This window comes from Capnocytophaga leadbetteri (assembly GCF_003054025.1).
Lineage (GTDB): Bacteria > Bacteroidota > Bacteroidia > Flavobacteriales > Flavobacteriaceae > Capnocytophaga > Capnocytophaga leadbetteri.
In genome coordinates, this window is the sequence record NZ_QBKG01000003.1 from 139,142 (window position 1) to 196,812 (window position 57,671).

Below are 57,671 nucleotides of genomic sequence, written 5' to 3' on the forward strand. Positions count from 1 at the left end.
ACCACCTACCGTTACATTTCCTGTCGATGGGTCTAATACCGGTGCGTTTGGCGTTGTAGGCGTATGGGTTACATTGATAGTTACATTACCGCCTACACCTACTGTAGCCGACTGAGTACCTACCCTATCGTTAGTAAGTACATTACCAACAACTCCTGGTACTACTGTAGCTGTAGTAGTGCTTGCTGTAAAGCCATCTGGTACTACTGTCGGAGTTACATTACCTACTACTACTGTTGTCACTCCTGTAGTGCAGTTAGTAGGAGTAGCGGTTGTACATACTGTATAGCTGATAGTATAAGTGCCACTTGGCGTTGTCGGTGGTACTGTTACTATACCTGTCGATGGATTAAGCGTTGGCACTGGGGCTCCTGGTGTTTGTGGCGTTGGGTTCGTTACATTAGTAATCGATACTGTTCCGCCCACTCCTACCGTTGCCGATTGAGTGCCGCCATTTACTGTAGCGCCATCTAATATATTACGAGTCGTAGTAGTCGTACCACTATGCGTGATAGTCGTATTAGGTACATATGGTTTAAGCTGTGGCACTGTTACTGTTGCTACACCTGGCACACAAGTACTTACTGCACTACATAGGTTATAAGTAATAGTATAAACTCCCGGAGGGGTATTACCACTTACTCTTACATTACCTGTCGATGGGTCTAATACCGGTGCGTTTGGCGTTGTTGGCGTATGGGTAAGCGTAATAGTTACATTACCGCCTACTCCTACTGTAGCCGATTGAGTGCCTACTGTTGCATTAGTAAGTATATTACCTATCACACCTGGTACTACTGTTGCTGTAGTAGTGCTCGCTGTAAAGGTTTCTGTACTTACAGTAGGGGTTGCTGCGCCTATTACCAAAGTAGTAGTTACTGTCTTGCAATTGTTATGACCTGCGGTTTCGCATACTCTATAAGTAATAGTATGAGTACCCGCTGGAGTGCCTGCTGGTATTACAAGCTGACCGTTAGTATTAGTGGTTACCCCTGTTGGTAGACCGCTAAAGGTTATCGTTACTGAGTTGGTACTTGGACTTGCCACACCGCCTAAAGTGATATTAGGCACTACACTGCTGGTGGTACCTCCTGTAGCTCCGTTAGGTACACTAAGCGCTGTTGGCGTAACTGTAAGGGTCATAGTACCAAAAGTAATCACTCTAGTACCGGTAGTTACATTACCAAAAGCATCTGTCGTAGTGAAAGTAACACTCACCGCATTACCGCTTACATTACATAGGTTAGACGGATAACTATAGTTATGCGTTACAGTAGCTGTACCACAAGTACTTGTAGTGGTAGCCGAAGCTATCCAGCTGCTGATAGTAGCCGAAGCCGTTGGCGCACTACATACTACTGTTAAGTTAGCAGGTAGCGTAAGCGTTGGTGTCGCTACATCTGCCTTAGTAAGAGTAGCGGTTACTGTAGTAGCACAAGCCGATAGCTTTTGAGTAATAACAATATTATCTACTGCCAAATCATGACCGCTATGTTGCAAATTATACATTTTTATAACTGCAAACAATTTAGTGCGATTACCTACTTCAGTACTGCTAAGTGTAAGGGTTTGTGTTTTCCAATCAGCTACTGTAGCAGTACTACCTGCAGGTACATGATAAATATTAGTTTGTTTCAAAGGTGCATTGCCATCTTTAAAAGCTTTTTCGCTTTCATACAATTGCAAACGTACTTGTGGTTGTACAATAGGATTATTTGCAAGAGCTGTTTTAGCTAGTGAAATAACATTGAAAAAGTCTGTTGTAAAAGTTAATGGTTGATTAGGCAATACTCCTATTTCACGCAAGTAAAGATTTGCTTCAGTAGTAAGTGTTGCATGACCATCTACAAAGAGTTTCCTACCATTGGCATTCCCTGATTTATCTACTGGTTTCATCCAGTCATTTGAGTTAGAATTCAAGATAAATTCTGGCGCAATAGTATACTCTTGATTATCTAAGTACTTATTAGCAGGGTGTACTTTAGATTGTCCTTTACCATTAGAGGTACTATAAGATTCTGTTGTATTCTTATTGAAATACCAATCTTCTCCTATATATGGGCTCTTCACTGCATCGGTAGCTGTTGTTCCTACACCAAAATCTTCATTCAGCAAGGTAACCGTGTTGCTTACCGCTTGGTAATTCACTGTTACAGTATAGGTTTGCTCTAAATTTAAACCTGTAAAGGTAGCGGTAGTACTTGTATAGGTAGTACTACCCAAAGTATAAGTATAAGTAAAGCCTGTAGTAGCTGTTGGCGTTACGGTTAGAACTCCTTTACCTGTTGCACAGTCATAAGTCTTACTTACTGTAAAGGCAGGTATATCTTGACTATTAGCTGTTACTATTTGTGTAGTACTTACTACCTGACCGCAAGCCTTTGGTACTTGGTATACAGTGATATCATCTATACAGAAATCATTTCCCCAAGCATGTGAAGATGAACCGTTAGAACGGAATTCAATAGTAAATTCGGTGTGAGTACCTGAGTTAAATGTTCCTTCATATTTATGCCAGTTATTAAGCCCTGCACCACAGATAGAGTTAGGTACTTCTCCTGTATTTTTAGAAGCTATCACAGTATTATCATTTGCTACTAATACTACGCGAATATTAGGCTTAATCGCATTTTGAGAACCTCCCATTTTTTCATCTTCACGGAATAAGTTCAAAATAAAGAACTCCCATTTTATTTCAGAATTAGGAGCTATTCCTGTAACTTTCTTTTTATAGAACACATCACCATCAGAAAGAACTGCTTGCGCATTTGTTAAGAAGAAGCGTCCTTGTGTATCTGTACCTCCTGAAGTATGATCAGGAACAGGTACCCATACATGATTTGGAGCGCAAGTTAATGACAACATACTTTTTCCATATCCAGCACCACCTGCCATAGGAGTATAAGTAGCATTATATTGAGTAGGATTAGTTACTTCATAAGCTCCCACTCCTAATCCAAAAGGCATCGGTGTTGTTGTTGCTGGTAAACTTGTTCTTGGCCCACTACCAAAAGTCTCTTTCAATAGCATCACTGGCGAAGGAGCATTTCTATACTCATATTGTACACTAACCGTATGAGTCCCTGTCGATATATTAGTATATAGATAAGTAGTTGTATAAGCAGCACCATCCAAACTGTACATATAAGTAAGTTCAGGGTCTGGGTTTTCTACTCCTACATTTAAGATAGCCTTACCATCGCAAGCATAAAATACCTCTGTTTTAATAGTAGGCTGAGCCAAAGCTGCAGGTACTGTTACACTCATATCGTATTGGCAGCTATTGCCTGTACCTGCTGCACGTACCGAAACTGTATGCGTGCCTGCCGGTAACCAACCTATATTAGTTGTTGTCCAAGTACCATCAAAATTATATTCATAAGCTGTACCTCCTTGTACATTAGCTATGGTTACCTCAGCTTTGTTTGTACTAGCCCCTGTACCACAACCTATTAGCTTAGTAACTCCCGCAAAGGCTTGCGTTACCTTAGGCGCTACTGTAGCGGTAATGGTGCTAGTACAAGTCTCATAAGCCTGCGTTACCAGTATATCGTCAATAACAAAGTCATTAGCACTTACATTGTTATTATCATTAATAAGTCTTAGCTGCAAGTCGCTAACATTTGGAGTAAAAGTAAAAGTAACTTCTTTCCAGTCTGTGTCACTCGTGTTAGCAGGAACATTATACGGAGTCGATGTATAAATAACAGCACTATTAGCTTTATTAACTAAAACTGCCTTTATTGTTGGTGGGGTTCCTCCTGTATTAAGGCTATACAAATAATATTTTACCGTTACAGGCTTATTAGCTTCTACCTTAATATCTTGTTGGTAGAAAACTTTACCTCCATTAGCCCCATAGTTAAAGGCTAAATAACGCCCTTTTGAATCCCCACTATTAGTATGGTCTTTAGGATTAACCCAACTCCATCCAGTATTCTTGGTAAGGTTTTCACGGTTAGCTACCTGATAATGCCCTTCCGGAAGTATGTCAGCTGGAAAACCATAAAGCACATCTTTACACACAAAGTCCTTAGGTACTACCGTTTCAGGTAATGAGTATGGAGCTCCCGAACCAAAATCTTCTTTAAAAATCTCCTTAACTGTAGCTCCAGTATACCTTGAGGTAACGGTTAGAGTATGTACCCCCACCGCTACGTTATTAAAGGTATTAACACTACCTGCTACCCCGTTGTCCAATTTATAAGTATAAGTATAGCCTGTAGTAACAGAAGGTGTTACTACCACAGTCGCATCATTGGCAGCACAGTTATAGGTTACAGTAGTAGAGTAAGCGTTGCCTGTTATATTTACAGGCACTGCAACTGTTTGTTCACAAGTTGTAGTAGGCTGTGTAACCAATATGTTATCAAGAGCTATATCATTACCAAGTCCTCCTCCTGAAGTACCATACATTCTTACTACGAATACCAATTCTGAATAACCTCCTCCTATATTGGCTGTAACATTCATCGGGTGCCATTCATTAGGGTTTGTACCTGCTGTAGGGACATCATAAGCGTACGAAGTAAAAAGACGATTAGTGCGTGCCTTAGCATCTGCTTCTGTAGCATAAATATCAAGGGTAACCCTTACTTTATAAGCAGCATTAAAAGAGGTTTTTACTGTATTGAAAAGGTAAGCCGAAAAATTAATAGGAGTATTAGGTGTTACTTTTGCTTTTCGGGTGTACAAATTCTGATCTGCTGTATGAGCATCATAATACAAATAACGCCCGTTAGCATTTCCGTCTTTATCATTAGGGTAAAGCCAAGTACCAGTACTACCTTCAGTATCTGCATCGGCTTTAGTCGCTACAGTATAACAAGCGTCATTAGTTAAATTTTTTCCTGTTAAAACAGTACCATCAGGCTTCACCTGTGTGTTGTTCAGAGGAGCAAAGTTCATAGTAGAAATAGCATACTTGCTGCGTACCGCTTTATCGCCTCCTGTAGGCTTTACTCCGAAATCATCATAGAAAACAATATCTCGTGTAGTAGTTGTAGCGGTGTATTTCACCGTTATAGTATGTTGTCCTACCGCTAAGCCCCTAAAATAAGGACTATTATGGGTACTGCCTCCATACGTATAGGTGTAATTATACGTACCTTGGTTATTGGTAAGACGTACATCAGCTGTACCATTACAATTATACGTAATAGTAGGTGTAAAACTAGGGGTAACCTTTGCAGGCACTGTGATAGGTAAGTTATAGGGTGTCCCCCCTTTACTTACCACTATCGTTCGAGCCCCCGCAGGCACCCAAGCCGTATTATTGCTAATGTCTGTCGCATTAGCTCCAAAATTATAGCTATAGCCTACTCCGTCGTGTATCACCTGTATTTGGGCTTTATCAGCCTTATTACCTGTGCCACAACCTATCTGCTTGATAATTCCTACTTTGGGCGTAGCTTCAGAATATGTATAACTCTGAGCGCCAACGGGCTTCGAAGCAAATAAGAAAATCGCCAATAGCCATAAAGGCAATAACTGCATTGTTACAATCTTTTTCATTGTCTTTTCTATTGTTTTACTTATGGTTCTTAAAATAAAATTACTACTCACTTTGAGCAGGCAAATATACAACCTTTTTTTGAAATGAGAAATTTTTCACCAAAAAAAATCACCCTTTCATTTCTTTAGTAAATTTACGTTCTTTTCTAAAACATTCTTTATGCCCACCTGTCCCACTCGTCCCACCTGTCCCACTCGTCCCACCTGTCCCACTCGTCCCAAACCTCCCAGCCTTCCCAGCCCTCTCAAACCTCCCATCAACAAATTAACAAATTATCCCTACCTTTGCGAAGTAATTAAAACCAGATCACATAGCCTCTCACCGAACGTTAAGCGAAGGATTAGCGAACAATTAGCGAAGAATAAACATCTTACAAACGCCCTTTCTGCTCGCCCTCCCACCTGTCTCACTCGTCCCACTCGTCTCAAACCTCCCAGCCTTCCCAGCCCTCTCAAATCGCCTCATCGGCAAATTAGCAAATTGACAAATTGACAAATTTGCTTGTTTGCTAATTAATTACTACCTTTGCATTAAATTCAATAAAAAGAAATGAACACCATAGACCAATATAACTCGGTAATCGACAGATGTCGCTCACTTTTTATCAATAAGATGAAGGACTACGGCAGTGCGTGGCGTATCTTGCGCTTGCCTTCGCTTACCGACCAGCTCTATATCAAAGCCCAGCGCATACGCGGGTTGCAAGAAAATACTGAACACAAAATAGACGAAGACGAAACGGCTGAGTTTATCGGCATTATCAACTATGCCCTAATGGCACTCATTCAAATAGAAAAAGGTATAGCGGCACAACCTGACCTAACCCTTGAGGAAGCAACTGCCCTATACGACCGGAAAGTAATGGAAGCCCGCAGCCTAATGGAAGCCAAAAACCACGACTATGGCGAGGCGTGGCGCGATATGCGCGTAAGTTCCCTCACCGACCTTATCCTACAGAAACTCCTACGCGTCAAGCAAATAGAAGACAACCAAGGCAAAACCCTCGTAAGTGAGGGGATAGAGGCTAACTACCAAGATATGGTCAATTATGCCGTTTTTTCCCTTATCCATCTGACAACTAATACCTAACATAATGGAAACCAAAATATCTGTAATAGGCGGAGGTAGTTGGGCTACTGCCCTTGTTAAGATCCTTACCGCCAATATCGACCAAGTGTGCTGGTATATGCGCAATGAGCAGTCCATCGAGCACATCAAAGCTACCAAGCACAACCCTAATTACTTAAGCGATGTACACCTAAACATCAATAAACTACACCTCACCAGCCACCTTGATGAGGCAGTAGCTTTTAGCGATTACATCATTTTTTGTATCCCTTCGGCTTTCTTAAGCGATGAGTTAAGCAAACTCACCCTACCGCTGACCGATAAAACTATCTTTTCAGCTATCAAAGGCATCGAACCTAAAAGCGGACTGATAGTAGGCGAGTATTTCAACAAAATACACCACGTACCCTATGCCCAGATAGGCATTATAGCAGGCCCTTGTCACGCCGAAGAGGTAGCCCTTGAGCGGTTGTCATACCTCACTATTGCCTGCCTCGACGAGGAGAAAGCGCGCTTTATGGCTGAGGCGATGAGTCGCCATTATGTAAAGACGAAAATATCAGACGACGTTATTGGCATAGAGTATGCTGCGATGCTAAAGAATATCTATGCCTTAGCAGCGGGTATAGCCCACGGATTAGGCTATGGCGACAACTTCCAGAGTGTGCTGATGAGCAATGCCATTCGCGAGATGCGTCGCTACATCAAGCACATTTACAAGATAAAGCGCAATATCAACAACTCGGCTTACTTAGGCGACCTATTAGTGACCTCGTACTCACTTTTCAGCCGCAATCGTATGTTTGGTACGATGATAGGCAAAGGTTACACCGTGAAGAGCACAATGGCCGAGATGAATATGGTAGCCGAGGGGTATTACGCCACTAAGAGTGCTTACCTTATCAACAAAAACCAAGAAAACCCCAGTCGTACCCCTATACTCGATGCCGTGTATAAGGTGCTATACGAAGGCAAAAGAGCCAAAGCCGTATTTGCTGAACTCACAGCAGAACTCGATTAATTTGTCAATTTGCCGATTTGCTAATTTGCCAATTAAAGAATATGAAGAACAATACTTACACACAATACAATGAAGCTCAACTCAATAAAATAGGGAATACCGCTATTTATTTGAGTGAAAGAATACCGAATTTGTCAAAAACAAAGTTTCTAAAATTACTGTATATTTTAGATGAGCTTTCTATTAAGCAATCAGGAATTCCATTCTTAAATTTAGATTATAAAGTATGGAAATTTGGTCCTGTAGCCGAACCTATTTTTATTGATTTATCATCAGAAATGAGCCTTTTAGCTCCATTTATAAAAAGTAATCAAAAAGGACATTTATCAGCTAAAAAAGCCTTTAAAGATGATGAATTTTCAGATAATGACATAGAATTATTAGACGAAGTTATTAAGAGCTTTGGCAATAAAACAGCCAAAGAATTAGTTGCTTATACACATAACGAAGAGTCTTTATGGAATAAGACTGCCAAAGAAAATAAGGTGTTAAACCTTTTAGAAAATGAAACCATAAACAGTACCAACCTTTATCTTAATTTAGCCGATTTAGTAGCCAATGACCCACGCAAAAAAGCTATTTATGAAGATTATATCGAACAGTTTTAAAAATGTTTACAGAAAGAACCATTATATATTTCACTCCTTTTTACTTTAAAAATGGGAATACAGCTAAGAACAAATATTTTGTAGTACTAAAAAATATTGATAACAAAAGTATTCTTGCTTCTTTACCTACTAGTAAAGATTATATCCCTGAGAAATTGGTAATTGAACAAGGTTGTATAGAATGCGAAAGTAGTAACCTCAATTGTTTTGTACTCTCTCCTTCTACTAAAATCACAGAAGACGGAAAATGTTTCAGTGTTTCTACTTATTTATACGGACATCTATTAGATGAGTACTCTATAGATACATTAACAGAACTTTACCCTTATGAAGCCTCTGATTACCAGATATGGGGACAAATGAAAATATCATTATTTAACGATCTTATTGAATGCTTAAAAAGCTCGAAATCAGTAAAGAGAAAATACAAAAAAATACTATAATCAATTAGCCGATTTGCTAATTTGCTAATTTGCTAATTTACTAATTAATTTTATGTTTACAGGAATTATAGAAGAAATAGGCGAGGTAGTACGCGTAGTGCGCGAGGGTGCTAATCTGCATCTTTTCGTAAAGTGTACTTTTACTAAAGAACTGAAGATTGACCAGAGTGTGGCACACAATGGCGTGTGCCTAACGGTGGTAGCTATTGACGACGATGTGTACCAAGTGACAGCCATAGCCGAGACTTTAGCCAAAACCCACTTAGGAAGTCTGCAAGCAGGCGATATTGTAAATTTAGAACGCGGTATGCTGCTAAACACGCGCTTAGACGGACATATAGTGCAAGGTCACATCGACCAGACCGCTACTTGTACTGCCATAAAAGAAGAAGGTGGCAGCAAGCGTTTTAGCTTTGCTTACGACCCCTCGACTGGCAATGTAGTGATAGAAAAAGGGTCAGTAACCGTTAATGGGGTAAGCCTAACAGTGGTAGATGCCACTCGCGATGGTTTTTCGGTAGCGGTTATCCCCTACACTTTAGCACATACCAATTTGCACCGCTTAGCTGTAGGCAGTGTCGTAAATTTAGAATTCGATGTTATCGGGAAGTATGTAGCGCGCTTGGTACAGCAGCGGTAAGTCGTTGTAGTATAAGGCTGCGCACCTCTTCGCGTAGCGCATCTTTATCATCAAGAGTTTTACCTTCGGTAGAAATAGGTGGCAGTATATCTACGCGCATTCGCCCTGTACTACCGGCAAAGAAACGAAACGGGAAACGCTTTTTAGTATCGTACAGCACCATAGGCACTATAGGTATCTGGCACTGAATAGCGATGCGAAAAGCTCCGTCTTTGAAGTTATCAAGTACTATACTCTCATCATCAGGCACACCTCCTTCGGGGAAGATGCAGATACTCAATCCGCTTTGTATGCGCTGTAGAGCGTGTTTATATACCTCACGCCTACTCTGCGGATTTTTGCGGTCTACTAATATAGCCGCGCGTTTGTAGAAATACCCAAACAGAGGTAGTTTAGCCAATTCCTTTTTGCCTACAAACACAAACGGATTTTTGCTGCAATAAAGCATCAGCATAATATCCATCATACTGTAGTGGTTAGCCACGAGCATATAGCTATGATGGTCGTTAGTTACGGCAAATGCCCTCCTGAGTCTGGGGTAAAAGCCCATAGCGTAGAGGATAGGGGTAGCCCATAGCTGTCGCGCTACCCAATAGAGTGCCGGATACCAACGCTGACGAGCGGTAAGCACCAAGAGTAGTGGCAGTAGTAAAAGAATCAAGCTGGTTACTACTACATAGAACCAGCTTTTCCATATTATCCAAAAAAAGTATTTAAGTACTTTCATTTCTTCATTATATTAGTCCCCACCACAATTTCCAAGGAAGACGCGAGAGCACCAACACCAAAGCAATACCGTAGAAAAGAGCTATTTTGGCGAACTTAGCACGAGGTGTATCTTGCTTTTTGTGTTTTGACCAGCCAATAGTAATAAGCACTACTGCAGTAATCATTATTAGAGGGTGTTCCAAAAGCAAAAGACGCAACAGACTGGTTTTCATTACCATCTTGCCCTCTTGCCACGATGCCAAAAGCGGCGTAAGCACATAGAGCAGTAAGCCTAATAGCAGCTGTATATGGGCAAAAATAAGAGCAAACAACCCTAAGCGTAGGTCTTTCACCTGATAAGTTTCTTTTTTAGTGAAATAGCCAATAAGTGCATTGGTTGTAGACAAAAATAGTACCACTAGCACTATGTAAGCACTCAGCGAGTGCACTTCTTTAATTAATTGATACATAACGTTTTTTATAAAATTGAGCGCAAAAATACAAATCTTTTTTATTTTATGCGGTATCTTCAAGTATTTTTCGTACTTTTGCCTCTGATTTTAGTCGTTAGTGATTAGTCGCTAGTCGTTAGAAAGCGACTCTATTCTAGCGACTAAAGACTAAAGACTAACACCATCTAGCGACTAAAGACTAGCGACTAAAGACTAAACACTAAGAACCAATATATGAAAGAACAAGTATTTGCCCTACACGTGGCAACCCGCAACAACCTACTAACCTATTTAGAAAATGTAACGCCTGAAAAATTGGCACAAATACCAGCAGGTTTCCACAATAGCATCTGGTGGAATATCGCCCATTGCGTAGCTACACAGCAGATATTGTGCTACAAACTCTCTGGGGTGAAACCCGTAGTACCTGAGGCTTTTATAGAAACTTACAAAAAAGGTACTTTCCCTGACGGGCACGTACCCACTGCTAACGAAATACAAGAGCTGCGCGCACTGCTTATCAGCACCCAAAAGCAGCTACAAGCCGACTATGAGCAAGGCGTATTTGCAAACTTTACTCCTTACACCACCAGCTACGGCTATGCGCTGACTTGTATAGAAGATGCTATCCATTTCAACAATACCCACGAGGGAATGCACCTTGGGGTAGTGATTGCTTTAAACTATTTTGCTAAATGATAGAAGACAAAACACCCCACCGCACCCAGCTAAGCGATTTGGGAGAATTCGGACTTATAGACCGCCTAACAGCAGGTTTTGAGGCAAAGCAGCCTTCTACCCTCAAAGGTGTAGGCGATGATGCTGCTGTAATCAATTTTAAGGATAAAAAAGCGGTCATCTCAACCGATTTGCTCATCGAGGGCGTCCATTTCGACCTCAGCTATGTACCGCTGAAACATTTGGGCTACAAGGCTGTAAGCGTAAATGTATCGGACATCTACGCGATGAATGCTCGTGCTACCCAAATCACCGTTTCGATAGCTGTTTCTAACCGCTTTCCGTTAGAAGCTTTAGAAGAGCTCTATGCAGGTATACACCTAGCTTGTAAGCGTTATGAGGTAGATTTGGTAGGAGGCGATACCACTTCTTCTACACGCGGACTCATCATCTCGGTTACTGCTATAGGCGAAGCAGATGAACAAGACCTCGTGTTCCGCAATGGTGCTAAAGAAAACGACCTTATCGTGCTAACAGGCGATATAGGAGGGGCTTATATGGGCTTGCAGATATTAGAGCGCGAGAAAGCGGTCTTTCAGGTAAATCCGAACTCGCAGCCCGATATAGAGATGTATTCGTACATCTTAGAGCGGCAGCTCAAACCCGAAGCCCGAAAAGACATTCCGCCATTGCTAAAAAAGTTAGGCGTAAAGCCTACTGCTATGATGGACGTAAGCGACGGACTGTCGTCTGAAATACTGCATATTTGCACCCAATCAGAGGTAGGTTGCAGGCTGTATGAAGACAAAATCCCTCTCGACCCACAAGTGATAAGCACCTGTGAGGAGTTTAATTTAGACAGTACCACTATTGCGCTAAGTGGCGGTGAGGACTACGAATTGCTTTTCACCATAAAGCAAGCCGATTACGACAAGATAAAAGGCAATCCGCACTTTAGCGTAATTGGTTACATCACCGATAAGAGCGAAGGAGTAAACCTCATCACCCGCTCAGGGCAGTCTATCCCTATCATTGCAAGAGGGTGGAATGCTTTAACTAATGACAATTAATATAAATTTAAAGAAAAAATACACGATGAAAAGAAGAGCATTTTTTAGAAACGGAACATTAGCTGCATTAGGAGGGTTAGTACTCCCTTCTTTTGATTTACAAGCCCAAACACTTGGTGAAGCCAACAGAGGCAAACGTACTAAGAACATCATTTTTTTGGTGAGTGATGGGATGAGCACCGGCACTATGGTAATGGCTGACTTATACCTAAAACGCAAATACGGTCGCCCTTCAAGCTGGATGGATTTATACGAAAGCAATCTGGGGCAGCGCGCGCTAATGGATATGGCCTCTGCAAGCTCGGTAGTAACCGACTCATCAGCAGCAAGTTCTTCGTGGGGAGGAGGCGTACGCGTGAACAACGGCAGTCTAAATATAAGCCCTAATGGCAAAGAGAATATGCCTATCTTGCAAAAGTTTAAAAAAGCAGGCAAGAAAGTAGGTTGTATAACGACCGTGATGATTAACCACGCTACTCCGGCAGGTTTCTGTACGTGGAGCAAGAGTCGCAATGCAATGGACGAAATTGCCCTCAACTACACCGAATTAGGTTTTGATGTGATGCTGGGGGGCGGTAGCAAATATTTCGACCCTGCCCATCGCAAAGATAAAAAAGATCTTTTTGACACTTTGAAGAAAAAAGGTTATACAGTAGCTCGCACCCGCAATGAGATGCTAAAAGCCCCAACTAACAAACCCTTATACGGTATGTTTGCTGAGGAAGCCCTACCCTACTCTATCGACCGCGCCCAAAGTAGTGAAGACCAAGCAGCTATCCCTACACTTGCCGAGATGACAACTAAGGCTATTGAGCAGCTAAAAAGTCACCCTAACGGCTTTGTGATACAAGTAGAAGGAGGAAAAGTAGACTGGGCAGCGCACGGCAACGATATAGGGGCATTGCTCTATGACCAAGTAGCTTTTGACGAGGCAGTGAAAGTAGCCTTAGAGTTTGCTAAAGCCGATGGCAACACCCTTGTAGTTATCACCTCAGACCACGGCAATGCTAACCCAGGGCTTATCTATGGCAAAGAGTGCAATAACAATTTTGATAGATTGCAAAACTTCACCCATTCTAACGACTGGATATTGCAACAAATCAACCCTAACGACTCTATAGACAAGGTAAGAGAACATATCGCTCAGCATTGTGGCGGAATGAATATCAATGAAGATCAGGCAAAAGAGCTATTAGCTTATTACGCCAAGACAGAAAGAAAAGAAGACGGACTTTACAACTATAAACACCTGCCTTATCGACTTTTTGCCGAAATTCAAAAAGCACATACCTCAGTAGGCTGGATTAGTATGGACCACTCGTCAGACTATACCGAATTAGGAATGTACGGACCTGGAAGTGAAAAGTTAAAGCCTTTTATGCGCAATACCGATATGCACAAATTCTTGTTAGAAGTAGCCGAAGTCAGTCTTTAGTGAGTAACAAATGAAGACGTTTCAGTTTCAGAAGCTCGTTACTTTTGTAGGGATAATACTCTTCATCGTGAAATTGATAGCGTGGCGCATCACCAATTCTAACGCTATCTTTTCAGACGCAATGGAGAGCATCGTGAATATTATTGCCGCATTTATGGGGTTGTACTCCCTCTATTTATGCAATAAGCCACGCGATACCGACCACCCTTATGGGCACGGCAAGGTAGAGTTTGTAACTGCAAGTATTGAGGGAATGCTCATTGCTATTGCGGGGATACTTATCCTTATCGAAGCCTTTTCATCACTTATAAAAGGAATACATCTCGACAAATTAGATTGGGGGATTGCCCTTTTTGGGTCGACTGCCATAGTCAATTACGCTATGGGGTATATTTCCTACCAAAAAGGGAAGAAAGAAAACTCTTTAGTACTGATGAGCGCAGGCAAGCACTTGCAGTCTGATACTTATGCCACCTCAGCTATTGTATTGAGCTTACTATTGGTGCATTTTACCGGCTGGCGATGGCTCGACCCTTTAATTGCCATCGGTTTTGGTAGTTACATTATAGTAATAGGCTGGAAGATAGTGCGCAAAGCCCTCAGTGGTATTATGGACGAGCGCAATGAAGCCCTCTTTGCCAACGTAGTGGAAATACTCCAAACCTACCGACATATCGAGTGGATTGACATACACAATATGCGCATACAGCAGTTTGGAGCGCATCTACACATTGATGCCCATATCACTCTGCCGTATTACTACCCCCTACAGCAGGCACACCAAGAAATGGAAAAGGTAATACACCTATTAGCAGAAAAAGTAGATCGCTCTATAGAGTTTAATTTTCACTTAGATTACTGCAAAGACTTTTCGTGCGAACTATGTAGCATAGACTGCCCCAACAGGCGCAAGCCCTTTGTAAAAACAATAGTGTGGAACAAAGAAAATATAGGAGGCATATCCAAACACAGAATTAACAATTAATACATAAAATGAAAAAGATATTGTTTTTATCGGGCTTAGCCCTTAGCACTCTACTCAGTGCGCAAGAAGCCCCTAAAGAAATTAAAACCACTGTTGATGCGGTAACCGTTTTTACTAACGGAGCACAAATTACGCGCAAAAAGACCATTATGCTACCTAAAGGGGTGAGCGAACTCAAATTCACCGACTTATCTCCTTATATAGCTCCTGAAAGTGTAAATGTAAAAGCTGTAAAAGGGATAACCATCCTTTCTGTAAGCCATAAAATCAACTTTTTAGACAAGTTAAAGCCTTCTGCAGAGGTAGAAACTCTTGACAAAGAAATAGAACAGCTGAAAAAGCAGATAGAAACAGAGCAAACCCACTTAGAAATTATCAGGGATAACATCGACCTATTGCAAAGGAACAAAGAGCTAAGCGGTAAAAATGCTCCTATACAATTGGCAAACTTACAGCAAATAGCCGATTACTATCACAAACGACTAACAGAGCTAAAGTTTGATGCTAACAACCGAATAGCAAAATTAGAAGATTTAAATGCTCAGCTCAAAAAATTAGAGAATCAGAAACGCACCGTTATAGGCAAAACCAACACTGAAAAAGGAGAAATATATGTGAAAGTAAATGCCGAAAGTGCTAAGAACTATCCGCTAGAGCTACAGTACATAGTTGATAATGCCCGCTGGACACCCTCATACGACCTCAGAGCCACTGACATTAGTCAGCCTATCAATCTCATCTACAAAGCTAATGTACAGCAAGATACTAAAGAAGAATGGAACCAAGTGAAGCTTACCTTCTCATCTGCTGACCCTAATATCTCGGGTGAAGCCCCTACCCTACAGACTTACTTCCTAAATTACAATACGATAGACCCTAATTTCGCTAAAAAACCTAAAATGAGAATAGGGTTAGGCAATAAAAATATACAAGGAGTAGTGGTAGACGAAAAAGGAGAGCCCCTGCCTGGTGCTAGTGTACTAATAAAAGGCACTGCCATAGGCACTTCTACTGATTTTGACGGTAATTTTCAGCTGAATATGACTAATTATGAAGATAGAATGCTCGAAATATCATATCTCGGTTATCAAACAGCCACCTTATCTCCACAAAAAACAATGACTGTAAGGTTAAAAGATGAATCTCAACAGTTAGAGGAAGTAGTGGTAGTAGGCTATGGTAATAAAAGAAAGAGTAGCGTAACAGGTAGCCTCAGTGGTCATAGTGCTGCTAAAATGAGAAGTGGCAGTAGCCCTGAAGCTGACCTCATCCCTGTAAAAGCAGCTGACATCCAAACTAATGTACAGTTTGAAATAGCTACCCCTTACACCGTAAAATCTGACAATCAAGTATATTCAGTAGATATGAAATCAATACAAGTACCTGCTGATTATAACTACTACGTAGTGCCAAAAGTAAAGCAAACGGCCTATTTAATAGGTTATGTGACCAACTGGCAACAGTACAACCTATTAGAAGGAGAAGCTAACATCTTTTTTGAAGATACTTTTGTAGGAAAAACTAATATACAACCCACCCAAACCGCTGACACCCTGAAACTCTCTTTAGGGCAAGACAAGAAAGTATCAGTAACTCGCGAAAAGGTAAAACAATTTGCCTCTCGCCAGTTTATGGGCAGCAAGAAAGAGGATGTTCGCCTATATAAAACCGTGATTCGCAATAACAAACAGCAACCTATACACCTCACCGTTCTCGACCAAATACCTATTCCTACCCTCAAAGAAATAGAAGTAAATGTATTAAACAGTTCAGAAGGGAAGTACAATAAAGAAACAGGAGAACTTAAATGGGAATTTGGGTTACAACCTACTGAAAAGAAGGAAATTAATGTAGAATTTTCAGTAAAATACCCAAAGAATAGGTCAATATGGTTAGAGTAATAACGTTAAAAAAACTATAAAAATGAGTTCAAAAGAAAGATAATAGTTGCTATTCAAAGTTTTTTTCTTACTTTTGCTGAAAATACCACACACAATAAGATGATATGATCACTAATTTATTTTCAGAGAACCTATGGTTTACGGTTGTTTTTGTGTTTTTACTATCGTTTTTTAAAAAGCTCACTTTCTTTTTGACAAAAATTAACATTCACTTAACATATAAGTAACTATGAAAATCTTTAACACACATAGAACTCCTTGTCTTTTTATAAATATAGGAGGAATCCTTCAGAAGTTATTAGAAGAATCTCATATATCAAAATCTTATAGGATTATTAAATATGATATTTCTATTAACAAAAGAAGCATTACGACTATTATCGAGAAACTAAAAATAGGTGTTATCGTTATAGAAACATCTAAAATTAAAGAATTTCCAGATGATATTATTCGTGAAATTATAGACTTAAGAACTAAAGGTGTAATCGTCTACGAAGCTGAAGAGTTCTATGAAGTTATCAATAAACGTATTCCAATAGTTAAGCTAGAAGCTAAAAAATATATTGGAGACGATATTTTCTCTATAAAACAACGTATCAGACATCGTTTGGTAAAACGTGCTTTCGATTTGGCTATTGTATTTTTTGCTTTCCCTTTTGCTCTTCCTCTCACTATCTTAGGAATAATACTTACTCTATTGAGTTCAAAAGGAGGTGCTTTCTTCTCTCAAGAACGTGTAGGAAGAAAAGGGAAACCTTTTAAAATATATAAAATACGAACTATGGTCATTAATAATGGTGGTTTCACCCAAGCTAATGACTCTCGAATTACCCCTATTGGGAAGATACTCAGATTTACAAAAATTGATGAGTTGCCCCAGTTATATAATGTTCTCATAGGTGATATGAGTATCATTGGACCTCGCCCTGAAATACCAGAATATGTAGAAAAATGTGCAGAACAAATGCCTTTCTTTAAGCTAAGACATATGATAAAACCTGGCGTTACAGGATGGGCACAAATTCACATACCCAAAGCAACTCCTGAAGATAATATCAAAAAATTAGAATATGATTTATACTATATCAAACGCTATTCATTATCTCTTGATATTAGAATAGTACTTCAAACAGCAAAAATCATATTAACCTTAAATAGTAACTAATTTTTTTCGTACCTTTGCGCCCTATATAATAAGAAATGCTAAAACAAAATTTACAACTTAAGCTCTCTCAAAAGCTCTCTCCTCAACAAATACAGCTAATGAAGCTCGTGCAGCTTCCTACTCTTGCTTTTGAGCAACGCGTAAAGCAGGAAATGGAAGAAAACCCTGCTTTAGAGTCAGGGCGTGAAGAAGAAACTCTTGACGACTTTCACGATGAATTCGACAACTCAGCTGATGAGTATAACGATAGTGATATCATTGATATGAATGACATCAATATAGATGAATACCTCAGCGATGATGAAATACCCGACTACCGATTACACGCTAATAACTACAGCGATGATGATGAAGAACGCGAAGTGCCTTTTAGCGCAGAGGTCTCTTTTCACCAATCGCTTATTAACCAATTAAACACTTTTACTATCTCAGACGAAGACTACCTTATAGCTGAGTTTCTCATAGGCAGTATAGATGATAGTGGCTACATACGTCGCTCTATACAAGATCTCACTGATGACTTGGCTTTCACCCAAAATATCTATACCGAAGAAAAACATGTAGAGCAAATACGTGAACAAATCATCTTTCAGCTCGACCCTGCAGGTGTAGGTGCTTTTGACCTACAAGAGTGTTTGCTCATACAACTACGCCGTAAAAAACAAACTCCAGCAGTAACCTTAGCTATAAAAATGCTTACCGAAGCTTTTGAGTCTTTCACCAAAAAACACTATAGCAAACTACAGCAACGCTTCTTAGTTAGTGAAGAGGAGCTAAAAGATGCTGTACAAGAGGTGGAGCGGCTAAACCCTAAACCTGGTAGCTCCTATGCAGGCAACAATGTACATATTGAGCAAATCATTCCTGACTTCACAGTAAAGGTTGTTGACAATGAATTAGAACTCTCGCTAAACGGACGTAATGCTCCTGAACTACACGTATCAAAAGAGTATAGTACGATGTTAGACACCTACAAGAAGAGTAAAGAGAAAAGCAACTCGCAGAAAGAAGCCGTACTATTTATTAAACAGAAATTAGATTCTGCTAAATGGTTTATTGATGCTATACGCCAGCGACAACAGACCCTGCTTATTACTATGGAGGCTATTATGGAGCACCAGCGCGAATACTTCCTCACAGGTGATGAACTGAAAATAAAACCGCTTATCCTTAAAGATATTGCTGATAAAGTAGGAATGGATATTTCTACCGTATCGCGTGTGGCTAGCAGCAAATATGTGACTACACCATACGGTACTAAACTCATCAAAGATTTCTTTTCAGAGGCAATGAAAAACGACCAAGGAGAAGATGTTTCAACCCGAGAAATCAAGCAGATACTGCAGCATATTATCGCTAAGGAGGACAAAAGCAAACCACTACCTGATGACGAACTTGCCCAACTGCTCAAAGAAAAAGGCTACCCTATAGCACGGCGTACTATCGCTAAATACCGCGAACAGTTAGATATTCCTGTAGCACGCTTGCGCAAAGAATTATAGCTTTTACCCCAATATATCAATAAGGAAATAATCTGAAGAGAATATAAAAAGAGGAACTACTCAATAGAGTGGTTCCTCTTTTTAGTTATAATCAATAACCTATGAAAACATTTCTTTTACTTTCTCGAAAAATGACTTGTCATTTTTGTCGGGTTGGGGCGTAAAACCATCGTTATCAAGCATTTCTTTGAAAAAGGCTTTCTGCTTGTCAGTTAGGTTTTTAGGCGTCCAAACGTTTACGTGGATAATAAGGTCGCCAGTGTAGTGCGTGCGAAGATTAGGTACCCCCTTGCCTCGCAAACGAAGTATCTTGCCTGACTGTATACCCTCATCTAACTTAATACGTACCTTTCCGGTAACCGTTTCTATCTCTTTAGTAGCCCCTAATACTGCTTCAGGGACACTAATATAAAGGTCATAATGCAGGTTATCACCCTCACGTTTAAGGGTGCTGTGCTCTTGCTCTTCAATAATAACCAATAAATCGCCTGCTACCCCATTTTTTACCGGAGCTTCGTTCCCTTTGCCATTGACTTGCAGTTGAATACCATCTACTACCCCTGCAGGAATATTGATTGGAATGGTTTCTTCTACCGTTTTAAGTCCTTGTGCATCGGTATCGGCAGCACGTTTGTCTATCACCTCGCCTGCCCCTCCACAAGTGCTACAAGTGGTGGCCGTCTGCATCATTCCGAGCATAGTATTCACTTGTCGCACAATCTGTCCTTGTCCGTTGCAGGTAGGACAAGTTTTATAGGTAGTGCCTTCAGCCTTTACTTTACGGCGTACTTTTATTTTCTTCTCTGTTCCTTTTACGATATCTTCGAGAGTGACTTTGACACGTATGCGCAGGTTATCACCTTTGACATACATTTGTTGCTGTCTGCCTCCTCCAAAACCACCAAATCCACCGCTAAAGCCAGAGAAATGTCCGCCGAATATGTCGCCGAATTGACTGAAAATATCGTCCATTGAGAAGCCTCCGCCACCCATACCGCCTTCGAAAGCTGCGTGACCAAATCGGTCGTATTGGGTGCGTTTGTTTTCGTCGCTTAGGACTTCGTAGGCTTCAGCTGCTTGTTTGAACTTTTCTTCTGCTTCCTTATCACCTGGGTTCTTATCGGGGTGATATTTCAAGGCTTGTTTGCGATAGGCTTTCTTTATTTCGGCTGCACTGGCCGTCTTGGATACTTCTAAAATTTCGTAGTAATCTTTTTTCATTTTTTAGTTAGTTATTGTGCTACCACTACTTTAGGAAAACGGATAATCTTATCGCCCAACTTATACCCTGTTTGTACTACATCGATGATTTTGCCTTTGGCATCGGGAGTAGGAGCAGGTATTTGGGTAACAGCATCGTGGTGCTCGCTGTCGAACACATCATTAGGTGCTACCTCCATTTTCTCTAATCCTTTCTGTTTGAGGGTAGTCATAAGTTTGTTATAGATAAGCTCAACCCCCATCAGTGTATTTTTGTCGCTTGACTTAGATAGTTCTGCCAAAGCGCGGTCGAAATCATCGACTACGGGCAGCATAGCTGACAAAATGTCTTGTCCGGCAGTTTTAAATAACTCAACACGCTCTTTAGCAGTGCGCTTTTTGTAGTTTTCGAACTCGGCAAAAAGTCGCAAGTATTTGTCTTTTTCTTTTGCTAATAGGTCTTCTGCCGTCTCTTCAGCAGGTGTGTTGGCTTCTGCTGTAGCTTCAGCAGTTGTTTTTTCTACTTCAGGAGTGTTCTTCACTTCCTCGTCTTTGATATCTTCGGTATTCATACTGTTTTTCTGTTATTGTCCCTTTTATTATAGCAAATTATTTGCCATAGTGTAAAAACTGACAAAATGACAGGGTTATTATTGAGAAATGGGAGGTTTTAGAGGGCTGAGAAGGCTGGGAAATAGGATTTTTTTCTGGTTTTGAGATGATAAGGAGACGTTTATACTTTGTTCATCTTTCGCTTATCGTTCGCTCTTCCTAAAGGGTAGCTATATCTAAAGTAAAGGGTAGGACTATAAGTAGGTTTTTTTTATAAAATTAGCAAATGGGAAGAATGGGAGGCTTGGGAGGGCTAGGAAGGCTGGGAAGATTGGGAAAGCTGGGAAGAATGGGAAGGCTGAGAGGATTGGGGGGCTAGGAAAACTGGGAAAGTTGGGAGGGCTGGGAGGTTTGGGAAATTGGGGGATTATTATTATCTTTGCGGCATAATTTTGTATTATAGGAAGTATGGGCGATTTTCTAAATATGTCGGAAGAAGATATAAAACTCAAATTCATAACTCCCAGCATAATGGATAAAGGATGGGGTTATGATAATATTTCTATGGAAAAAATGGTTAAATTTACCGATGGTAAGATTAACCTTCGAGGCAATCTTTTCTCTCGTAGTAAAGCAAAATATGCCGATTATATGCTTTACTATAATAAGGCTACCCCTATTGCTATTGTAGAAGCTAAAGATGCTACTCACTCTATAAGCTACGGAATGCAACAAGCAAAAGAATATGCTATGATGATGAATATCCCTTTTGCTTATAGTTCTAACGGACAAGGTTTTCAGGAATATGATTTCCTTACAGGAAAAGAAAGAACTCTCGCGATGGATGAATTCCCTACTAAAGAGGAGCTTTACAAACGTTTTACGGGTGAAAATCATAATGGAGAAGGATTATCGGAAAAAGAACTTAAAGTCATCAATCAACCGTTTTGTGTAGGTCAGGACATCTTCCCTCCTCGATACTACCAGCGCAATGCGGTTAATAATACGGTAAATGCCGTCGCTCAAGGCAAAAAACGACTTTTATTAGTAATGGCTACTGGTACTGGCAAAACTTATACGGCTTTCCAAATTGTTTACCGACTATTGAAAGCAGGATTGGTAAAGAAAGTATTGTATTTAGCTGACCGCAATGTATTAGTAGACCAATCTATTCAGCAGGATTTTAAACCTCTTCAGAAAACTATACACAAGGTTGATTATCAGAAAGATTTAAACAGCGGCATCACAGCGTATGAGGTTTATTTTTCACTTTACCAACAACTTATAGGACAAGGAGGAAAACAGCAGTACAAAGAGCTGTTCAGACCTGATTTTTTTGATTTGGTAATTGTAGATGAGTGTCACAGAGGAAGTGCCAAAGACGACAGCAACTGGCGTGAAATTTTAGAATATTTTGATAGCGCAATACAGTTAGGGATGACCGCAACTCCTAAAGAAACTAAATACCAATCCAGCATCAATTACTTTGGCGAGCCTGTTTATACCTATAGCTTAAAGCAGGGCATTGAAGACGGATTTTTAGCTCCTTTTAGAGTTGTAAATATCACCACTAACATTGGTGATGAGTGGAGACCTACTGTGGGGCAAGTAGATGTTTATGGCAATGAAATAGAAGATCGTATTTATAATAATTCGGACTACGACTATAAGATTATTATAGAAGACCGCATTAGGGAAGTAGCTGAACAAATTACTCATTACCTCAAGCATACTGACCGAATGGGAAAAACAATTGTTTTTTGTGCCGATGAAGATCACGCTGAGAGAATGCGCATAGCCCTTGTAAATGCCAATTCGGATATGTGTCAAAAAAATCCTGATTATGTAGTGCGCATTACGGGAAGCGACCCTTATGGACAATCAAAACTAGATTATTTTATTTCGGTAGCTGAAAAATATCCTGTTATTGCCACTACCAGTAAGCTTTTATCTACAGGAGTGGACTGTAAAATGGTGAAGCTGATAGTGCTTGACCAGCGTATCAGCTCTATGACTGAATTTAAGCAGATTGTAGGGCGTGGCACTCGTATTCGTGAAAAAGAGGGGAAAACGCACTTTACTATAATGGATTTTCGGAATGTTACCCGCCTATTTGCTGACCCTGATTGGGATGGTGAAGCAGAGATAGACCCTAACTATCCGCCTGATGACACGGTGATTCCTCCTGCTGAGCCCTGCCCTGTATGTGGGCAATTCCCTTGTGTATGTCCGTGTCCTATTTGTGGGCATTATCCTTGTGAATGTAAGGTTACAAATAAATCGCCTAAACCTATTGTAGATAAAAACGGTTGTTCTGTGACAGTGATTAACAAAGTTGTATCGGTGTATGATACGAATGGCAAACTTTTGCGAACTGAGAGTGTTACCGATTATACTAAGAAGAATATCAACGACAATTATACAAACCTTGATGACTTTATCCTGCATTGGAATAAAGCAGAAAAAAAAGCTGAGATAACTGATTTGCTGCGCGAAAGCGGTATTGATTTGCAAGCCCTAAAAGAAGACCAAGGAATGGCTGAGGTAGATGATTTTGATTTTATCTGCCATATAGCTTACGGCAAAAAGCCTCTTACACGCAAAGAACGTGCTGAAAATGTAAAAAAACGAGATGTTTTTAACAAGTATGGTGCTGAAGCCCGAAAAGTATTGGAGGCTCTGCTTGAAAAATATGCTACTGATGGTATCACACAATTAGAAAACACCACAGTTCTGAAACTTGACCCTTTCCGACAAATGGGAGCTCCTGCCCATATAGCCAAATTCTTTGGAGGTAAAGAACAGTATTTTTTGGCGGTGAAAGAATTAGAAAAATTGATATATAACATAGCTTAATATATGGCACTTAACAACTTTGTAAAAAGCATTCGGAATATTATGCGCAACGATGCGGGTATCAATGGTGATGCCCAACGCATTGAGCAAATTGCGTGGATGCTTTTCCTTAAAATATACGATGTAAAAGAGGAGGATTGGGAATTTAATGAGGATAGTTATCAATCGTTTATTCCTAAAAAATGTCGTTGGCGTTCGTGGGCAACAGACAAGGGTGATGGCAATGCCCTAACCGCTGACGCCTTGTTGGATTTTGTAAACAATACTCTCTTCCCTACCCTAAAAAGTTTGGAAGTTACCCCTGATACTCCTATACGCAGTAGCATTGTATTTACGACATTCCAAGATGCTAACCAATATATGAAAGATGGTGTATTACTTCGCCAAGTGGTGAATGTAATAGACCAGCTGAATTTTTCCGATTATGAAGAGAACCACGCTTTTGGAGAAATTTATGAAGCAATCTTGAAGGAAATGCAGTCAGCAGGTTCAGCGGGTGAGTTTTATACCCCAAGGGCACTTACGGATTTTATGGCAGAAATTATAGAGCCCCAAATAGGAGAAAAGATGGCTGATTTTGCCTGCGGGACAGGAGGCTTCATCACAAGTTGGCTAAACACTCTTGATAAAAAAGTTACCACGGCAGAGGCTAAAGAAGCTTGGGCTCAATCTATCTATGGAATAGAGAAAAAGCAATTCCCCTATATGCTTTGTGTAACTAATTTGTTACTACATAATATTGATGCCCCTGCGGTAGTACACGACAATTCACTTACAAAAGATGTACTTAACTATACCGATGACGACAAGTTTGATGTGGTGCTGATGAATCCGCCTTATGGGGGTAGTGAAAAGAACGATATCAAACAGCATTTTCCGTCAGACCTTTCTTCCAGCGAAACTGCTGACTTATTTATGGTACTGATAATGTATCGCTTAAAACAAAATGGACGTGCTGCGGTGATTCTTCCTGATGGGTTTCTCTTTGGTGCTGACAATGCTAAATTGGCTATAAAAGAAAGGCTTTTGAGAAAGTTCAACTTACACACTATTATCCGCTTGCCAGGTAGTGTATTTTCTCCTTACACAAGTATTGCTACTAATATCTTGTTTTTTGACAATGTGCAAGCAGAAGGAGCTGAAGAAGGTTTTTGCACCCATAAAACGTGGTTTTACCGCTTGGATATGCCCGAAGGGTATAAGCATTTTTCAAAAACCAAACCTATGCAAGCTGTACATTGTCAGCCTATTAAAGACTGGTGGCACAACCGTGTAGAAATTGTTAGCGAAGATGGTAAAGATGAGAAGTCGAGAGTATTTACCGCGCAAGAGCTCTTAGCGATGGATTGCAACCTCGACCAATGTAAATTCCCCAAAGATGAGGAGGAAATACTACCCCCAGCAGAGCTTTTGGACAACTACTACAAAAGACGTGCTGCCCTTGAGCACGAAATAGACAAAACTCTTTCGGAAATACAACAGATTTTAGGAATAGAAAGATGACAGCAGACCAATTACGCAAATCTATACTTCAGCAAGCTATACAGGGCAAACTTGTGCCACAAGACCCTAATGATGAGCCTACCTCTGTACTTCTTGAACGCATTCGGGAAGAGAAAGCTCGGCTTGTGGAAGAAAAGAAAATCAAGAAGGAAAAGAACCCTTCTGTTATTTTTAGAGGAGAGGATAATTCCTATTATGAGAAGTTAGGGGAGAAAATTATTGAAATAGAAAGTGATTACAACTTTCCAAATAGTTGGTCTGTAGTTAGATTATCATTTATTTGCATTCTCACTGACGGAGAGAAAAAAGAAGGACAGAATATATGTCTTGATGCTAAGTTTTTACGAGGAAAAACAGAAGGTAATTACTTAAAAAATGGGAGATTCATAACGAAAGGAGATAATATAATTTTGGTGGACGGAGAAAACTCTGGAGAGGTTTTTACAGTTCCATGCGATGGTTATATGGGAAGTACATTTAAAAAACTATGGGTAAGTTCTGTAATGAATTTACAATATGTACTTTACTTTATACAGTTCTATAAAGACCTACTTCGTAATTCAAAAAAAGGAGCTGCTATACCACATCTTAATAAGGAATTATTTTATTCACTTTTTATAGGTCTCCCTCCTTTAAAAGAGCAACAGCGTATTGTAGAAAAAATAGAGGAACTTATCCCTCATATTGAACATTATAGCAAAGCACAAGCAGAACTTGATTTGCTTAACAGAAACATTAAAGAACAGTTAAAAAAGTCTGTTCTGCAATATGCGATAGAGGGGAAACTTGTACCACAAGATGAAACAGAAGGCACGGCTGAAGAACTATTACTGCAAATACAGAAAGAGAAGCAAAAACTATATGAAGAAAATAAGCTAAAGAAAAAAGACCTTGAACACAGCATTATTTTTAAAGGTGAGGATAACAAGTACTATGAGAAGATAGGGAAAAATGTTACCTGTATAGATGAGGAAATACCTTTTGAAATACCTAATGGGTGGGTGTGGGCAAGAATGGGGCAGATAGGAGATTGGGGAGCTGGGTCAACTCCTTCTCGTAGTAATCCTAATTATTACAATGGCAAAATATTATGGTTAAAAACAGGAGAATTAAATAATGGAATTGTTTTTGATACCGAAGAAAAAATTACAGAAAAAGCTTTTCAAGAATGCTCTTTACGTATAAATAAAGTAGGTAATGTACTTATAGCAATGTATGGAGCTACAATTGGTAAATTAGCAATAGCAGGCAAAGAACTCACTACTAATCAAGCTTGTTGTGGATGTTCTCCCTATCTAATAAATAATTGGTATCTTTTTTATTTTTTAATGGCAAGTAGAGAACAATTCATAAAGAGAGGAGAAGGAGGTGCTCAACCAAATATATCTCGCGTTAAATTAGTCGAACATCTAATTCCTCTTCCACCCCTATCTGAACAGCAAAGAATAGTAAATACCATTCAAAATATTTTTCGTTGTATAGAAAAGAATTAGTTTTCTATACAACGAAAAATAGCATCAATAGATTCTACAATACGTTGTTGTTCAGCAAGTGGAGGAAGAGGAAATAATAATCGTTCCCAATTTCCCTTATTTATAATTGGAGTAGCGGTTCCTGTTGATTTTTCAATCATAGCAAGAAAAAAAGTATTAGAAAGTAAATAGTAATATAGAAATTTGGGTTCACATAAAATAGGAGTAATAGAGTTGATTTGTTGATTGAAAGTTACAGATTTATTAACAATAGCACATTTACCTATTGAGCCTCCTATACATACTTGGAGAATAGAATTACAGGGAACTACTCTACCATACAACATTCCTTCCTTAGATAACCATTGATTTTCATTAACAATCCTATTTTGTTGTATATTAGCTGGACTTAGAAAAGGAATATGATCACCAAAAAAATTAGGATTACTTTTTGGAGGAGTTGTACCTGTTTCTGTAAGTCCCAAATCTCTTACTCTACACCACCTCCAATTTTTAGGTATTTCAAAAGATATTTCCTCGTCTATACAGGTAACATTTTTCCCTATCTTCTCATAGTACTTGTTATCCTCATCTTTAAAGATAGTGCTGTGTTCTAGGTCTTTCTTCTTTAGCTTATTTTCTTCATATAGTTTTTGCTTTTCTTTCTGTATTTGTTCTAATAATACCTCAGCCGTGCCTTCTGTTTCATCTTGAGGTACAAGTTTCCCTTCAATAGCGTATTGCAGAACAGACTTTTTTAGCTGTTCTTTAATGTTTCTGTTGAGCAAATCAAGTTCTGTTTGTGCTTTGCTATAGTGCTCAATATGAGGGATAAGTTTCTCTATTTTTTCTACAATACGTTGCTGTTCAGCAAGTGGGGGAAGAGGAACGCGTGTTGTATGTAGAGTTTGAGATGAAAAACCTTGTATGCCTATTCCTTTACCCCCAATTAATCCAGAAAGATTATATAAATAAAAAATATAGTAAAAGTATCGTGTACATAAAGGAAGATATGCACGAAGTTTATGTATGTGATTTTGAAGCATTATGGGTTCATCGTTTTCCCAAATACAAGAACGTCCTATATCTCCTCCTTCACAAACCAACAAATCTCCTTTAATTGCTTGACAACGCTCAATCTCTTTAATCTCAAAAGGCATTTTTTTGAGATTGTTGAGTATAAAACCATTCCAATAAAGATTAGAAGTTGTAATATAACTCATTAACTCCCCTGAAGAATTACTTCTGTTTAACTGTTTCCCATTGTTGTGATTAAATAGATTTCCAATAATACACCACTCCCACCCGTTAGGTATCTCAAAAGGTATTTCCTCATCAATACATTTTACCTCGCCTGATAGGGTGAACTTCTCATAATAGGAAACTTAGGAAATATTATCTGCTGTTTCTTATATTGTACCCATTAATATATAAAAAAACAAAACGATATGGTTACAAACTTTGAAACTGCTCTGAAAGAGCGCAATATGGCAGAAAATACTATTACTGCTTATCTGTATGCTGTAAATGATTTTTATAGTAAATATTCCGTCTTGAATAAACGGCATTTGTTACTTTACAAAACTTACCTGATAGAGCATTTTAAACCTAAAACGGTGAACTTGCGCATTCAGGCTCTTAATAAATTCCTGGAACATATCGGTAAGCCTAAACTTCGACTTAAATCGGTAAAAGTACAACAACGCACTTATTTGGAAAACGTGATTAGTCAGGCGGATTACCTTTTCTTGAAAGAGCAGCTGCGACAGGAAGAGAACCCTATGTGGTACTTCGTGGTGCGCTTTTTGGCTGCTACTGGTGCAAGAGTTAGCGAGCTTATCCAAATAAAAGCTGAACACGTGCAGATTGGTTATTTTGACCTTTATACTAAGGGTGGCAAAGTGAGGCGGCTGTTTATTCCTGAACAACTGCGCAATGAGGCTACAGAATGGCTCAAAGCACAAGAGAAAACATCGGGCTATCTTTTCGTTAACCGCTTAGGAGAACGTATCACTACGCGTGGCATTGCTCAAAAACTTAAGTTTTTTGCTGAGAAATATGGTATGAATACTCAAGTGGTCTATCCGCATTCATTTAGGCATAGATATGCTAAGAATTTCTTGGAGGCTTTTAATGATATTTCGCTTCTGGCTGACCTTATGGGGCACGAGAGTATTGAGACTACTCGTATCTATTTGCGTAGAACGGCTTCGGAGCAGCAAGCTATAGTAGATAAAATTATCACTTGGTAAGACTGTAAGTTTTTAGATTTTATTTTGTACTTTTGTCCGCTGAAGCTAAAGCTCTTGCTACTAATTTGACTTAATTTATTAACACCTAACAACTATATGTTAAAAGATATTTTAAACTTCCGTAGGGCGGTGCGTTATTACGCTCCTACGCCCATTAGTGAGGAAAAGGTGCGTGAATGCCTTAGACTCGCTACACTAGCTCCTACTGGTTTCAATATGCAACTGTATGAGTTGTACCATATTACTGATAAGGCTTTGTTAGAAAAATTAGCACAAGCCTGCTTGGGGCAGCTTACAGCAAGCACGGCACAACAGATGGTGGTTTTCGTGACTCGACAAGACAAACACCGCCAGCACGCCAAGATGATTTTGGAATTTGAACGCGGTAATATACAGCGCAATAGTCCGCCTGAAAGGCAAGCTAAGCGCATTAAAGATAAAGAGAGCCTTTACGAGAAACTAATTCCTTTTGTATACAGTCGTTTTTTTGGCTTATTAGGTGCTTTTCGCAAACTCTCTGGGGTAATCGGTTGGTTTCGCCCTATGGTGCGAGAACTCTCTGAAAGTGATATACGCGTAGAAGTACATAAAAGCTGCGGGCTTGTAGCGCAAACTTTTATGCTTGCAATGGCAGAGGAAGGGTATGATACTTGTCCGTTAGGGGGATATGATAGCCATCGTATTAAGAAACTGCTACACCTACCTTATGGAGCTGAAGTGTGTATGGTGGTGACTTGTGGGCTTCGTGAAGAGCGTGGCATATGGGGAGAAAGATTTAGATTGCCTTTCGAGGAAGTTTATAGAAATAATTAGCAAATGGGAAAATTGGCAAATTAGCAAATTATTTGTATCTTTGCGGTGTTTAATTAACAAACCTTAATAAAAATGTATCCTATAAAATTTAAACCTATCCTCAAAGAACGTCTTTGGGGTGGTACTAAACTAAAAACTTTATTCAACAAACCTATTGAAAGCGACATTACTGGCGAAAGCTGGGAGGTATCGGGCGTTCCTGGTGATATTTCAGTAGTAGCCAACGGGGCTCTTGAGGGCAAGAGTCTGCAAGAACTGATTGATTTATATCCTAATGAGTTGCTTGGCAAGCACGTACACGAGCGTTTTGGTCGTGATTTTCCTATCCTTATTAAATTTATAGATGCACGCGAAGACCTTTCTATACAGGTGCATCCTAACGATAAATTGGCTAAAGAACGTCATAATTCTTTTGGCAAAACAGAAATGTGGTATGTGCTTCACGCTGATGCTGAGGCTGAACTGATTGTGGGTTTCAACAAAACGGTTAGCAAAGAAGAGTACCAACAGCACCTCAACAATGGTACACTTACTGATATTCTGAACTACGAAAAGGTGAAAGATGGCGATACTTTCTTCATCAATACGGGTAAAGTGCACGCTATTGGCAAGGGGATTATCATTGCTGAAATTCAGCAAACTAGCGATATTACTTATCGCGTGTATGACTTCGACAGAAGAGATAAAAATGGCAACCTGCGCGAATTGCACACCGAATTAGCGCTTGATGCTATTGATTACGAGAAGAAAGATGACTTCAAAGTAAAATACACTAATACGGCTAATGAGGTGAACAAAGTGGTGAATTGCCCTTATTTTATTACTAATTTGTTGCCTCTTACAGCTGGTTTTGAGAAATCTCTTGCTCAAGATGACTCTTTTCACATCTATATGTGCGTAAAAGGAGAGGGTACAATAGGTGATGGTACGACTGAGTTGCCTATCAAACAAGGTGAAACTGTGCTTTTCCCTGCCTCTTGTAACAAATTAGAGGTTAAAACTAAGGGAATGGACTTGTTAGAGGTGTTTATTTAGTCGTTAGTGATTAGTCCGTTAGAGGTTAGAAGGTGACTCTATGCTAAGACTAAGAAGCTGAAGAATAACAACTAAAAACTAAAAATATGTATATATCAAGAATTAAGGGATTAGGGTTTTACGTCCCTGACAATGTAGTAACTAACGATGATTTATCGAAGCTAATGGATACTAGCGACGAGTGGATACAAGAGCGTACTGGCATAAAAGAACGCCGACACGTGCTAAAAGGGACTGATACCACTACCTCGATGGGAGTGAAAGCCAGTCTTAAAGCCCTTGAAGCTGCGCAAGTGAGTAAAGATGAGATTGACTTTGTTATCTTTGCAACTCTTAGTCCGGATTATTACTTCCCTGGGTGTGGGGTATTAGTCCAAAAAGAATTAGGACTAAGAACAGTGGGTGCTTTAGACATTCGCAACCAGTGTTCGGGTTTTATCTATGCGCTATCGGTAGCTGACCAGTTTATCAAAACTGGTATGTACAAAAATATCCTTGTGATAGGTGCTGAAACGCAATCGCCTGCGCTGGATATGAGTACACGCGGACGCAATATGGCGGTACTTTTTGGCGATGGTGCTGGGGCTGCTGTGGTGTCTCGCTCTGATGACCCTGCTCGCGGTATTCTCTCTACACACTTGCACAGTCAAGGGGAACACGCTACTGAATTGGCGATGATTACTCCTGGTGTAGGTACTAAATGGGTGCCTCAGATTTTGGCTGAAAATGACCCTGACGATGTGAGTTATTACCCTTATATGAATGGTCAGTTTGTATTTAAGAATGCTGTAGTACGCTTTGCAGAGGTAATAGAAGAGGGATTGAAAGCTAATGGGCTTAGTCGTAAAGATATTAGTATATTGATTCCTCATCAAGCAAATTACCGTATATCGCAATTTGTTCAGCACCAATTTAAACTCTCTGATAAACAAATATTTAACAATATAATGAAGTATGGTAATACTACCGCTGCCTCTGTGCCTATTGCTCTTACTGAAGCAGTACAACAGGGCAGAATAAAAGAGGGCGACTTAGTGGTACTCGCTGCTTTTGGTAGTGGCTTTACGTGGGGTAGTGCTATCATTCGTTGGTAATCAAAGCGTTATAGCTGCTATAAATAATCATAAAAAGGCTGTTGAACAATTGGTTCAACAGCCTTTTTTTATTGATTTACTATTTATTATTTGTCACTAACCTCTAATACTATAGGGCAATGGTCGCTATGTTTTGCCTCAGGAAGGATAAGTGCGCGCTCCATACGGTTTTCTAAAGGAGCTGATACTAAGTGATAATCAATACGCCATCCTTTGTTGTTATTGCGGGCATTGGCTCGATAACTCCACCAAGAGTACTGATGAGGTTCTTTGTGAAAGTACCTAAAACTATCTATAAACCCACTCTTCATAAACTTATCTAACCATTCGCGCTCTATAGGTAAGAAGCCCGATACAGTAGCATTGCGCACAGGGTCGTGTATGTCTATCGCTTCGTGACAGATATTGTAGTCGCCACAGATAACAAGATTAGGTATTGTTTGTTTCAACTTGTCAATATATTTCTGAAAGTCTGCCATAAAGGTTAGCTTGAAGTCTAAACGGTCGGGATTGGTACCTGAAGGCAGATAAAGACTCATCACTGAGAGGGTATCGAAGTCCGCACGGAGTACTCGTCCTTCTTTATCCATATAGTCAATACCTGTACCTACCTCTACGTGTTTAGGCTTTATTTTAGAGAGAATAGCCACCCCACTATACCCTTTCTTTTCGGCACTGTGGTAATACTGGTAAGTATAGCCTAACTCTGTAAATACTTCAGTAGGTATTTGTGCTTCTAAAGCCTTAATCTCTTGCAGACAAAGCACATCGGGGTTAGCACTTTTCAACCACTCTGTAAAACCTTTAGTAAGAGCAGCACGAATGCCATTTACATTATAACTGATAATCTTCATTAGTAACCTGTTCCTTTTTCACCTTTTAAAATAGCGATACCATTAGAGGTGCCTATGCGCTCTACCCCAAGGGCTACATACTGCATAGCAGTCTCGTAATCGCGGATACCTCCGGAGGCTTTTACCTTTGCCTTGCCTTGTACGCACTCTTTCATCAGTTTTACATCAGCAAGAGTAGCTCCACCTGTGCCAAAACCAGTAGAGGTCTTTACGAAATCGGCGTGCGCCTCAAGGGCTAACTTGCAAACTAAGCGTTTTTCCTCGTCTGTGAGGTAGCAAGTCTCAAGTATTACCTTTAGCACGCGATTTTTGCCTACACACTGTTTTAAAGTAGCAATATCGTCTAATACCTTTTGTGTTTCCCCCGATTTAAGCCAACCTACATTGAGCACCATATCTATCTCATCGGCACCATCAGCAAGGGCTTCGCTCGTTTCAAAATACTTAGCTTTGGCTGACATTGCTCCTAAAGGGAAGCCTACCACACTGCAAACCTTGATATCAGTGTCTGCTAAGAATTTCTTAGCAGCAGCCACATAACAACTATTCACACATACCGAATAGAAATCGTACTCTACCGCTTCTTTGCAAAGGGTTTCTATCTCAGCAAGAGTAGCTGTTGCTTTTAGAAGCGTGTGGTCTATTAGTTTATTTAATTTCATATATTGTTTGGTTTTTAGTTCTTTGATAAATCAACTTTGGCGAAATACGTGCTATTTTACCAGCTTCATCTCGTCAATCAGATAGCCTGCCCCCGCATATTTATCAATAATAAAGAGTACATAGCGAATGTCTACCATTATATTGCGACAGATATTGGGGTCGTAATGTATGTCGCTCATAGTGCCTTCCCATACACGGTCGAAGTTAAGCCCTATCAGATTGCCTTTGGCGTCAATAGCGGGACTTCCTGAGTTACCTCCTGTTGTGTGGTTAGTAGCTACAAAGCACACAGGCATCTTTCCGTTTTTACCATAAATGCCATAATCTTTCTTCTCGTAGAGCTCGCGCAACTTAGCTGGTACATCAAACTCATAGTCATTAGGCACATATTTCTCCATTACCCCATCTAAATAAGTCATATAATCGTAAGTTACTGCATCGCTAGGTGAGTAACCTGCTACCTTGCCATAAGTTACGCGAAGAGTGCTATTAGCATCAGGGAAAAGACGATCTTCAGGTTTAGCAAACTCTAAAAGAGCTTTCATATAAGTTCGTTGCAGTGCAGTAATCTCATCATTTAAACGATAGTAATACGGACTTACCTTTTCGATATAGTGCAACACCAATTCGCGTACAAACTGTACTCCTGCATCTTGTTGCATACGCGCTTCAAAATCCTCTTGAGGTAGATTGAGCACCTTTTCTATTTCGCTATAAGAAGTTAAAAATGATTCGTTGTACAGTTTATCTGCTAAGGCTGAAGCATTAAGATTTTGCAAGTTAGCTGACAGTAAGTGTGCTGGCATCGCTTGGGCGTAGTAAGCTACCGCTTTCTCAAATACAGCTTTGTCTACCGCCTTATCATTGTTTTTAAATACCGTTTGAAGGCTGTTTAAAAGATTCTGACGGCGGTCAGCAAATGATTGTGCTCCTTTTTGATGTAGGGCATTTTGCAATTGTAATACCCTATAACCATTGCTCAAAAGGTCTATATTGCGCAATACTAACTCTGAAAAGAGATCATTAGCCAAAGCGTAATCTTGCATTTGTGCATATTTCTCAGCAAATTGTGGTAATAATTGTCCGTAAACAACTGTTTTACCATTCTTTTCAAGAGTTTTTTGGAATTTTTCTTCTTGTTTTCTCTTCAAAGCTACCGCTCCTGATTTCTTCAAACCTTGCGTTTCGCCTATCCATTTCTTCCAATAGTTAGCCACGCTAGCGTATTTAGAGGCATATTTTATTTTTATTTCAGGGTTGGTACGCATAAAACCATCTTGAGTTTTAAGTACCACATCGCGAATACCTATTTTAGCAGGATTCAACACATTTACAATTTGCTCCACAGCTACAGCAGGCAGATACTCCTGAGTGCGACCAGGATAACCGAATACCATCGTAAAATCGCCTGCTTTTACCCCTTTTAATGAAATAGGGAAAAAATGCTTAGGATGATATGGTACATTGTCTTTTGAATACTCTGCAGGACGATTGTTTTTATCAGCATATACACGGAAAAGAGAGAAGTCACCTGTATGGCGTGGCCATACCCAGTTATCAGTATCTGAGCCAAATTTGCCTATAGCTGAAGGAGGCGCCCCTACCAAACGTACATCTTTAAATGTTTCTACTACGAAGAGAATATACTGATTGCCTTCATAGAAAGCACGAATGCGATTCTCTTGCCAAGATTCTTTGGGTGAACTTTTCACTAACGAAGCTACATTGCGCTCTATCTTAGCCGCACGCTCATTCTCATCGCTAATGGAAGCCGTTCCTTCTAATACTTTCTGCGTAACATCTTCAATGCGTACGATAAAAGTGACTTCTAAGTGCTTGTTAGGCAACTCTTCGGATAAGTTTTTAGCCCAAAAACCATTCGTTAGGTAATCGTTTTGCAAAGACGAATGCGATTGTATTTGCGAATATCCGCAGTGATGATTGGTAAGCAAGAGCCCTCTGCTCGAAATCATCTCAGAAGTACAGCCTCCGTTGAAGTGCGGTACCGCATCTTTCAAACTCGATTTGTTCACGCTATAAATATCGCTTACCGACATTTTCATTCCCAAAGACTTCATCTCTTTGGCATTCATCCCTTCTAAAAGCGAAGGAATCCACATACCTCCTTGCTGCGCAGTTAAGCTCATAGGTAACCAACTGCAAATAAGCAATAAAAGAATAAATTTTACTTGTTTTTTAGTATTCATTATTTTAATAGTTTTAAAAATTCGGTTTCAACTGATGTTTATTATTATAGAACTCTTCAATAACCCTAATAACTTCATCTTCTGTATCTACCAAATGTACAAGATTCATATCTTCAGCATTGATATTGCCAAATTTCTCTAATAATACCGTCTTTATCCATTCTAATAGCCCTCCCCAATAGTCAGTCCCTACTAAAATAATAGGTATTTGATCTATTTTTCGGGTTTGTACGAGAGTTAGCGTCTCAAAAAGCTCATCAAGAGTACCAAAACCACCCGGCATAGCTACAAATGCCTTAGAATATTTTACGAACATCACCTTGCGGGCAAAGAAATAATTAAATTTTATATTCTTATCGTGGTCTATATAGCTATTATTAGTTTGTTCAAAAGGTAAGTCGATATTGAGGCCTGCCGATACACCTTTATTGAGGTGCGCCCCTTTGTTGCCTGCCTCCATAATACCAGGCCCCCCGCCTGTGATAATGCCAAACCCCTCATCTACAATCTTTTGGGCGATACGCACCGTCAGTTCGTAATAAGGCGTTTCGGGCTTGATACGTGCCGACCCAAAGATACACACACACGGACCTATAGAGCTCATTTGCTCATAGCCGTGTACAAATTCTCCCATTATTTTAAATATCGACCAAGAGTCATTCGTCTTGATTTCATTCCAAACTTTTGAATGTTTTTTCATCTTTTACAATTTATCATTTGTCATTTCCTTTAGGTAATAAAGGATTGCCTTTCAGCGCATTTTCGACGAGTTCAGGCAAACGGTCAGGCGTACAAGCAAAGCAGGCAATACCCAATTTGCTAATCTCTTTACCGAGTTTTTCATCATAATAAGGCTTACCGTTGTCCGAGAGAGCTAAGAGCACTATCACCTTTACCCCATCTTCGTGCATCTCGTTTAGGCGACGCAAGAGCCCCGCACGCACGCCTCCCTCATAAAGGTCAGAGATTAGAATAAACATCGTCTTACGCGGATTTTCTATCAAACTCTGGCAGTAAGCCACCGACTTATTAATGTCAGTCCCCCCACCCAACTGTACCCCAAAAAGCATATCCACAGGGTCTTGCCTACATAGCTCAGTTAGGTCTGTTACTTGGGTGTCAAATGCCACTACGTGCGTGTCGAGCGCAGGCATACTCGCAAAGATAGCCCCCATTACCGACGAATAGATAATAGAATCACACATCGAACCACTCTGGTCTATATCCAATATCACCGTCCAATTCTTCTGCTTTTGGGTACGTTCAAAGAAATAGAATTTCTCCGGAATAAGCCGCTTGGTAGCTGTGTCGTAGTTTTTAAGGTTGCGCTGAATAGTGCGTTTCCAGTCAGTAGACGAAAAATTAGCGATAGGCGTATGCGCTTTCTTGTTCAGTGCTCCCGTCACTGCTCTGCGCAAATTCTGTTCCATACGCTTCATAATCTCATCTACCACCTCTTTTACTAACTCTCGTGCTGTATCCTTCGATTTTGCAGGTATCTGGTCTTTCAGAGCCATCAGCGTACCTACCATCGAGAGGTCTGGCTTCACATTCTTGAGGGTTTCAGGCTCAAAGAGCAATTTAGTAAGCCCTTTGCGCTCTATCGCATCTGTTTGTATAACGCTCACCACATCTGGCGGAAAGAACGAGCGAACATCTGTCAGCCATTTAGCCAAGTTAGGAGCCGAGTTCCCCAATCCTGCTGAGCGCTTACCACCAGCATTACCCCCTTTCCCATCGGTATGGTCATACAGAGCAGCCAGCGTAGCGTCCATAAGCGACTGCTGTTCGTCTAAGGCAACCCCTTCCATAGCAGGAGCATCTTGCCCCAATATGAGGCGCCAACGTGTAAAATGAGCTTCCATTTATTTTATTTATTTGTTTATTATTTGGTTTACCTCTCAGAAAAATATTCTCTTAAAACACGTTCATTTTCTCTCATTTTGGAGGCAAAAATACCAAAACTTTCTGTATGTTGAGGAATTGTCATTCCTATTTTTTCTAAAATTCTATTTTCTGCATTCCCGTCTATATAGAGTTCTTCAGAAAAAAATGGTTTGTCGCTATCTTTTTTGCTACAAGGATAAAGTAGAAAACCTCTATTTGTTTCAAAACGGTACATATACGTAATCGTTTTGTAGTAGATGCTAATAGCTCTTTCTGAATCTTCTCCATAACTTTTATGCTCATCTAAAGGTATATATTTAGCATCTCCTACAAGTTTTGGAGAGCCACTTCTGCTGATAAAGTCGGGGTAGATAGGTTGTTTTCTTTTTTTAAAAAGGTATTTTCTTCCATTACCTTTGAGATTTTCAGGATGTTTAAAATCTTCATCTAAAAAAGTATTTAGGTATTCTTCCCACAGCCAAGCACCATCAAAAAGAAGTCCGTATATTTTATCTTTTTCTTCGCCAAATGTCAGTTTTTCGTGGTTTAGGATGTTCAAACATATTTTTTGCAGAGGAGCATATTCTGTAAAATAAGGATGTACAAAGGGTTTGGTGTTTGCCATTATCACTTTATACCGAGCATTTTTGTTATAGGTGTTTTGAGTGTGAAAAACAAATTGGCTAACCATAGTACGCATTTCGGAATCTGTATTCAGCAAGGCATTACCTATAGGATGTGTTCTTAGGTACTCAATAGTATGGCGGATGAGTTGTGATAAAGGATTATCGTAGCTATGTTCTTTGGTTGTATAAGCTATTTTGCCTGCAAAAGGTAGGTTTTTAAGTAGATGACGTTTTACATCTATAGTTCCTTTTACATTTGCATCATTATATTGCTTGCGTTGGTAAGCTTTATAAAGCCCTTGTGCATAAGCTTTTTTTAAGCAATAAGGAAATAAGTAGAGCCAAAAATCCCAAATAGTTTCTTTGTTATTAGGGCTCTGTTCAAAATTAAACACATTAGCAGCCAATACTTTTTGCAGCATATAGTGCAAAAAGAAATCATTCTCATCATCTTTTGCAAAACGAGAAGTGATAGTAACCTTACTTGTGTTGCGTCCTACAAATCCCATTATGTTGTTAGTGTACAACTTGCCTCCTTCAATCTTGAGAATAGGTTTGTTGAGATAATTCTCTAAAGATTGTGGAAAAACTAACAAATTAGGATTTTCATTTAGTAAGTGTGTTATACTATGATTGGCAATAGGGGTTAGGTCTGCTATATACTGAGAATTAAGTTTTTCACCGTTATAATTATTGTCCGTTATCCTCATTATCAAAGAAAGCATTTTTTAATTTTTCTAACTCATCTTTTCCATTAGGTATACTGCGTAAATATTCCTTTAATAAAGGTTCTATGCGATAATCCCATACATTTTCTAACTCTTCGTCTTGAATGCACTTACCTTTAGTATTCAGAAAATAAGCACCTCCTATATGGTAAGCACTGCTGAAACCTACTATATTCTCAATAGCCTCATTGAGTCTTTCCATAGCTTTTGTTATTGGTTCAGTTAGTCCCATATTTATAGCGCTTTCTTGAGCAGTAACTTCTATCCAAGTAAAGCGGCGTCGCATAGCAAAATCAAAACTTTCCACACTTCGGTCAATATCATTCATACAGCCGATGATATAGACGTTTTCGGGCACGTAGAAAGACTCGTCTTCACCTTGCATATTCGCATATTGAGTTTTGACGGCTCCTTTTACTCCTCTGTAAGTAGGGTCAATACTAAAAAAGAGCTCTCCAAAAATTTTAGAGATTTCACCTCTGTTGATTTCGTCGATTACAAAAACGTAGTTTTTATCATTTCCTATTTTTTCGGGTTTGAAATTATAAGTATTTTTGAAATACTCGGCTACCGATACTAAATAAGGTTTCCAATCTCTTATCACACCATTGTAAAGATAAGCTGCTATCATTTCTTTGGTGATTGATAGACGTGTACCAACTTCTGTTTGAGGAATAGCCACACAAGAGTTTTTACTATTAGCTTCTAAGGTAAAAGGCTTTTTCTGGGTTGGTGTTGAAAGTGTTATAGGATTTTGTAATAAATCGTCTATAAAGTTATTATACAATACATCAAAGTTATCTTTCTTTTTATTAGCTTGTTGGCAGAATTTTTTGAAAATGCCGTCTTTTAATTCAAAGCCAACATTTCCATTGTCGTTATTAGCAGGGCGAAGTCCTTCTACAAAATCAGTATAATCGTAAGAAGGGTGAAATTGTACAAAACCAAACTGAGGACTCTTTACGAAAATTTCATCGTCTTGTACACCTATCATTTGTTTAGCAATTTCTTTAGCTAAAAAAGTTTTACCAGTACCAGGAGCTCCTGTAAGAATAATGTTTTTAGAGTTTTTTAGCTTTTGAACGTACTGAAAAACATTCCCTTTTCCTTTTTCTTCCATAATTAACTCATTAAATTTATCAAAAAAATGTTGCAACTTATCATTGGGTTCTTGATCATCAAAGAGTCCTAACTTTTGTACACTAACAGTCAAAACTTCTTCTGCATTTGTAATAGGATATGAGTTTTTTACAATTCTTAGACATTCAATACTATTAGCATCCTTTTGCCAAACAGCAATTACATTTATTGAAGTGTGTATCCAATTTAAATAACTACCTCTATTGGTGTAAGAAGAAGCTAATATATTTATAGTAATTCTACCATTTTGATAGTTTTCCCAATTCTTAACTTGGTTTTGTATTTTTTCTTCTTTACGACCAAAACCACTCCATTTAAAACTCCCTTTTTCTTCAAAAGGTTTGATGTATTTATCATAGCCTCTATTATTCTTGTTTTCGGTAACGCAATACTCCAAGTGCGCTACAAAATATTCTAATAAACATTTAAACTTTTCGTAATCGTTCATATTATTCTTCTTTTTATAATTCTATAGTATCATAGTCAATCAGAATTAGTTTGATTGACTTTTTTGACTGATTTCTTACATTTAGCCCCTCCCTCTAAAATACACAACATTTACATTTAAACTTTTTTGCACTTCTCTCTGTGAAAATCCAGCAGTGGAAGCTGCTACTCCGTACGTATCTCTCTTGTAACTCAAAGAACATCTGTGTTTTCAGTGTAATTAGTGTGAGATTTTAAACAAGCAACTTGCTGCCCTCTCCTTATAAAATATAAAACATCAGCCCTATCTGCAAGATATTCGATTTCAGGCTTGTACCATCGGTAGTCTCGGCATTTTTAAGTAGCGGAGTAAGGTTGTACTGTACAAAAAAGTTCAGCGCATTATAGCCAAACGCTATATAAGGTTTCAGCTGAAACTCCCTATTCAGCTGACTGTTAGCAAACGAAGTAGAAACATCATCGGCAGTGTACAAACTCTTACTGCTGAAGATATACGCCAATCGCACCCCCGCATACACACGCCAAAACTTATGCGAATAAGGCGTAGAGGTACGAAAACGAAACTCAGCCGGTATCTCTATCGTATGCGTCTCGAAGAAATTGCGCGACAGATTCAAATCTCTAAAATGCTCTACAATTTCATAGCTAATACCCGCACTAGTCTTTTTTGCTAACATATTATTATACACACGGTCATAAGCATAGCCAATCCCCAAACCGAACCCCAAATTGCGCTCCGCATTCAGAGGTAGGTCGCGTATATACCCCAAGTGCAAGCCCCTCGAAAGGTTGTGCTGCACCACATTAGACGCCTTCCCCGCCAGATAATCATAGGTAAAACCCAAATAAAATTGGTCTTCAAGGTAAAGCGAATCAACCACTGAAGTTGGCGCCACCCGCTCTTTTTCAGTGTCAATCATACCGTCATCAGTATCCTCTTGCGCCACTGACCACAGAGAGATATGAAAACAAAAAACTAACAGAAAAATATTTAGTTTATTCATTCTAATCGTGTATACTATATTTTGGGCAAAGATAAGAATAATTAATCAATTGGCAAACTGCTATCTTTACAAAAAAAACTTTGCCAAAGGGCGTAGCGTTGGTGCTATAACCTTTGGCAAAGTATCTTTTAAATCTGTAAATCTATAAATTAGCCAATTAACTAATTAACCAATATCCAATCACCTTCCAATAGCGGCATCGCTTGTTTGTATTTCATTTCTTTGCGTTCACCGGTACGGATGTGTTGTATCGTTACCTTTTCATTACGGTTTATTTTAGGTTGTTCGCGTATGATAGTCTCTACTGCCGAACGCCTTTGCGAAGCTTGTTGTCCTACCTCGCGTGCTTGGGCTGCCATTTCATCGCTGTTGAGCACTTCCTCTTTGTTTGTTTGGTAGTGTTCATTACTGCGCTGAGGGGCGTGAGCCTCTTGTACGGCAGGAGCTTGTGTAGGTAGCTCTGCTCTGAAAAGGAAAGACACTATATCTTTGTTTACCTTATCTATCATTGCTTTGAAGAGTTGGAAAGCCTCAAACTTATAGATAAGTAGCGGGTCTTTCTGTTCGTGTACCGCCAACTGTACCGATTGTTTAAGCTCATCCATTTGGCGCAAATGCGTTTTCCACTCATCATCAATAATCGCTAAGGTAATATTCTTTTCAAAATCACTAATAAGTTTCTTACCTCCACTTTCGTATGCTTCTTTTAGGTCTGTTACTATGTTGAGCATCTTCTGACCATCGGTGAAAGGCACTACTATACGCTCATAAGTATTCGAAGGGTTTTCATATACCTCTCTTATCACAGGGAAAGCTTGTGCAGCACTGCGCTCTGTCTTTTGCTGATAGTGGTCTAACACTTCGCGATAAAGTCTGAAAGTCAGTTCGTTATTAGTAGCTTTAGCAAATTCAGCTTCTGATATTTGAGTCTTGAGCGAGAAGTATTTTATCAATTCAAACTCAAAATTCTTATAGTTATTAGTGCTCTTATTGCTTTCTACTATCACCTCGCAGGTGTCGAATATCATATTTGCCAAATCCACTTTTAGGCGTTCTCCCTCAAGGGCGTGGCGGCGACGCTTGTATATCACCTCGCGCTGTGCGTTCATCACGTCATCATACTCTAACAGACGCTTACGGATACCGAAGTTATTCTCCTCTACTTTCTTCTGAGCGGTTTCTATACGTTTGGTCATTATAGAGTGCTCTATCACATCACCTTCTTTGTGTCCGAGTTTGTCCATTAAGCGCGCTATACGCTCTGAACCAAACAGACGCATTAGGTTATCTTCTAATGATACGTAGAAAAGCGAACTTCCTGGGTCTCCCTGACGTCCTGAACGACCACGTAACTGACGGTCTACACGACGCGAATCATGGCGCTCAGTACCTATGATAGCCAAACCTCCAGCAGCTTTCACTTCCGGACTTAGCTTAATGTCCGTACCACGTCCTGCCATATTGGTAGCGATAGTTACTACTCCCGATTGCCCTGCTTCAGCTACAATCTCTGCCTCTTTCTTGTGCAACTTAGCGTTCAATACATTGTGTTTTATCTTGCGCATCGTTAGCATACGGCTCAAAAGCTCCGATACCTCTACCGAAGTAGTACCTATAAGTACAGGACGTCCTGCTTCTGATAGTGATACTACTTTGTCAATCACCGCGTTGTACTTTTCACGCTTAGTTTTGTATATCAGGTCATTGTAGTCTTTACGAGCAATAGGACGGTTGGTAGGTATTTCCATCACATCCAATTTGTATATTTCCCAAAACTCTCCCGCCTCGGTAATAGCCGTACCGGTCATACCCGATAACTTGCTATACATACGGAAGTAGTTTTGCAGCGTGATAGTAGCATAGGTTTGCGTAGCGGCCTCTATCTTCACGTTCTCTTTAGCCTCAATCGCTTGGTGCAATCCGTCAGAATAACGGCGCCCGTCCATTATACGACCTGTTTGCTCATCTACTATCAACACTTTATTGTCTATAAGCACGTATTCCACATCTTTTTCAAAGAGTGTATAGGCTTTTAGCAACTGGTTAAGGGTGTGAATGCGTTCACTTTTTACGGTGAAGTCTTGCAATAGCTTTTCTTTTAGCTTAGCTTCCTCTTCTATCGGCAGATTTTGGCTCTCAATATTAGCAATTTCCACCCCTATATCAGGCAATACGAAGAAGTTTTTATCACCATCGTAAGAAGCTATATCAGCAAAACCTTTATCAGTAAGCTCTATTTGGTTGTTTTTCTCATCAATCACGAAGTAAAGTTCAGCATCTACCTTAGGCATTTCGCGATTGTTATCCTGCATATAGTAGTTTTCGGTCTTCTGTAGCAGTTGTTTTACCCCTTCTTCACTGAGGAATTTTATAAGAGCTTTGTTCTTTGGCAAGCCGCGATATACGCGCAATAGTTGAAAACCACCCTCTTTAGTATTGCCTTCTGCTATTAGTTTACGAGCATCGGCAAGTACTTTAGTTAAGTAAGTACGCTGTTTTTCTACCAAATCGGCTACTAAAGGTTTTAATTCGTTAAACTCGTGGCGGTCGCCTTTAGGAGTAGGTCCCGAGATGATAAGCGGTGTACGCGCATCGTCTATAAGCACTGAGTCCACCTCATCGACGATTGCGTAGTTATGTGCGCGTTGTACAAGGTCTTCAGAGGTGTGCGCCATATTGTCGCGCAGATAGTCAAAACCAAATTCGTTGTTAGTACCATAGGTAATATCAGCGTTATACGCATTGCGACGAGCCTGTGAGTTTGGCTGGTGGTTGTCTATACAGTCCACTCGCAAGCCGTGAAACTCAAACAGAGGCCCCATCCACGCACTATCTCGGCGTGCCAAATAGTCGTTCACGGTTACTAAGTGCACCCCGTTACCTGTTAGGGCATTCAGATATACAGGCAGTGTAGCCACAAGGGTCTTACCTTCACCGGTTTGCATCTCAGCTATCTTACCTTGGTGTAGGGCAATACCCCCGATAAGTTGCACATCATAGTGCACCATATCCCAAGTAACGTCTTTACCAGCCGCATCCCAATGGTTTTCCCATATTGCCTTATCCCCTTCTATGGTCACATAGTCGTGGGTAGCCGATAGCTCGCGGTCACGCGGAGTAGCTGTTACGCTGATAGTCTCGTTAGTAGCAAAACGTCTTGCGGTTTCCTTCATCGTAGCGAAGGCTTCAGGCAAAATATCGTTTAGCACTTTTTCAGAAGCCTGATAAGCCTCTGCACTGAGTTTATCAATTTCAGTATAAAGGTCTTCTTTCTTGTCTATATCTTCCGTAGCATTCGCTTGTGTTTGTAGGTCAGCTATTCGCGTGTCAAAAGCAGCCCGAGCCTCTTTTATTTTTTCTTTGAAGGCAATCGTCTTGCCGCGCAATTCGTCATTGCTAATATGCTCTAACTCTGCTGCATACGCCTTAATCTTTTCAACCAACGGCTGAATAGACTTCAAATCGTTTTTGGCTTTATCGCCCACGAATAGCTTAATAAGTGAATTGATAATACTCATTTATAATGGTCAATTATTAAATTATTAATATTTATTTTTCGTCTCTTGTTTTTAGTCAATAAATATACCAAACTGACAGTTCCTGCCAAATTGTCATATCAACAAATCAAAAAAAAGTCTCTGTTGAGACTTTTTCTAATACTCATCTTCATTCCAAAGATAGTCCTCTTCTGACGGATAATCAGGCCAGATTTCATCAATAGATTCATACATATCTCCTTCGTCTTCAATTTCCTGAAGGTTTTCTACCACCTCCATAGGAGCACCTGTACGAATGGCATAATCAATAAGCTCATCTTTAGTAGCAGGCCACGGTGCATCACTTAAATAAGATGCAAGTTCTAATGTCCAATACATAATTATAGGTATTATAATTTTTGCAAAAGTAATACTTTTTATTTATTATACAAAATAATTTGCCAATTTGCCCCAGCGTGTATAGCCTTTCTTCATTTTGTGCTACTCACAAAATATCAGAGCAGGTTCTTTCAGATATACATTTAGCACTACCGAATCTTTCTCTTTCATCTTTATATTATTTATATACACACCTTTATACCCTGAAAAAGTAGTGACTTGCACATCGTATTTTCTATTAGGAAGAAGATAAAAATTTTCTTTATAATTTGAAATAATAGGCAGTCCATTAATATGTAAATACAAATTACTAGTTGACAAAGAGCCGTCTCCTTCAAAAATTTTAATATTTAAAATACTTTTAACCGACGCCCTTTTACTTTTATAATAAGACAATGAGTAATCATCGCCTTTCTTGCCAATTTTCTCTTGATAAGGATCTATTTGCCTTTTCATAGAATTGCAACTACTAAGAAATATTAGAAGACTAATTACAAAGATTGTTAGGATTTGCTTCACGTTCATATTGCCAAATATACTAATTTGCTAATTTGCTAATTTACTAACTTTCTCATTATTCTTAAGAGTCTTAGATATCACATTATAAGGCCCTGTGATAATCTCTTCATCTTTAGCTACGCCCGAAAGAATTTCTATATTCAGATTATCCTGAATACCAGTAGTCACTGCTCTAAGCTCTGCCTTGCCATCTTTGTACACAAATACCGCCTCTTGTCGCTTATCAGCCTCTTCTTTAGGTGTCTTCTCGTCTATTTCCGACTTCTTTTTCACTATAATGGCACTAATAGGCACCACTACTATATCTTTTTTCGTTTGGGTAAGAATATCAACTGTAGCTGTCATCCCTGGGCGGAAAGGAGAATACCCTTCTTTTTTATCTTTCACAAGGTCAGTATACGAACTTTCTTCTATATGTATTTTCACTTTGAAGTTCGTTACTTGGTCAGCACTTGCGGTTGCATTAGCGGTGTTAGCTATGTTGGTCACGGTACCTTTAAAAGTGCGTTTAGGATAAGCATCAACTTCTACATTCACCTCTGCCCCATTGTTCACTTTCACTATATCGTTTTCATTCACATCTACTTCTACTTCCATACTGCCGAGGTTAGCCACGCGCATAATCTCTGTACCGGTCATTTGTATCGTACCCACCACGCGCTCGCCCAACTCTACGCTAAGCTTAGAGATAGTACCATCAGAGGGCGAATATATCTGTGTTTTCTTTAGGTTATCTTGCGCTTCTGATACGCTTGCCATTGCACTCTGCACATTATAGCGCGCCGACTCACGGGCTGCTTTAGCCATCTCGTAAGCCGAAACTATCTTATCCCATTCAGCCTTCGAAATCACCCCTTTGTCAAAAAGCAACTTATTGCGCTTGTAGTTCTCTTCAGCCTCTTTATAGCTTGCTTCTGATTGTTGTTGCGAAGCGCGTACCGTTTCAAGGCTTGCCAACACCCTATTGAGTCCTGACTGGTAAATATCAGGATTAATACGCACTAATAGGTCGCCCTTTTTCACCATTTGTCCCTCTTTTATAGGCAGTTCTATAATTTCACCCGATACCTCCGACGACAGTTTAATTTCCAACTCTGGTTGTATTTTACCAGTAGCCGATACTTTTTGCGTAAGGGTAGCCGCAGTAACCTTTTGAGTTTCAACTGATACCAATTCTTGGTCATCGCCAAACCATCCTGCTTTTTTACCAGCGATAAGCACGATGATAAACAGCAGTAGTGCTAAAATGATAATAATAGTCTTTCTTTTCATAATACATAATCCGTTTTATGCAGCAAAGATAAAAAATAACAAGCAATTATTAACAATGATTTATTATTTTTTTTGTATTTATTCCGCAAAATAAGGCTTTACTTGATGCTGAGTAAAATAATCTGCTATCATTCCTATATCCGAAAGCTCCACATAATGAAGCATTTTTGTTTTTCTCAGCTCACTCCAAAGACGGTGATTTTCTTTTAATCCTTTATCAGGCTCTTCACCTATAAGATAATACACTCCTTTACTTTTCTGATAGTCATCTATCACTTTTGAAAGAGATATAAAGCTATTGATATTATTACCTATATGCTGGATACTACGGTGCAGGTTCAGTATATTCCCAGCTGTTGGCACTTCATTTTTACCTATAAAGCTAACTTTAGTAGCAATAAGAAGATTTTCTAAATCAGCACTCGTTATTTCTCTCTCTATATTCACCCTTTCTGCTACTTTTTATAAAAAAATAATCTGAAAGACCTTTTAAGCCTATAAGTTCATTATTCATAAACAATATATGCTCTTGCAATTGTTTTCCTGAATCAAAGAACAAAAAGTTGTCTTTTATTGAAAAGTGTTGCTAAATCAGATTTTAACACACTATCATTTTCTGTGATCTCAACAATTCCCTGAGTATACGCCATCGAAGAGTTAAAAATATCTGTATTATCAATAATGTATAAAAGCATATAACCTCCTTTTACTGATTGCAATAAAAGATTATAATTTCCCGCGTTCCTATCTTCATTAGCTAACCATATATCAAAGAGAGCTATTTTTAGAAAGTCTTCTTTGTTCTTTATTCTTCGTATAATATTTTTATCTACAAATACCGACTGGTTAACATCTAAAGCATTATTTAAAAAGCGAGAGCCAAAACACTCTCTTTCAAAAAATCTGCGTTCTAAACCTTTTTTATCACCAAAAGGCACTATATGTCTGTCATAATCAATCTCTACTAAGGCACATTCAGGGATATTTATATGCCATAATTTAGCAAATTCTGAAGCTAACAACTCATTGAAAAGTTTATTCAAATCATTATACTTACACACCCATTGATTGAGGTCGTCCCCCATTACCAATATAGGGCTACTTCCTCTGGTATCATACTTTTCTATGATTGGTTGTATACTTCTTATTTGTTTCAAAAGATTGTTTTTTGTGGTTTGACACTGCAAAGTTAAAAACTTTTTATCTATCTAACAAACTTTAATCATCTATATAACCTAACGTCTATTCCACCATCAAGGAATGAGCGAAGGATTAGCGAAGGACGAGCGAAGGAAAGTCGGCGAGCTGGCGCAGCCGAGTATGTGACAAAGAATTAGCAAAGGATAATCGGCGTTTCTCTCTCAGTCGAGTATGTAACGAAGGATAAAGGTATAATAAACCAAAAAAAATCCGAACTACTGAATATCTCAATAGTTCGGAATTTTATCAACCATTAATTTTTAACAATTAATTCTTATTCTTCTAATCTTATATCTAATCCGAGACCTTTTAGCTCGTGCATCAATACGTTGAAAGACTCTGGCAATCCTGGTTCAGGCATTGTTTCACCTTTCACTATTGCCTCATAAGTCTTTGCACGACCTATTACGTCATCCGATTTTACAGTCAAGATTTCGCGTAGGGTACTCGAAGCACCATATGCCTCTAATGCCCATACCTCCATCTCTCCGAAACGTTGTCCACCGAATTGTGCTTTACCACCTAATGGCTGTTGGGTGATGAGTGAGTACGGACCGATAGAACGCGCGTGCATCTTATCGTCAATCATATGTCCGAGCTTAATCATATAAATCACCCCTACGGTAGCTTTTTGGTCAAAACGTTCACCAGTACCACCATCGTATAGGTAAGTGTGTCCAAAGCGTGGTACGCCTGCCTCATCAGTCAACTCATTGATTTGCTCTAACGAAGCCCCGTCAAAGATAGGAGTGGCAAACTTCTTACCGAGTTTTTGTCCTGCCCAGCCGAGTACGGTTTCGTATATCTGACCGATGTTCATACGCGAAGGCACCCCAAGAGGGTTCAACACTATGTCTACCGGAGTACCGTCTTCTAAGAATGGCATATCCTCATCGCGAACAATACGCGCTACGATACCCTTATTACCGTGGCGACCTGCCATCTTATCTCCCACTTTCAGCTTACGTTTCTTAGCGATGTATATCTTAGCCAATTTAAGGATACCTGCTGGCAACTCGTCTCCCACCGAAATGGTGAACTTGTCGCGGCGCAACATACCTTGCAAGTCGTTTTCGCGAATGCGGTAGTTGTGCAATAGGTCGTCTATTAAACTGTTGATGTGCTTATCATCTGTCCAGCCTGATGAGGTAAGGTGAGTGTAGTCTTCAATAGCCTCAAGCACTTTTTTGGTATATTTCTTACCTTTAGGTACAATTTCTTCGCCCAAATCATTCACTACTCCTTCTGAAGTCTTTTCGTTTACTAACGAGAAGATTTTGTCGAGCAATTTACCTCTAAGAGCTTCAAATTTAGCTTGGTAATCAGCCTCTAAAGTAGCGATATCTTCTTTGTCTTTATTGCGTTTACGTTTGTCTTTTACCGCACGCGAGAAGAGTTTCTTATCGATTACTACCCCATAGAGCGATGGAGAAGCTTTTAGCGAAGCATCTTTCACATCACCAGCCTTATCACCAAAGATAGCGCGTAGCAGTTTTTCTTCAGGGGTTGGGTCAGATTCTCCTTTTGGTGTGATTTTACCTATTAATATATCACCTGGGCGTACTTCAGCCCCGATGCGTATCATACCATTTTCGTCCAAATCTTTAGTAGCATCTTCTGATACGTTCGGAATGTCGTTGGTAAGCTCTTCAGCCCCTAACTTAGTATCGCGCACTTCCAATACATACTCGTCTATGTGAATAGAGGTGAATATATCATCGCGTACAGCACGTTCCGAAATTACAATCGCATCCTCGAAGTTATACCCTTTCCAAGGCATAAACGCTACTTTCATATTGCGTCCTAGAGCCAATTCACCGTTTTCGGTAGCATAACCTTCGCAGAGTACTTGTCCTTTTTTCACACGTTCACCTTTGTGTACGATAGGTTTTAGGTTGATACAAGTACCTTGGTTCGTTTTTCTAAATTTGATAAGGTTATACACCGTTTCATCAGGGTCAAAACTTACTAATTTTTGCTCGTCTGTACGGTCGTAAGTAATGATGATTTTTTCAGCATCTACATAATCTACTGTACCATCGCCTTCAGCATTCATCAGTACGCGAGCATCAGAAGCCACACGGCGTTCCAAACCAGTACCCACGATAGGTGCTTCAGGTTTCAATAATGGCACCGCTTGGCGCATCATATTCGAACCCATCAGCGCACGGTTCGCATCATCGTGCTCAAGGAACGGAATCAAAGAAGCTGAAATAGAAGCAATCTGGTTAGGCGCCACGTCTATATATTGTACCTCATTAGGTTCAATTACAGGGAAGTCCCCGTCTTCTTTTACTACCACTTTCTCCTCAGTGATGTTGCCATCAGCGTCTAAAGCGATATTTGCCATACCAATCTTAAGTCCTTCTTCATCTTCAGCAGTAAGGTAGGTCATATCTTTAAGATCTACATTACCATTGCTCACTTTGTGATAAGGCGTTTCGATAAAGCCCATACCATTTACTTTAGAGAACACCGCTAATGACGAAATAAGCCCGATGTTCGGCCCCTCAGGGGTTTCAATAGGACACAAACGACCGTAGTGGGTATAGTGTACGTCTCGCACCTCAAAGCCCGCACGCTCACGCGATAGACCTCCAGGGCCTAAGGCAGACAAACGGCGTTTGTGGGTAATCTCAGCCAATGGGTTAGTTTGATCCATAAACTGAGAAAGCTGGTTCGTACCAAAGAATGAGTTGATAACTGACGAAAGTGTCTTAGCGTTAATCAAGTCGATAGGCGTAAAGACCTCGTTATCGCGTACGTTCATACGCTCGCGGATAGTGCGTGCCATACGCGAAAGTCCTACACCAAATTGTGCTGCCAACTGCTCGCCTACCGTACGTACACGGCGGTTAGAAAGGTGGTCGATATCATCTACTTCAGCCTTAGAGTTGATAAGCTCGATAAGGTATTTTACGATAGTGATGATATCCTCTTTGGTAAGCACTTGCTTTTCCATAGGGGTATCAAGCCCTAATTTTTTATTGATACGATAACGCCCTACATCGCCCAAGTTATAACGTTGGTCTGAGAAGAACAGCTTATCAATGATACCGCGTGCCGTTTCTTCATCAGGTGGTTCAGCGTTACGCAGCTGTCGGTAGATGTGCTCTACCGCTTCTTTTTCAGAGTTGGTAGGGTCTTTTTGTAGGGTATTATGTATGATAGTATAATCGGTAGCCTGACTATCTTCTTTGTGTAGCAAGATAGTTTTTACATCGGCATCGAGTATTTCTTGAATATTGTCTTCATCAAGCACCGTATCACGGTCGAGGATAATCTCATTACGCTCAATTGATACTACCTCTCCTGTATCTTCGTCTACGAAGTCTTCGTGCCAAGTGTTAAGTACACGAGCTGCTAAACGTCTGCCAATGTACTTTTTAAGCCCTGTTTTAGAAACTTTTATCTCTTCAGCAAGGTCAAAAATCTCTAATATATCTTTATCGCGTTCAAAACCGATAGCGCGGAAAAGAGTAGTTACAGGCAATTTCTTTTTACGGTCGATATAGGCGTACATCACGTTATTGATGTCGGTAGCAAATTCTATCCACGAACCTTTGAAAGGGATAATACGGGCAGAGTACAATTTAGTACCATTAGCGTGAAATGACTGGCCAAAGAAAACCCCTGGAGAGCGGTGCAATTGCGAAACTACCACGCGTTCGGCACCGTTGATAACGAATGTACCGCTAGTAGTCATATAAGGCACCGTACCCAAGTAAACGTCTTGTACGATAGTTTCGAAGTCTTCGTGTTCGGGGTCAGTGCAATAGAGCTTCAACCGAGCTTTTAGAGGGACGCTATAAGTAAGGCCACGCTCAATACACTCTTCAATAGAGTATCTTGGGGGGTCTACGAAATAGTCGAGAAATTCCAGTACGAACTGGTTACGAGTATCGGTTATAGGAAAGTTTTCTTTAAAAGTCTGATACAATCCTTCGTGCACTCGGTCTTCCGACTTAGTTTCCATCTGAAAGAACTCTTGAAACGATTTGATTTGAATATCCAAAAAGTCAGGATATTCAGGGGTGTGTTTCACGGAAGCAAAATTCACTCTTGCGGTTTGATTCGTAAGCATTTTCTTTACTTTAAATTATTATTTAGTGCGTTAGTAGTAAGTCGTTATCATTAATTGTTAGTCGTTATCCTCCTGTATAAATATAGGCTATAGCTGTATTATCTTTATTTCTTGTTATTTCTACACCTTCATAAAAGTTATCATCGCCTAAATCTTTATTCAATGTTTGAATATGTACTTTCATCAGAAATTCATATCCTGAAAAACACTGTCCATTATTCGGCTCAATAGTAGCAGTAATCTCAGCGTAATAACGCCCATCATACTCTTCTGATTCACGTTCAAAAATAGTTTCATTATCTTCAAGCGTACTAACTTCATTACTCGCTAAACGCTCATTTGATAATAAGTCATCAGGAAATACATATGCTGTATAAGTTACTTCAATTTTAGGTTCTTCAATAACCACATCATCTAATTGCCATTCTTTTTCATTCTGAAGCTCTTCATTCATTAAAATGACATCTTTCTTAAACTCTTCTACACTTGCATATTGATGTAAATCTCTTTCACGGAAGTCCCAAAAAACATTATTTAAACGTTCAAGGTGTTTGCTCATTTTGTTTTATGTTCATTTGGCAGAAGTATATTCTACCTAATATTGTTATTGTATTGTTTTCTAAAATAAAGGTTCTTGATAACAGCTTCTAAAATCCCTTATTTCTATTACACCAAGTTCTTCATAAACCTTATAGTACACTATAAATCTTTTGTTTAAAAAATACTTTCTATATAAATCTAATTGCTCACTATATTTAGCTAAAAAATAGGGGGCTTCGGCTAACTCATCCTCTAAGGTTTCAACAGCTTGTATTATCTTAAATGAATAATCAAAAGAACCATTATGCTCTTCCCAATAGTCGAGAGTATCATAATACTTCTTTTTAGCTTCTAATACCCAATTTACTCGCATATCTCTCTCTCACTTCTCTGCGTACCTCTTCACTACTCATTACCAGCCCTAATCTTGATTGCTCTTCAGCAATAGCTAAACTCTTTAGCTCATCGGGTGTTAATTGGTAGTAAAAATCATCTCTTTCAATAGAAAGCTGACATTCGTCTATTTCTGTTTTCAATAGCATTGGCTCCATATCCTCAGTATTTTTTCTAATAAAAAAACAAAGATATATCAGTACCTTTTATTTAAATTACAAAATGGTTTAGGTCTAATTCCTACTGAAAAAGACCTAAACCTTATAGGGTTTACTTAGTAAAATTATTTCAACTCTACTTCAGCTCCAGCTTCTTCTAAAGATTTTTTAAGCCCTTCAGCTTCTTCTTTAGAAACACCTTCTTTTACTTTTGAAGGAGCACCATCAACTACTTCTTTAGCTTCTTTTAGTCCAAGACCAGTAAGATCTTTTACTAATTTAACTACTGCTAGTTTGTTAGCACCTGCTGATTTAAGAATTACGTCAAATTCAGTTTTTTCAGCTGCTGCTTCACCAGCACCTGCTGCTGGACCTGCTGCTACTGCTACTGCTGCTGCTGCTGGCTCGATACCATATTCGTCTTTAAGGATTTGAGCAAGCTCGTTTACTTCTTTAACGGTTAAGTTTACTAATTGTTCTGCGAAATTTTTTAAATCTGCCATTTTTCTATCGTTTTTGTTTAATTGTTTATAAATAATTTTTGTGCGTTCTGTTTATTATTTTTCAGATAAAGTCTTGATGATACCGGCCAATTTGCCACCTCCTGACTTAAGAGCTGATACCACATTCTTAGCAGGTGATTGAAGCAATCCGATGATATCGCCAATAACTTCATTCTTAGACTTGATAGCTACTAACGCATCTAATTGGTTATCGCCTACATATACTGCTGAATCAATATAAGCTCCTTTTAAGATAGGTTTATCTGACTTTTTGCGAAACTCTTTAATAAGCTTAGCAGGTGCATTACCTACTTCGGCATACATAAGTGAAGAGTTTCCTTTTAGGATATTAGGTAGTTCACCAAATTCCTTTTCTGAGGCTTCCATTGCTTTGGCAAGCAAGGTATTTTTAACTACTGCTAACTTGATATTCGCTTTGAAGCAAGCACGGCGTAAAGCACTTGTTTCTTGAGCGTTCAAACCAGTTAGGTCTGCTACATAAATAACACTATTTTCAGCTAACTGAGCAGTTAAATTGTCTATTACTAATGATTTTTCTTCTCTTGTCATAATTTCGTTTTTTAACTAATCAATTAAACTGTTTTAGTATCTACAGCTACACTAGGGCTCATAGTTGATGATAAGTATATCGATTTCATATAAGTACCCTTAGCAGCAGTAGGTTTCATTTTTATCAACGTTTGCAATAGTTCATTGGCGTTGTCTACTAATTTCTCGGCAGAGAAAGACACTTTGCCAATAGAAGCGTGTACGATACCGGTTTTATCTACGCGGAAGTCAATCTTACCAGCTTTTACCTCTTGTACAGCTTTACCTATTTCCATAGTAACAGTACCTGTTTTAGGGTTTGGCATCAAGCCACGCGGACCAAGCACACGCCCTAAAGGACCTAATTTACCCATTACGGCAGGCATAGTTACGATTACGTCTACGTCTGTCCAACCGTCTTTTATCTTTTGTAGATATTCGTCTAACCCTACATAGTCAGCTCCAGCTGCTTTAGCTTCAGCCTCTTTATCTGGGGTTACCAAGGCGAGCACTCGCACATCTTTACCTGTTCCGTGAGGTAGCGTAACTACGCCACGCACCATTTGGTTTGCTTTACGAGGGTCTACCCCTAAACGCACTGCAATATCCACAGAAGCATCAAATTTAGTGTAAGTGATTTCTTTGAGTAATGCAGAAGCCTCTTTAAGCGTGTAGAGCTTGTTTCTGTCTACTTTAGCAAGCGCTTCTTTGTGTTTCTTTGTCAATTTTGCCATAATGCTTTCCGATTAAAAAGGTTTTTCACCAGTTACTGTTATACCCATTGAGCGTGCCGTACCAGCAATCATACTCATTGCAGATTCGAGTGTAAATGCACTTAGGTCAGGCATTTTGTCTTCTGCAATCGCTTTCACTTGATCCCAAGTGATACTTGCTACTTTTTTACGGTTTGGCTCTCCGGAACCTCCTTTAACCTTAGCGGCTTCCAATAGCTGAACGGCAGCAGGCGCTGTTTTGATAATAAAGTCGAATGACTTATCTTTGTACACGGTGATAACTACAGGAATTACTTTTCCTTGTTTGTCCTGCGTACGAGCGTTGAACTGCTTGCAGAACTCCATAATATTAACACCGGCAGCACCTAATGCGGGTCCAATTGGTGGCGATGGGTTCGCTTGACCTCCCCGAGCTTGTAGTTTAACTACTTTACTAATTTCTTTTGCCATTGTTTATTATTAATAAATTATTTAAAATATACCCCTTTAAAGAATTACCTTTTCAGGGACTTATAAGTTACAATTTTTCAACTTGGGTATAGTTGAGCTCTAAAGGTGTTTTTCTACCGAAAATCTTCACCATTACTTCCAATTTTCGCTTCTCTTCATTCACACGCTCTATCGTACCGTTAAAGCCGTTGAAAGGCCCCTCGATAAGTTTTACTACCTCACCTACTTCAAAAGGTATTGCTACCGTTTCAACAGTTTCTGATAGCTCATCTACTTGCCCTAACATACGGTTTACATCGGCTTTGCGCAAAGGCAGCGGGTCGCCACCTTTAGTCTCGCTTAAGAAGCCCACTACCCCTGGTATTGATTTGATGATATGCACCACCTCACCTGCTAAATGAGCTTTCACCATTACGTAGCCAGGCATATGCACTCTATCTTTGGTAGTTTTTTTACCATTGCGCACTTGCACCACTTTCTCGGTAGGCACCAACACCTCTTCTACATAGTCGGCATAGCCCAAGCGAGCAGATTCCGTTTCTACGTAGTTCTTAATCTTGTTTTCCTGACCGGTAACGGTTTTGATTACATACCATTTTTTTTCTAACAATCCAGACATTCTCCGTTGTTTTTATTGCATAAATTTAAAATACTCAGCTATTATCCATTCAAAGAACGAATCCATTCCCCAGATAACTAATGAGAATAAGATAGAGAATACCACTACTACCACCATTTCGCGTTGCGAATCGGCAAGAGTAGGCCACGTAACGTGGTTCTTTAGTTCTTCGTAAGATTCTTTAACATACTGAACCATAATGTATTAATTTATTTGGTGAGTTATTAAGCGCCCTATTATGTACGCTTTTGGGTGGCAAAAGTACTGCAAATATTTTAATCTGCAAAACTTTTTTTAATATTTTTTTATTCTAAGGCACAATCTTGCCAACCTATCGCCGCTTTGTAGGCGTCTAACGAACGGAAAGGCACTACTACTTTCCCCTTATATCCAAAACTTCTGTTCACCTCTGGCGGTGCGGTGGCTTTGCAGTGCAATTCGGTAAGTCCCGTATTTTCAAAGGCTCCTAAATCAATCTTTTCTACTGAAGGGGGAAGGCGTAAGTCTTTTAGATTCGTACAGCCGTAAAAAGCCTGTACCCCTATAGTAGCGGTGAATTTAGAGAGCTTCACCTCGCTAAGACTTGTACAGTTATAAAACACTTTGGCAGCTATATCGACCACCGCACGGGGCAGCTCTATATACGCTAAACTCTCGCATTCAGCAAAAGCAAACATACCTATATATTTTACCTCGTCGGGCAGGGTAACTTCTTGCAACTTTTTGCAACCGTAAAAAGCGGCATAGAGTATGTCGGTTAGTGCCAAAGGGAACTGTACCGCCTCTAACGAACTACAGTTGCGAAACACCTGCATATCAATCTTTTCTACCGTATCGGGTATGAGAATAGCCTTAAGCGAAGTGCAATCTAAAAAAGTATCGTTGAGCAAATGGCGCAAGCCGTAGGGCAACTTCACATCGGTTAGCGAACTACAACTATGAAAGGCACTCGCCCCTATAAACACCACACTATCAGGAATATCGATAGCGCGCAGACTCTTGCAGTACTCAAAACTATCATCGCCTATAGCCTCTAACTGTTCCGGCAGCACTACCCTACCGAGGCTTTCGCAATAAGCAAATGCACTGCTTTTGATGCGCCGCACACTGGCAGGCAGCAACGCCTCTTTGAGCTGCTTGCATTGGTAAAAAATTCCTGAAGGAAGTATCGACAATTGGTTAGTGAGAAAAGTAACCTGCTGTAGCGAACTGCAATCTAAAAAAGCATTATCACCTATATTAGTAGTACTT

At 39.6% G+C, this 57,671-nt stretch carries 50 protein-coding genes and 1 pseudogene (1 of these 51 cut by a window edge); 19 read left to right on the plus strand and 32 right to left on the minus strand.

Annotated features, from left to right (window positions below):
- Both C8P65_RS12060 and C8P65_RS12065 read right to left on the minus strand, forming a co-directional pair.
- Positions 1-5,514, minus strand: a pseudogene (locus C8P65_RS12060) (hypothetical protein); the annotation flags it as partial.
- Between the two features lie 117 nt (positions 5,515-5,631).
- Entirely contained in the window at positions 5,632-5,772 is a 141-nt protein-coding gene (locus tag C8P65_RS12065) for a hypothetical protein (RefSeq protein WP_170069078.1), read from the minus strand.
- Positions 5,773-6,064: 292 nt separating this feature from the next.
- Here C8P65_RS12065 and C8P65_RS04565 point away from each other — a divergent pair, with 292 nt between their 5' ends.
- From C8P65_RS04565 to C8P65_RS04585, 5 genes are read left to right on the plus strand one after another with little or no spacing between them, the layout of a single operon-like run.
- Positions 6,065-6,604 carry a DUF1599 domain-containing protein gene (locus C8P65_RS04565; protein ID WP_107781697.1) on the plus strand — a complete coding sequence of 180 codons (540 nt, stop codon included), beginning with the start codon at positions 6,065-6,067 and terminating at the stop codon, positions 6,602-6,604.
- A 4-nt stretch (positions 6,605-6,608) separates the two neighbouring features.
- Complete coding sequence (locus tag C8P65_RS04570; RefSeq protein WP_107781699.1) at positions 6,609-7,604, plus strand: NAD(P)H-dependent glycerol-3-phosphate dehydrogenase; 996 nt, start codon at positions 6,609-6,611, stop codon at positions 7,602-7,604.
- Positions 7,605-7,645: 41 nt separating this feature from the next.
- Positions 7,646-8,212: a Panacea domain-containing protein gene (locus C8P65_RS04575; RefSeq protein ID WP_009392592.1), complete on the plus strand. Its 567-nt coding sequence runs from the start codon at positions 7,646-7,648 to the stop codon at positions 8,210-8,212.
- 2 nt (positions 8,213-8,214) lie between these two features.
- On the plus strand, positions 8,215-8,655 hold the full coding sequence (locus C8P65_RS04580) for a hypothetical protein (RefSeq protein ID WP_107781701.1): 441 nt from the start codon (positions 8,215-8,217) through the stop codon (positions 8,653-8,655).
- A 52-nt stretch (positions 8,656-8,707) separates the two neighbouring features.
- Positions 8,708-9,295, plus strand: coding sequence for a riboflavin synthase (locus C8P65_RS04585; RefSeq protein WP_107781702.1), 588 nt, complete (start codon positions 8,708-8,710; stop codon positions 9,293-9,295).
- On the opposite strand, the gene C8P65_RS04590 is transcribed toward C8P65_RS04585, so the two are convergent.
- Positions 9,255-10,022 (minus strand): lysophospholipid acyltransferase family protein, encoded by a 768-nt coding sequence (locus tag C8P65_RS04590; RefSeq protein WP_107781704.1) that lies wholly within the window; start codon positions 10,020-10,022, stop codon positions 9,255-9,257. The two genes, C8P65_RS04585 and C8P65_RS04590, sit on opposite strands and share 41 nt — an antisense overlap.
- A gap of 7 nt (positions 10,023-10,029) precedes the next feature.
- On the minus strand, positions 10,030-10,473 hold the full coding sequence (locus tag C8P65_RS04595) for a hypothetical protein (RefSeq protein ID WP_107781706.1): 444 nt from the start codon (positions 10,471-10,473) through the stop codon (positions 10,030-10,032).
- Between the two features lie 216 nt (positions 10,474-10,689).
- Between C8P65_RS04595 and C8P65_RS04600 the strand changes: the two genes are divergently transcribed.
- The 7 genes from C8P65_RS04600 to rpoN all read left to right on the plus strand — a co-directional run bounded on the left by C8P65_RS04600 (position 10,690) and on the right by rpoN (position 19,191).
- On the plus strand, positions 10,690-11,154 hold the full coding sequence (locus C8P65_RS04600) for a DinB family protein (RefSeq protein ID WP_107781708.1): 465 nt from the start codon (positions 10,690-10,692) through the stop codon (positions 11,152-11,154).
- A complete protein-coding gene (thiL, locus tag C8P65_RS04605) occupies positions 11,151-12,203 on the plus strand; it encodes a thiamine-phosphate kinase (protein WP_107781710.1) in 1,053 nt (350 codons plus the stop codon). The genes C8P65_RS04600 and thiL overlap by 4 nt, the downstream gene beginning before the upstream one ends.
- A 25-nt stretch (positions 12,204-12,228) precedes the next feature.
- Positions 12,229-13,638, plus strand: a complete 1,410-nt coding sequence (locus C8P65_RS04610; RefSeq protein ID WP_107781785.1) for an alkaline phosphatase — start codon at positions 12,229-12,231, stop codon at positions 13,636-13,638.
- 10 nt (positions 13,639-13,648) lie between these two features.
- Positions 13,649-14,623, plus strand: a complete 975-nt coding sequence (locus C8P65_RS04615; RefSeq protein ID WP_107781712.1) for a cation diffusion facilitator family transporter — start codon at positions 13,649-13,651, stop codon at positions 14,621-14,623.
- Positions 14,624-14,631: 8 nt separating this feature from the next.
- Positions 14,632-16,524, plus strand: a complete 1,893-nt coding sequence (locus C8P65_RS04620) for a DUF4139 domain-containing protein (RefSeq protein ID WP_107781714.1) — start codon at positions 14,632-14,634, stop codon at positions 16,522-16,524.
- A 229-nt stretch (positions 16,525-16,753) separates the two neighbouring features.
- A complete protein-coding gene (locus C8P65_RS04625; RefSeq protein ID WP_107781716.1) occupies positions 16,754-17,689 on the plus strand; it encodes a sugar transferase in 936 nt (311 codons plus the stop codon).
- 35 nt (positions 17,690-17,724) lie between these two features.
- Positions 17,725-19,191: an RNA polymerase factor sigma-54 gene (rpoN, locus tag C8P65_RS04630; protein WP_095914295.1), complete on the plus strand. Its 1,467-nt coding sequence runs from the start codon at positions 17,725-17,727 to the stop codon at positions 19,189-19,191.
- A 99-nt stretch (positions 19,192-19,290) separates the two neighbouring features.
- On the opposite strand, the gene dnaJ is transcribed toward rpoN, so the two are convergent.
- Entirely contained in the window at positions 19,291-20,412 is a 1,122-nt protein-coding gene (gene dnaJ / locus C8P65_RS04635) for a molecular chaperone DnaJ (protein WP_107781718.1), read from the minus strand.
- An 11-nt stretch (positions 20,413-20,423) separates the two neighbouring features.
- Positions 20,424-20,963, minus strand: coding sequence for a nucleotide exchange factor GrpE (locus C8P65_RS04640; RefSeq protein WP_107781720.1), 540 nt, complete (start codon positions 20,961-20,963; stop codon positions 20,424-20,426).
- A 448-nt stretch (positions 20,964-21,411) separates the two neighbouring features.
- Between C8P65_RS04640 and hsdR the strand changes: the two genes are divergently transcribed.
- Genes hsdR through C8P65_RS04655 form a run of 3 tightly spaced genes read left to right on the plus strand, consistent with a single transcriptional unit; the run spans position 21,412 to position 26,795 of the window.
- Positions 21,412-23,799: an EcoAI/FtnUII family type I restriction enzme subunit R gene (gene hsdR, locus C8P65_RS04645; protein ID WP_107781722.1), complete on the plus strand. Its 2,388-nt coding sequence runs from the start codon at positions 21,412-21,414 to the stop codon at positions 23,797-23,799.
- A gap of 3 nt (positions 23,800-23,802) precedes the next feature.
- A complete protein-coding gene (locus C8P65_RS04650) occupies positions 23,803-25,302 on the plus strand; it encodes a class I SAM-dependent DNA methyltransferase (RefSeq protein WP_107781724.1) in 1,500 nt (499 codons plus the stop codon).
- Entirely contained in the window at positions 25,299-26,795 is a 1,497-nt protein-coding gene (locus tag C8P65_RS04655) for a restriction endonuclease subunit S (RefSeq protein WP_107781726.1), read from the plus strand. Before C8P65_RS04650 ends, C8P65_RS04655 begins: the two co-directional genes overlap by 4 nt.
- Here the strand turns inward: C8P65_RS04655 and C8P65_RS04660 are convergent.
- Positions 26,792-28,114, minus strand: a complete 1,323-nt coding sequence (locus C8P65_RS04660) for a restriction endonuclease subunit S (RefSeq protein WP_342747624.1) — start codon at positions 28,112-28,114, stop codon at positions 26,792-26,794. The genes C8P65_RS04655 and C8P65_RS04660 overlap by 4 nt on opposite strands.
- Before the next feature lie 108 nt (positions 28,115-28,222).
- On the opposite strand from C8P65_RS04660, the gene C8P65_RS04665 reads away from it, so the two are divergent.
- From C8P65_RS04665 to C8P65_RS04680, 4 genes are all read left to right on the plus strand, one after another.
- A complete protein-coding gene (locus tag C8P65_RS04665) occupies positions 28,223-29,026 on the plus strand; it encodes a tyrosine-type recombinase/integrase (protein WP_107781730.1) in 804 nt (267 codons plus the stop codon).
- A gap of 96 nt (positions 29,027-29,122) precedes the next feature.
- Entirely contained in the window at positions 29,123-29,839 is a 717-nt protein-coding gene (locus C8P65_RS04670; protein ID WP_107781732.1) for a nitroreductase family protein, read from the plus strand.
- Between the two features lie 72 nt (positions 29,840-29,911).
- Positions 29,912-30,874: a type I phosphomannose isomerase catalytic subunit gene (locus C8P65_RS04675; protein ID WP_107781734.1), complete on the plus strand. Its 963-nt coding sequence runs from the start codon at positions 29,912-29,914 to the stop codon at positions 30,872-30,874.
- Between the two features lie 86 nt (positions 30,875-30,960).
- Positions 30,961-31,968, plus strand: a complete 1,008-nt coding sequence (locus tag C8P65_RS04680; RefSeq protein WP_107781736.1) for a 3-oxoacyl-ACP synthase III family protein — start codon at positions 30,961-30,963, stop codon at positions 31,966-31,968.
- Positions 31,969-32,054: 86 nt separating this feature from the next.
- On the opposite strand, the gene C8P65_RS04685 is transcribed toward C8P65_RS04680, so the two are convergent.
- From C8P65_RS04685 to C8P65_RS04805, 25 genes are all read right to left on the minus strand, one after another.
- A complete protein-coding gene (locus C8P65_RS04685) occupies positions 32,055-32,822 on the minus strand; it encodes an exodeoxyribonuclease III (RefSeq protein WP_009392564.1) in 768 nt (255 codons plus the stop codon).
- Positions 32,822-33,484: a deoxyribose-phosphate aldolase gene (deoC, locus tag C8P65_RS04690; protein ID WP_107781738.1), complete on the minus strand. Its 663-nt coding sequence runs from the start codon at positions 33,482-33,484 to the stop codon at positions 32,822-32,824. The genes C8P65_RS04685 and deoC overlap by 1 nt, the downstream gene beginning before the upstream one ends.
- 51 nt (positions 33,485-33,535) lie before the next feature.
- On the minus strand, positions 33,536-35,692 hold the full coding sequence (locus C8P65_RS04695; RefSeq protein WP_107781740.1) for a S46 family peptidase: 2,157 nt from the start codon (positions 35,690-35,692) through the stop codon (positions 33,536-33,538).
- Between the two features lie 13 nt (positions 35,693-35,705).
- The gene (locus tag C8P65_RS04700; protein WP_095914280.1) at positions 35,706-36,392 is read right to left on the minus strand and encodes an LOG family protein; all 687 of its coding nucleotides are present in this window, start codon (positions 36,390-36,392) and stop codon (positions 35,706-35,708) included.
- A gap of 13 nt (positions 36,393-36,405) precedes the next feature.
- Positions 36,406-37,557, minus strand: coding sequence for a VWA domain-containing protein (locus C8P65_RS04705; RefSeq protein ID WP_107781742.1), 1,152 nt, complete (start codon positions 37,555-37,557; stop codon positions 36,406-36,408).
- Positions 37,558-37,586: 29 nt separating this feature from the next.
- Positions 37,587-38,930, minus strand: a complete 1,344-nt coding sequence (locus C8P65_RS04710) for an McrC family protein (protein ID WP_245887323.1) — start codon at positions 38,928-38,930, stop codon at positions 37,587-37,589.
- The gene (locus tag C8P65_RS04715; RefSeq protein WP_107781744.1) at positions 38,896-40,521 is read right to left on the minus strand and encodes an McrB family protein; all 1,626 of its coding nucleotides are present in this window, start codon (positions 40,519-40,521) and stop codon (positions 38,896-38,898) included. Before C8P65_RS04715 ends, C8P65_RS04710 begins: the two co-directional genes overlap by 35 nt.
- Positions 40,522-40,780: 259 nt before the next feature.
- Positions 40,781-41,524 carry a porin family protein gene (locus C8P65_RS04720; protein ID WP_107781746.1) on the minus strand — a complete coding sequence of 248 codons (744 nt, stop codon included), beginning with the start codon at positions 41,522-41,524 and terminating at the stop codon, positions 40,781-40,783.
- 161 nt (positions 41,525-41,685) lie between these two features.
- On the minus strand, positions 41,686-45,042 hold the full coding sequence (secA, locus tag C8P65_RS04725) for a preprotein translocase subunit SecA (RefSeq protein ID WP_107781748.1): 3,357 nt from the start codon (positions 45,040-45,042) through the stop codon (positions 41,686-41,688).
- A gap of 135 nt (positions 45,043-45,177) precedes the next feature.
- Positions 45,178-45,399, minus strand: coding sequence for a DUF2795 domain-containing protein (locus C8P65_RS04730; protein WP_002673751.1), 222 nt, complete (start codon positions 45,397-45,399; stop codon positions 45,178-45,180).
- A gap of 102 nt (positions 45,400-45,501) precedes the next feature.
- On the minus strand, positions 45,502-45,855 hold the full coding sequence (locus C8P65_RS04735; RefSeq protein WP_245887324.1) for a hypothetical protein: 354 nt from the start codon (positions 45,853-45,855) through the stop codon (positions 45,502-45,504).
- Positions 45,856-45,945: 90 nt separating this feature from the next.
- Positions 45,946-47,190 carry an efflux RND transporter periplasmic adaptor subunit gene (locus tag C8P65_RS04740; protein ID WP_107781752.1) on the minus strand — a complete coding sequence of 415 codons (1,245 nt, stop codon included), beginning with the start codon at positions 47,188-47,190 and terminating at the stop codon, positions 45,946-45,948.
- Between the two features lie 78 nt (positions 47,191-47,268).
- Positions 47,269-47,637, minus strand: a complete 369-nt coding sequence (locus tag C8P65_RS04745; RefSeq protein ID WP_211305881.1) for a hypothetical protein — start codon at positions 47,635-47,637, stop codon at positions 47,269-47,271.
- A gap of 101 nt (positions 47,638-47,738) precedes the next feature.
- Positions 47,739-48,347: a HipA family kinase gene (locus C8P65_RS04750; RefSeq protein WP_211305882.1), complete on the minus strand. Its 609-nt coding sequence runs from the start codon at positions 48,345-48,347 to the stop codon at positions 47,739-47,741.
- 317 nt (positions 48,348-48,664) lie between these two features.
- Complete coding sequence (gene rpoB / locus C8P65_RS04755) at positions 48,665-52,474, minus strand: DNA-directed RNA polymerase subunit beta (protein WP_107781754.1); 3,810 nt, start codon at positions 52,472-52,474, stop codon at positions 48,665-48,667.
- Positions 52,475-52,538: 64 nt separating this feature from the next.
- A complete protein-coding gene (locus C8P65_RS04760) occupies positions 52,539-53,033 on the minus strand; it encodes a hypothetical protein (protein WP_107781756.1) in 495 nt (164 codons plus the stop codon).
- Between the two features lie 60 nt (positions 53,034-53,093).
- Positions 53,094-53,387 carry a plasmid stabilization protein ParE gene (locus C8P65_RS04765; RefSeq protein ID WP_107781758.1) on the minus strand — a complete coding sequence of 98 codons (294 nt, stop codon included), beginning with the start codon at positions 53,385-53,387 and terminating at the stop codon, positions 53,094-53,096.
- A complete protein-coding gene (locus C8P65_RS04770; protein WP_095914890.1) occupies positions 53,359-53,565 on the minus strand; it encodes a hypothetical protein in 207 nt (68 codons plus the stop codon). The genes C8P65_RS04765 and C8P65_RS04770 overlap by 29 nt, the downstream gene beginning before the upstream one ends.
- A gap of 125 nt (positions 53,566-53,690) precedes the next feature.
- Positions 53,691-54,068 (minus strand): 50S ribosomal protein L7/L12, encoded by a 378-nt coding sequence (gene rplL, locus C8P65_RS04775; protein WP_009392541.1) that lies wholly within the window; start codon positions 54,066-54,068, stop codon positions 53,691-53,693.
- A 54-nt stretch (positions 54,069-54,122) separates the two neighbouring features.
- Positions 54,123-54,638, minus strand: coding sequence for a 50S ribosomal protein L10 (gene rplJ / locus C8P65_RS04780; RefSeq protein WP_107781760.1), 516 nt, complete (start codon positions 54,636-54,638; stop codon positions 54,123-54,125).
- Positions 54,639-54,661: 23 nt separating this feature from the next.
- On the minus strand, positions 54,662-55,351 hold the full coding sequence (gene rplA, locus C8P65_RS04785; protein WP_009392539.1) for a 50S ribosomal protein L1: 690 nt from the start codon (positions 55,349-55,351) through the stop codon (positions 54,662-54,664).
- 12 nt (positions 55,352-55,363) lie between these two features.
- Positions 55,364-55,801, minus strand: a complete 438-nt coding sequence (rplK, locus tag C8P65_RS04790; RefSeq protein ID WP_009392538.1) for a 50S ribosomal protein L11 — start codon at positions 55,799-55,801, stop codon at positions 55,364-55,366.
- A 67-nt stretch (positions 55,802-55,868) separates the two neighbouring features.
- On the minus strand, positions 55,869-56,420 hold the full coding sequence (nusG, locus tag C8P65_RS04795; RefSeq protein ID WP_009392537.1) for a transcription termination/antitermination protein NusG: 552 nt from the start codon (positions 56,418-56,420) through the stop codon (positions 55,869-55,871).
- Between the two features lie 12 nt (positions 56,421-56,432).
- Positions 56,433-56,618 carry a preprotein translocase subunit SecE gene (secE, locus tag C8P65_RS04800; protein ID WP_009392536.1) on the minus strand — a complete coding sequence of 62 codons (186 nt, stop codon included), beginning with the start codon at positions 56,616-56,618 and terminating at the stop codon, positions 56,433-56,435.
- Between the two features lie 107 nt (positions 56,619-56,725).
- A protein-coding gene (locus C8P65_RS04805) for a leucine-rich repeat domain-containing protein (protein ID WP_107781762.1) crosses the window boundary here: on the minus strand, positions 56,726-57,671 show its 3' portion. It continues 440 nt past the right edge of the window; the window shows 946 of its 1,386 coding nt (coding positions 441-1,386); its start codon lies beyond the right edge, outside the window; it ends in the stop codon at positions 56,726-56,728.

Coding starts and splice junctions, on each gene's coding strand:
- C8P65_RS12065 (WP_170069078.1), bottom strand. CDS start 5,772: ATGGGAGGTTTGAGAGGGCTGGGAAGGCTGGGAGGTTTGGGACGAGTG.
- C8P65_RS04565 (WP_107781697.1), top strand. CDS start 6,065: ATGAACACCATAGACCAATATAACTCGGTAATCGACAGATGTCGCTCA.
- C8P65_RS04570 (WP_107781699.1), top strand. CDS start 6,609: ATGGAAACCAAAATATCTGTAATAGGCGGAGGTAGTTGGGCTACTGCC.
- C8P65_RS04575 (WP_009392592.1), top strand. CDS start 7,646: ATGAAGAACAATACTTACACACAATACAATGAAGCTCAACTCAATAAA.
- C8P65_RS04580 (WP_107781701.1), top strand. CDS start 8,215: ATGTTTACAGAAAGAACCATTATATATTTCACTCCTTTTTACTTTAAA.
- C8P65_RS04585 (WP_107781702.1), top strand. CDS start 8,708: ATGTTTACAGGAATTATAGAAGAAATAGGCGAGGTAGTACGCGTAGTG.
- C8P65_RS04590 (WP_107781704.1), bottom strand. CDS start 10,022: ATGAAAGTACTTAAATACTTTTTTTGGATAATATGGAAAAGCTGGTTC.
- C8P65_RS04595 (WP_107781706.1), bottom strand. CDS start 10,473: ATGTATCAATTAATTAAAGAAGTGCACTCGCTGAGTGCTTACATAGTG.
- C8P65_RS04600 (WP_107781708.1), top strand. CDS start 10,690: ATGAAAGAACAAGTATTTGCCCTACACGTGGCAACCCGCAACAACCTA.
- thiL (WP_107781710.1), top strand. CDS start 11,151: ATGATAGAAGACAAAACACCCCACCGCACCCAGCTAAGCGATTTGGGA.
- C8P65_RS04610 (WP_107781785.1), top strand. CDS start 12,229: ATGAAAAGAAGAGCATTTTTTAGAAACGGAACATTAGCTGCATTAGGA.
- C8P65_RS04615 (WP_107781712.1), top strand. CDS start 13,649: ATGAAGACGTTTCAGTTTCAGAAGCTCGTTACTTTTGTAGGGATAATA.
- C8P65_RS04620 (WP_107781714.1), top strand. CDS start 14,632: ATGAAAAAGATATTGTTTTTATCGGGCTTAGCCCTTAGCACTCTACTC.
- C8P65_RS04625 (WP_107781716.1), top strand. CDS start 16,754: ATGAAAATCTTTAACACACATAGAACTCCTTGTCTTTTTATAAATATA.
- rpoN (WP_095914295.1), top strand. CDS start 17,725: ATGCTAAAACAAAATTTACAACTTAAGCTCTCTCAAAAGCTCTCTCCT.
- dnaJ (WP_107781718.1), bottom strand. CDS start 20,412: ATGAAAAAAGATTACTACGAAATTTTAGAAGTATCCAAGACGGCCAGT.
- C8P65_RS04640 (WP_107781720.1), bottom strand. CDS start 20,963: ATGAATACCGAAGATATCAAAGACGAGGAAGTGAAGAACACTCCTGAA.
- hsdR (WP_107781722.1), top strand. CDS start 21,412: ATGGGCGATTTTCTAAATATGTCGGAAGAAGATATAAAACTCAAATTC.
- C8P65_RS04650 (WP_107781724.1), top strand. CDS start 23,803: ATGGCACTTAACAACTTTGTAAAAAGCATTCGGAATATTATGCGCAAC.
- C8P65_RS04655 (WP_107781726.1), top strand. CDS start 25,299: ATGACAGCAGACCAATTACGCAAATCTATACTTCAGCAAGCTATACAG.
- C8P65_RS04665 (WP_107781730.1), top strand. CDS start 28,223: ATGGTTACAAACTTTGAAACTGCTCTGAAAGAGCGCAATATGGCAGAA.
- C8P65_RS04670 (WP_107781732.1), top strand. CDS start 29,123: ATGTTAAAAGATATTTTAAACTTCCGTAGGGCGGTGCGTTATTACGCT.
- C8P65_RS04675 (WP_107781734.1), top strand. CDS start 29,912: ATGTATCCTATAAAATTTAAACCTATCCTCAAAGAACGTCTTTGGGGT.
- C8P65_RS04680 (WP_107781736.1), top strand. CDS start 30,961: ATGTATATATCAAGAATTAAGGGATTAGGGTTTTACGTCCCTGACAAT.
- C8P65_RS04685 (WP_009392564.1), bottom strand. CDS start 32,822: ATGAAGATTATCAGTTATAATGTAAATGGCATTCGTGCTGCTCTTACT.
- deoC (WP_107781738.1), bottom strand. CDS start 33,484: ATGAAATTAAATAAACTAATAGACCACACGCTTCTAAAAGCAACAGCT.
- C8P65_RS04695 (WP_107781740.1), bottom strand. CDS start 35,692: ATGAATACTAAAAAACAAGTAAAATTTATTCTTTTATTGCTTATTTGC.
- C8P65_RS04700 (WP_095914280.1), bottom strand. CDS start 36,392: ATGAAAAAACATTCAAAAGTTTGGAATGAAATCAAGACGAATGACTCT.
- C8P65_RS04705 (WP_107781742.1), bottom strand. CDS start 37,557: ATGGAAGCTCATTTTACACGTTGGCGCCTCATATTGGGGCAAGATGCT.
- C8P65_RS04710 (WP_245887323.1), bottom strand. CDS start 38,930: ATGCTTTCTTTGATAATGAGGATAACGGACAATAATTATAACGGTGAA.
- C8P65_RS04715 (WP_107781744.1), bottom strand. CDS start 40,521: ATGAACGATTACGAAAAGTTTAAATGTTTATTAGAATATTTTGTAGCG.
- C8P65_RS04720 (WP_107781746.1), bottom strand. CDS start 41,524: ATGAATAAACTAAATATTTTTCTGTTAGTTTTTTGTTTTCATATCTCT.
- secA (WP_107781748.1), bottom strand. CDS start 45,042: ATGAGTATTATCAATTCACTTATTAAGCTATTCGTGGGCGATAAAGCC.
- C8P65_RS04730 (WP_002673751.1), bottom strand. CDS start 45,399: ATGTATTGGACATTAGAACTTGCATCTTATTTAAGTGATGCACCGTGG.
- C8P65_RS04735 (WP_245887324.1), bottom strand. CDS start 45,855: ATGAAAAGGCAAATAGATCCTTATCAAGAGAAAATTGGCAAGAAAGGC.
- C8P65_RS04740 (WP_107781752.1), bottom strand. CDS start 47,190: ATGAAAAGAAAGACTATTATTATCATTTTAGCACTACTGCTGTTTATC.
- rpoB (WP_107781754.1), bottom strand. CDS start 52,474: ATGCTTACGAATCAAACCGCAAGAGTGAATTTTGCTTCCGTGAAACAC.
- C8P65_RS04760 (WP_107781756.1), bottom strand. CDS start 53,033: ATGAGCAAACACCTTGAACGTTTAAATAATGTTTTTTGGGACTTCCGT.
- C8P65_RS04765 (WP_107781758.1), bottom strand. CDS start 53,387: ATGCGAGTAAATTGGGTATTAGAAGCTAAAAAGAAGTATTATGATACT.
- C8P65_RS04770 (WP_095914890.1), bottom strand. CDS start 53,565: ATGGAGCCAATGCTATTGAAAACAGAAATAGACGAATGTCAGCTTTCT.
- rplL (WP_009392541.1), bottom strand. CDS start 54,068: ATGGCAGATTTAAAAAATTTCGCAGAACAATTAGTAAACTTAACCGTT.
- rplJ (WP_107781760.1), bottom strand. CDS start 54,638: ATGACAAGAGAAGAAAAATCATTAGTAATAGACAATTTAACTGCTCAG.
- rplA (WP_009392539.1), bottom strand. CDS start 55,351: ATGGCAAAATTGACAAAGAAACACAAAGAAGCGCTTGCTAAAGTAGAC.
- rplK (WP_009392538.1), bottom strand. CDS start 55,801: ATGGCAAAAGAAATTAGTAAAGTAGTTAAACTACAAGCTCGGGGAGGT.
- nusG (WP_009392537.1), bottom strand. CDS start 56,420: ATGTCTGGATTGTTAGAAAAAAAATGGTATGTAATCAAAACCGTTACC.
- secE (WP_009392536.1), bottom strand. CDS start 56,618: ATGGTTCAGTATGTTAAAGAATCTTACGAAGAACTAAAGAACCACGTT.